We start from the raw sequence: 57,671 nt of genomic DNA, 5'->3' as shown, positions 1-57,671 counted from the left end.
CTGCGCCTAGCCGGTGACGTGCAGCGTCGCATCAGCGCAAGGGCCGGCGTTCTTCCGCTCAGTCGACCCGGTGTCTATATTATTATCGGTGCCCGTACCGTCATTGATGCGCTGATCGAGAAGGCCGGGTGATCGCGGGCATGGCCCATCAGCGGTCGGAGCGCGATATATTGGGGCCAGCCGCGGTGCGGGGGGCTGTCGGCTTGACGAGTCTCAGGGTCGACCAGTGGAGGGACCGATGACCGATGCGATCATTCTCGCCGTTCTCGTAGAAGCGTTTCTTCTATTCATGGCGTTTAACTCCGACCGCCTGCGTCGCAAGGATCGTGAGAACGAAGAAGAACAGCGCGGGCGAGAATCCGCCACAGCGGTCAAGGCCGTGTTTCGGATGAGCCGGCGATGGCAACTCTCGGACGACGAACTGGCCACCCTGCTGGGTGGACTGCCGGTGGCCCGGGTCCAACATTGGCGGGATCAACTGGCCGCTTCCGAGGGTGTGGATGCTGAACTTACGCCCGATCAAATCTACCGCGTCCGTTACCTGCTTGGCATCGACACCACCTTGCACCGCCTGTTTTCCGATGAGGCGCAGGCGGATCGTTGGATCAAGCGTCCCCATACCGCACCGGGTTTCGAGGGCCGCTCGGCGCTCGAGGTCATGCGGCGAGGCTATATCGACGACTTGTGTTTTGTTCGCCGCTATTTGGACGACGTATGCCAGCCCTGATGGCGCTCGGGAAGATGACGACAGAGCGTGGCGCAAGACGCACCGGTAATCGCCGGGCCCATGCCAGTCGCGACGACAGCGGCGCGACTAAACCGGGGAGGGTGTTGTCGGACAGCAAAGCCGGGCCGGCCGCGGCGGATCCCGTATTTGATCCGGGGACGGACTGGACGACTTGTCCTGTTCGTGCTCGAGTCTGCGCTTCCTTTTGGCCCGGATATCGTCGGATGTCGTGATCGCGAAGAGTGCGATGAACATAACGGCGAAGCAAAGCGCGGGGTTCAACCCGCGAGAGGCGATGCAAAGCCCGGCCGGGTCACGGATTGCACCCCGCGGGTGCGGGCAACAAAACGAGGGTTTGTTTACCCATCGTTGTCGGCCTCCGGCCGCGTTGAGAAGAGCGGCCTGATCCGTTGAATATCGTTGGTTAAATTGACTCGGGCAATCAAAGAGCGTCGTTTGCGAGTTTCTGTACTGATGCTCCCCCGGGTTTCCCTCTAAGGTCCCCTCATGAAAATCGGCTACGCGCACGTATCGACGCTCGAACAGAATCTCGACCTTCAGCGGGATGCGCTGACCGAAGCTGGCTGCGAGAAAGTGTTCGTCGACACGATCTCCGGTTCAGTTGCCGCGCGACCCGGATTGGAGAAGGTCAAGGAGCAGCTGCGCGCAGGTGACACCCTGGTGGTCTGGCGGCTCGACCGACTGGGTCGATCGCTCAAGGATCTCACTGCCTGGGTCGGTTATCTGGAAGAACAGCAGGCGGGCCTATGGAGCTTGCACGAAGCCATCGATACCGCGACGCCCGCCGGCAAGCTCATGTTCCATCTGTTTGGGGCGATCGCCGAATTCGAGCGCAATCTCGTGCGTGAGCGCACGCAGGCGGGATTGACGGCAGCCCGGAGTCGCCCGGGCGCCGCCCGTGCTCGATCAAGACAAGCGGGCATTGGCGGTCAAGCTCTGCCACGAAAAACAACTGTCGATCGCCAGAATCTGCACGATGATGGGTATTTCCAAGCCAACGCTTTACGCCTATGTGAAGGCGGCGCAGCAAACGACCGCCTGACAAGGCCCCCATTTGCTGATCCCACTCCGCGCGACTGACAAATCAGCTATGGCCCGCAGAGCGGGCCGTAGCTGATACCGTGTGCCTGCCGCATGCAGTTCGTCGCGGGTCATGCACATGAGCGTTTTTCAATCGGTCTACGGAATGACCCGGCGTGCCTTGAGCCCGTCGATGGCTGCCAGAATGGATACCGACGAGTCCATGCGCTCGGTGAAGCCGGCCTGATAGATCTTATTGGTATCCGAGACCACGTCGGTCTCGGTGTTGAAGATGAAATCGCCGAAGCCCCAGCCGACCAATTTGTGGAGATCGGGTTCGACCAGATCATGCCGATCGGCAAGTTCACGCCAGAGGTCGGCCTTGTCGGCCATGTGCTCGCTGAGAGTGAGCGGGACCGGATGCGCGAATGTCATGCCCAGATGCTTCGCCACATCCTCGAAGATCCGTTCCCAGCGGAAGGTATCCACGTTGGTCACGTTATAGGCCTCGCCGCCTGGGGCTTCATTTGCCGCCCACAGGCTGGCTCGGGCCAGCAGCCGCGAATCGCAGGCCTGGACCATCTGCGAGTACGCTTGGTCCGTACCCGGAAAACGCAGCGGAATACCCAGCGCGCGGGAAATCTCGGCATACACACCGATCACCAGAGCAATGTTCATCGGGTTGCCGTAGACATCGCCGACCACCACGTCCGGGCGCAGCGCGACATAATCCCAGGCGGCTTTTTCGGCGCGTTGTTTCAGCTGGGCCTCCTGCGCCTGGTAGATATTGGGCGGCATGTGCGGCGGATCGGATTCGCGCGCGGGCGTGCGCACCTTCGCGCCCAGATGAATGCCGTAGATCTTGAAACCCTGATAGATGACCACGCGCGATAACGGCGCGCCGACAGCGTCCAGGCCATCCAGAAGATTGCCCAGCATGCGCCCGTTGCGCTCGGCCTCGACGGCGAGATCGTCGTCCGGGTTGAGCGCGGCATAGAACAGATGGGTGGTGTCGGCGGCGTCTTTCAGGGCGTCGCGGGTCGCCGCGGGATCGGTGAGATCGGCCGTGACGGTGTCGAAATCGGGCACGGCACGGCGGCCCTGGGCGCGCACGCGCCAACCCTGGTCGGCAAGTTCGCGCGCGGTGGCATCGCCGATGATGCCGCCTGCGCCAGCCACGAGGGCGGTGGGTTGATCGAAACTCATGAAGCAGTCCTTGTTCGAAGTAGATCGTGAATGAAAGTTCGGTGCCGGCAGCTGGTCGCCCGCCTAGGCATGGGGATTGTTCGCGAGCCCGCCGGGGCTGCACGCGACCAGTTCGATCAGAATCCCGGTTGGTGTGAACGTGAACAGCCGTTGTTCGCCAAGTTCCGGCAGGTCCTGCGGTGAATACTGCAGGCCCATGGCCTCAAGCCGGTCGCGAGTGGCGGCATAGTCGTCGACGATAAAAGCCGTGTGGTCGATGGTTTCGGCATCGCGCTCGGCTGCGCCGCCGGGGCCGGAGATCAGATGCACGATCGGGCGGTCGCCGGCATACAGCCAGTAGCCGGGGAAACCGAAATCCGGCCGATAGCCGACGGTCAAGTCGAGCAGGGCGATGAAGAAATCGCGCGTCGCCTTGAGCGCGTCCGTACGCAGGGTGACGTGGTCGAGCGCAACCATCAGGGGATGGTCACCGCGTCACCTGACTCGGCGCTGCGACGGGCCATCGCCTCGCCGATGCCCCGAACCCGGATTTGTGCCAGCGATGCCATGAACGGCGCCTGCTTGTATTGATGGCCGAGGCGCCGACAGTAAGTCTTGCGCCGCGTGGCGTGAAGAGCCCGCGCAAGCAATGTAATGTTGCATCAAACACAAAGACGAGATCGCGGTGGCCGACGCTGGCAAGGAAATGCGGACCTTCGTCCAGATCGGGGCATCGGGCAGTCTGGCGGCCGCGGCTCGTGCGCTGGGGTTGTCAACCGCGGTGGTGAGCCGGCGGCTGTCGGCCCTGGAACGCCGATTGAACACGCGGCTCGTGCATCGCACCACGCGCCGTCTGTCGTTGACCGATGAAGGCGCCCGTTACCTGCATCGCTGTGAACAGATTCTGGCCGATATCGAGGCCGCCGACGCCGAAGCCATGGGCGAAACACGCCGCGCAGCAGGTCGGCTCCGGATCACCACCACGGTGGCCTTCGCCGACCGGCTCGCACCGTTGCTCGAACGTCTTGCGGCGATGCATCCCGAGTTGGCAATCCATCTGCATGCCGGCGATGCCCGCGTGAACTTGACCGAGGAGGGCATCGATGTCGCCGTGCGATTCGGCGCGCTCGCCGATTCCAATCTGATCGCGCGCCGCCTGGCGCCGAACCGACGCGTGATCTGTGGTGCGCCGGCCTATCTGGCGCGCTACGGACACCCGCGAACCATCGACGAGCTGGCACAGCACGAATGCATCGTCATGGGCGATCCGCCGCGCAACGAATGGTCGTTCGCCGACGGCCGCTCGGTACGTGTGGGAGGTCGACTCTCCTGCAACGACGGGCGCACCGCGCATCGCTGGGCCACCGCCGGCGCCGGGCTGGTGTGCAAGTCGATCTGGGACGTGGCCGAGGATATCGCGGCCGGGCGCTTGGCCACGGTGCTCGACGACTGCCCCATGCCGGGTGCCGATATCCACGCCATTTATGCCCATCGCCGCTATCTGGCCCCGCGTGTTCGCCTGTGCCTGGATTTCCTGCAGGGCGAACTCGAGTCGCTGGCGCGAACGCTGGGTATCGAGCCGGCATAATAAGCGCCCGACCGGTGAGTCATTCGCCTGTCATGACCGACGCCGTGCCCGCCGATCCCGATGCTGACCTGCGCTGGATGCGCGGCGCGATCGGTCTGGCCGCGGAGGGTGCGGTAGTTGGCGAAGTGCCGGTCGGTACGGTGGTCGTGCGGGGCGATGTCGAACTTGGCCGTGGCCGCAACGGCCGGATCGCAGCCAGCGATGCGACCGCGCACGCGGAGATGGTGGCGATCGGCGCGGCCTGCGCCGCGGCGGGGAATTACCGGTTGTCCTGCGCCACCCTGTACAGCACGCTAGAGCCCTGTGTCATGTGTGCCGGCGCAATCGTCCATGCCCGTAGCGCCGCGTCGATGTCCGGAGTCTGCATATTCCTTCCGCTCGGTTTTCGTTGACTCGGGTCGCAGGTTGCTCGTTGGTGGCGCCGGGTGGCTAAAAAACCGGCGTCTGTGGGAAGGCAGTCAGCAGACGACAGCGGTGCGACTCGGATACGCTGGCGCAAGGGCAATTCTGTGAAGGTCAGGGATGAACCTATCTCTCGTTGTTTGACGACATTGAACCGCCCCGGGTTTACCGGAGACTCGTGGGTTTGATTGCGTTAAGCGTGACATAGGAAGCGGTATAGGCGCAGCGCTCAGGGGGGCAGGGTGCGAGGCCAAGTATTTTTCCGTTACGTCGATTATTTGATTTAGCGTCACGTCGCAAGGCCCGCATGAGCGAGCCTTTCCTCGATTAATTGTGCAGCTTTCCGTAAGGTGTCGGCGAAGCGCGAGACGTAGGATATGGGCTCTTGTGACATGGTTTGAGCCAATCATCCGGTCAGAGCGTACAGGCCAAGGGGTGGTTCGGGCGTTGCGCTTTGCCGGATTTTGAGTTTGAAGTATTCGGTATCGAGCAGTCCGCGAGCGCGTTTACGGATCAACCCGATCGCGACGTGGCCGCCTTCGAGTCGGGCGGTGGTGATGGGGTGGGCCGCGTAGTTGCAGATCCCGGTGCGATGCCGCTGTAGCATCGCCACGAAGCGTTTCATGGGGGCCAGCCCGGTGGCCTCGGCCAAGGCACACCAGGCATCCAGGCGCTGGCCCATGACGGTGAAGCTCGCTGGGGCGTGCCACAGTTGCTGGAGCTGTTCTTTCAAGGCATAGACTGCGTTGAGCGGGCCATTGACGGCGAGCAACCGATCGAGTCGCGCGGCCTGGCTATCGCTCAAGCGTTCGGCGTTTTTGAGCAGCAGATAACGGCTGCCAACCAAGACCTGCTTGTCGGCGTGGGTTGCCCGCTTGAACTCGGTTCGGCGGACGGTATCGATCACCTTCGAATACTGCTGCATGACATGGAAGCGATCGAAGACGATGGCGGCGTTCGGCAACGCCTCGGCCACCGCCTGTTCAAAGGGCTTCCACATATCCATGGCTACGGCCTCGATGCCCTGGGCAACGGGCTCATCGAGCTGATCGAAAAACGCCGTCAGGCCGGCCTTGCGACGGCCCTCGGTGACCCATACCAGATCGCCGGACTCGAGGTCGTAGACGATGGTCAGATAATCATGGCCCTTGGCGCGGGCGACCTCGTCGACGCCCAGATGCCGCAGGCCGGTCAGTGCGCCAGGATCCAGAGCCGGCAGATCACGCGTCAACGCCCGTTCGTCCATAGCCTTGACCGTACGCCACGCCAGGCCGGTGTAAGCCGCGACGGCGGCGATGCTGATATGCCGAGCCAGTTGGCTGACAAACCGCGCATAGCGGCGTGTGAAGCCATGGCCGGGCTCGACGAACGACAGCCGTTCCATACGGCGATCCGTCGCCCCGATCTTGAGCTGACAGTACGCGATCGAGAGCGTCACTGAGCGGCCCCAGATCGGCAGATCCTGAACCTCGCGACGCAGCCGTCGATTGACGGTGCCTCGTGCGCCGCTCCGGTGATCCACCGGCACGAAGCGGCGATCGCGGTCGCAGTGAAACACCAGCGTGCCACGAGCTTCGTCCCACGCCACGCCCTTGACGCACTGCCCGCGCAGACCAACAATCCAACTTGGGATGGTTGCCGCCATCTACAAACCCCTTCTGTATTTGTGTAGGAGCTTGTATTGAAACGGATTTGTCGGCGGCAGTCATCCCTCTCTAGCGCATGTCAGTGCAGAAGAGCCAGGATATGTCGCCAGAATCGGCCCTACTCGTTAGCCGAGACTTCGAGAAAGAAGGTCGTTCAGATCCTTCTTGCTGGCGTCAGCTGGGGTCAGCAGTCCGCTGCTCAGAGAACGCTTACGTTCAAGTAAGGCGTCTAGGTTCGTGTCGAAGCTTGTTTGCGGATAACTTGGATGAATCGCCATAGGGTAATAGACGTGCACCGGCTTGCTCTGGCCAATGCGAAAGACGCGGTCGGTACACTGGTCCTCGACTGCCGGGTTCCACCATCGCGATAGATGAATGACGTGGTTCGCGGCAGTAAGTGTCAGTCCGACACCAGCAGCCTTGGGCGAGAGGACTATCACATTGAATTCGCTTTCAGGGGATGCTTGAAACTCGTCGACAATCTTCTTGCGCCTTGCGGCCGTCGTCTGGCCGTTAATTCGGCTGGGAGGCCGTTCCATGTCGTAACGCCGTTGCAAGAAGGCCAGCAAATGATCCTGAAAGGCTCGATATTCTAGGAAAACGAGAGCTTTCTCACCGGCCGCGCGAATTCGATCTAACTCGCGAACCGTGGCATTGAGCCGGGCTGACCGTCTGATCGTGTTGTCGTCGAGTCCATCGTTTGTCACATCGTCCGGGGACAAGCTTACTTTTCGCAGATTTTGCAAGGCGATGAGCGCGCTTGAACGCCTTTCAGCGTTGGAACGAAGTGTTTGTAGTACATGCTCATAAGCTGCCGCCTGCTCCGTTGGCATCGACTCCTTGAGAGGGTGTACATGCTTTGCAGGCAGCCCCGTCAGCTGCTGTTCTTTCATCCGCCTGAGAATACGAGGTGGCGGATATTTTTCCAGCAGTGCCTCACGTAGTTCGGCCACTCGGTTGGCAGCAACTTCCGGCTCGCTCTTGTTGACTTCGGTCTCGTAACGGGACTGAAACTCTTTCAAGCTGCGAAGCTGGCCCGGCGCTATAGTATCAATGACCGACCAAAGGTCGGAAACACGGTTTTCGACTGGTGTACCGGTTAACGCTAGAAAGAAATCGGCGTGCACCGACTTTGCCATTTCGTGGGTGAGCGACACCGGATTTTTGATCTTCTGTACTTCATCAAATGCCGCGATCCCCCAACGAACATCGGCGAATAAGAGAATCTTGTCGCGCAGTGTTTCGTAGGTCGTCATGACCCAGCCGGCACGCGCAAACAATTCTTTGCGCTCGTGTTTGTGGAGTTGAGCGATTTCTTTCAATCGCGTGCCATAGGCGAAACAAAGCTCGCCAAGCCCAGGACGGGCGAGGTGGCGCTTTTCCTCATCCTCCCAGTTCTTCAGCAGACCTGTGGGGGCGACGACGAGAAAAGGGAGGCTGGCTGTACGCCGTTCGTTTTGTTCCTGTACCCAGGCTAGAAAGACGAGCGTCTGCAGTGTTTTTCCGAGGCCCATATCGTCCGCGAGTAGTGCGCCGTTCGAGCCGCAGGCCCAGTGCTCTTGAAGCCACCGCAGGCCATCTTTCTGATGGGGATAGAGCGAGGTCGTCTGAAGAACGGCGGGTAATCCGCCCGGCTCGCCGCGTTTGGGATGTGGGCGATGGTCAAATCCAACGGCCTCGAGATTGTCTTCAATTAAAGGAACTCGAGCATCTTGTTCGGGTTCGGGCTGTGTTCCGCCGGTTTCTTCGTGTGAATAGCTATCGGCGGAGGATTCTGACTGCTTCGACGGGCCATCTTCCGGACCAATACCGCTGGCCGTGTCCTCATATTTGGCGGTGGCGGCCTTGATTCGCTCCAGGCTCTCCTCGGAGACTGGTATGCGGTATTCGCCATGCTCGATTTCCACTGCGCCCGCATCGAGAGCTTCTTGCATACGAGCCCGCAAAGGCTCCGCGTCGGCAGTTGATACAGGAATAAGCTGGTTACCGAAGTCGACCAGAACCCCACCCGAGGCACCTTCGTCGGGAAACCAGTCGTTCTTACTTGGCAAACTGTAGGCGAACGTCTTCGGCTGCCATTCGCCAAGGCACCGGACGCGCTGACTCAGAAATTCGGGGGTTTCCTCGAATATCTCATTCAGTAGATCCGCCGATACGTCGTCGCCGAGTTCGTCTGCGATAAACCGCCTTGGATTGGCAATGAAAGCCAGGCGTTCGCCACGCGATCGCTGCTGGTAGTCCTTGACGACTTCCAACGCCCGTTCCACGGCAGGCGGCAGCGCGATATACCAGTTATCGCGCGTGACATAGCGTCGCGAGACCCGCGATGCACTCTGAAAGCGCTCGGCGAAGCTCTTTTGCGAGGCTGGCGGCAAGGCGGGTTCGAACGCGGCGTTCTCGTCCGAATCCATGGCGTCGCCGCCATCGACCTGATAACGCGGATCTTGTGAACGACGGTGTCGCAGGATCGGCTCGATCTCGCCGCGGGAATTGGCATCCAGCGTGAATGCATCGGCGCGTACGACATTGATTGTACGCAGTTGGCCGTCCACTTCGGCTGATTCGGGTAGCAGCTCCTTGAGACGTGCCCAGTGGAAAAGCCGCTTTTCAGCATCGGCAGATTCGGCGGTCTCGTTGAAGGCGTCGATCTCGCTGAGTATCGAGTGAAGAGGATAGAGAAGCGTGTGTCGCTCACGCCCCGCATGCATGATCGCTCCGGTACGTCGAACTCCCATGAGAGGCTGTCCGTTATGGCGCACCAGCTGATACTCAAAGCGAAAATCGCCGGTGGTGAGGACGCCTCGGCCTCGCAGACGAATTCTGAGCGGGGCGGCCGTCGGCAAGCCAAGCTGCGCTAGCTGTGCTTCACCCAGCGCTTCGATCTCGTCGTGGCTTACGGTTACCTCCTCCGCGTCCCTTTTATCCGTAACGGTCCGCTCAATTGTAGCCGTGAGTGGGGCGACGTTCGCCTTTTGTCCCTCGACCGTGAGCGGATCGGCGCGTGCCCAGAGAGAAACGGGAACCGGGCCATCAGCCGAGCTTAGGGTAAACCGAATGCCGGCGTCGCTACAGGACCATTCGAGCGTGCTAGTCACGAGGCATGAACTCCCGCTGGGTGACCGTTATGCCGGTCCAGTCACGAATTTCGTCTGCCAACCGACGCTGCCAGGAGCCCCCTTCGGCATGATGATGCGAGCCATCGAGTTCAGGCTCGCGGACGAGCCGGCCCCGGCTATAAGAGCGGCGATAGAACGGCGGGGCATTCGGGCTGTCGAGGTGCCAGATTCGATACTTTCCACTGTGACTCCACTCGGTAATCACCAGATCGCCGATCTGCATGATTAGAACAGCATGACTCGGCTGTGCGCCGCCGCCGGACATGAGTTCCCCATAGCTACCACGATCAATCTGGCTTAGCCGCGTTTGGGCTGTTTTACGTACCTCAGATCCCAACACCACCCAGGCGTTCTCGATCACCCCTTTGTTGAGGTACGCGCTCCAGAAGGCGTTTCGGTAGGGCCACATGCGGTCCGCGTTCGCGTCATGTTGACTCGCATCACTGACAATCCGGAAGAAATCCTTGAGTGTCGTATGCACCAACCAGCGGAGTAACACCGCCTTGGCAGCCGGGTCGACGCCGTGCCACTGTCCCGGTCTCGGCCGCGGATCGCCCAGCGTATCGATCAGAAAATGCTGAAGTTTGTTCTGTATCGATTTCGGCGGGTTGTTACTGACGAACGGTAGAAGCAAGGCATCCGCCAATCGCGCCCGAAGTGGCGGAAAACGCAGCGCGTCGCGGTTGTCTGTACTGCGAAAGAACGCGAACACGCGTTCAATGTACGGTGCGCCGTCGTACGTCGCCGCTCGCGACTCCAACGTATCCGATATTTGATCGAGCCATCGTTCGGCCGCGGCTACAATAAAGCCCTGCAGCCCAAGATCACCGATCAGACCAGCGTCTGCGAGCAGATCTTCAGAGCCCGTAGCCGTAGCCGCATCCAGCATAGTGGCGAATCGAGTCGGGCCATCGGCTTCGAGCAGTGAATATGCGGCACAGCGTTCGCGCAGGCGTTGTAAACGAGGAGACTTGCGTTGCGCTAATTCGCTATTCAGCAGCTGGCGTGTGCTTTCTTGTACGCCGGCGTCGGTTGGATGGTCGCGGAGAAAAACATGCACCAGCGCTCCGATCGTGCGATCGGAACCGCTGCGCGCGAGATAGTCGTAGTAGGCCGATAGCAGGCGTTTGCGCAACGCGAGCGGACTTTCTCCCTCAGACCACTTTCGAAATAGCACCCACGGCGCTCGCCGGACATGGCGCCGCGCCAGGCCCCTGATGTCGGGTTTATCCTTGTCGAGCGAGGCGAGCGTTCGATAAGTTTCCAACAGATCGTATTGATTCGGCTGCCGCGGTGTGACATCGCCAAGCTGGCGCTTGATCGCCGCCTGTGCCGCCTCGAGTCTCTTTGGTTGCCGAGGTTGCGCAAAGATCGCGGGCCATTCCATCAATTGCAGGGCTCGCTTTAATGCTGGCCGGAACGCCGCGTCACTCATCGCACGCCGGCCGCCTCCATATCGCGCTTGGGTTGGACGTCGCCGGTATGCTCAGGCGGCGTCATGATGAATCGCAATTCGATTCGACGTTGCCTCGGATCGTCGCTGGACCAATCAGGGCGATCGGCTCGAGGCCGCTCCGCGGCATAGCCGGATACACTGAACAGCGGTTGATCAATCGAATTGTCGAGTCCGGATATCGTCGGCTGAGCAGCTTTCATGATCTGAAAGCTCGCGATGGCGCGATCGGAGGATAGATTCCAGTTGGTATAGCCCGGCCGCTGGATCGGGCGACTATCCGTGTGGCCTTCGATGAATATGGAATCCAGCTTGCCCTTTTTGTCCGGATCGCACTTCAAAGTTGCGGGCGGGTTCGATGCGTAGCAGGGAATGATCTCGCCAAGAACCGACGCAATCGTTTTCAGATGGATCTGACCCATGTCTGTCGGATCGCGGTCACCCAGCTGGAACGGCACCGCATCCTCGCCGAGAATCAATACCCCCGAATCAGCATTCAAGGTGACGGGGATGCCGCGATCGGCCAGTTGCGATTGAATGTGCTGCAGTAACGTCGAGCGAACCGCGTCGTTGTTCGTCAGCTTCTCGACCTGTGCCTGCTGTTCATGCTTTGCTTGCTTGAACTGGGTCACGAACACGACAAGCGTGATAATGAATATGAATAGCAGCCCGGCCATGATGTCGCTGACGGATACGAGGTAGCCGGCGTCTTCGTCTGCAAAAAAATCTCTGTCGGGGCGTCGCATCAGGCCACTCGTTCGCTCGAGAGCGTCTCCTCGAGCCCCTCCAGCATTTCATTCAATTCGCCAACAGCACCGGCCAGATCCGACGTGATGCTCGAGGTATGTTTATCCAGGTCCTTCACGTAGCCGTTCAAGCTCGAGGTGTATTGCGACAATCCGTCATGCAGCTCTTCGAATACGCTGGCGAGGCTCTCGTCAACTGATTCAAAGCGTTGCTCGTATCGGGACCATGCCTCGCCGAGCTGGGTCTGAATCGCTTCGATGCGACTGACCGACTCATGGATACCGTCGTGTACGGAAATGAACGATGTAGCCGTGTCTTTGATGGCTGATGCGCTTTCTTCGATGGCGCTCGCCGAACGGGCCACGGGCTCGGCCAATTGGCCGAAGTGTTCGCCGGCTGCGCGCATCGAATCCAGCGTTTCGCGGTTGTGCTCGGATATTTGACGGTGCTGCTCTGCCGCTTCGGCCGACGACTGAATGGTCGTATTGATCTGCTCGACCGTTTCGGACAGCCGTGTCGTCATTTCGGTCAGGCGCGTTCCGGCATCCTCACCGGCGCTGCGGAGTTCGCGCGCCACCTCTTCGACAGATGTGCCCAAGGTATCGCTCAGCGTTTTCAGCGCACGGCCGACTTCTGTGTTGAACGACTCCCGGCTGGTGGCCAAAGTCGATCGAAGATTATCGAGCGATTGTTCGTGCTGTGATTGCAGTGTGGCCTGTTGGGATCCGATGGTTGAGATCTGGCTGGTCAGTTTTTCGTTGAGTAATTCGAGTGTATGGCCGAGTGAGGATAGCTCCTGGCCCGCCGCGCCGCTTAGGGATGTCTGAAACTCCTTGAGCATGCGCTCGAGCATTTCAGTCGTGTCGTCCTTGCGTTGATCGCGCATTCCTTCGACGGCGTCCACGAGTTTTTCCAGCGTGGGACCGAGATTCGCGCTGAATTTTTCGCTGAGAGCGTCGGCAATCTGGAAGGCGAGATCGTTGGAAAAGACTTTAAGTGCCTGCGTCTGTTCCTTGCTTTCCTCTAGCTGATCGTTTGCCAGGCTTTCGACGGTTACACGCTTGAGTCGGGCATCCAGCGCATCCACGAAGCGCTGCACCGCGCCATCCAGCCGATGGATTCGCCCCTTCTCGTACAGGTTCAGGACGATCGAACAGACCATACCCGCAATCGACGTAAAAAACGCCAGCGAAGCGCCGCTTAGCAGTTGCTGTAGAGCGGCCTGCATCTTCACCGGGTCGTCCGAGCCCAGCCCATGGCTGGCCAGCGATATGCCGGCGGCAAGCCCGACGAACGTGCCTAGAATCCCCAGGCCAGTGAGAATATTCGGAAATGTATTGAAAAACCGAAGGTTGATGCGGTTCGAAGTAACACTGCCGAGATAGAAGTAGTCACCCGGTGATTGGGCGTTCCGTATGCCGCTGTCTCCCGACCAGGCATCGTAGATCAGCACTTCCCCGAACTCGCGCCACGCGTGGCCCAGAGTCCGGTTATCGGAGAGCTTCTCTTTAATGCTGTGAAACTCGGCCGCGAACGCGGCTTCGTCTTCAGGCACGCCTTCAACCAGGCGTGACGCCTGGCGCAGATCGCGCATGACCGGGCGCAGTTGGAGCTTGAACCATAGGCCGATCCCCAAAGTGATCAGCAGGATGGCCACAACAACGGATGCGGTCATATAGCTGGAAGTCAGCACCCCCGCCACGCTCAGCCAAGCAGACAATATATCCATCAAGTCCTCCCCCAAGGATTGATGCGTCGCCATATAACCCGTCAACGATAGCCCGAGCACGGCAAAACGGTCGCCGTGTGCGGCTCGGGTTGCCGCATTTTGGCGTTGAAAGGTGAGCGACGGTTAAGCGGTCAGTTTGCTACCGGAAATACGAGGTTGGCAAGATCATTTTTTGGGGCTTGGATGCCCGGTTGAGAGCGCCTTTGCTCATTCAGCGCAACAACAATAGCGCGCGCCACCGCAGGCTGTTTGCAAACAGGGGCGCGAACGCGGTGCGCCGCACAGCAGAGAAAACAGTCTGAGGCTTGTTTGTGACGTTGGTTGCTTCACTGACTAGTCAACATCCGTGACGGGCCGATGGTATCCCGCTCTCGATTAATCCGGTGCCGATCGGGCATATTGGGCCCGCACACGTACACGGGGGCCATGTGATAACCGGCGAAATTAAGAGCCAGATCGATCGGATCTGGGATATGTTCTGGTCGGGCGGGATTTCCAACCCGCTCGAAGTGATCGAGCAGATGACGTATCTGCTGTTCATCAAGCGGCTCGACGAGCTGCAGACGGTGCGCGAGAAGAAGGCCAGCCGGCTCGGGCGCTCGGTCGACAAGCCCATCTTCGGGCTGGATCAGCAGCACCTGCGCTGGTCGGTGTTTCACGAGCTGGGCGACGCCCAGAAGCTCTACAACACGGTCGCCGACGAGGTCTTCCCGTTCATCAAGACGCTGGGCGAGGGTGCGGGGCGCGACGGCGCGGATGCGACCTATTCGGCGCACATGAAGGATGCCCGTTTTACCATCCCGTCGCCGGCGCTGCTGGCCCGGGTGGTCGACGCGCTCGATGCGGTGCCGATGGACGATCGCGACACCAAGGGCGACGTGTACGAGTACATGCTGTCGAAGATCGCCAGTGCCGGCCAGAACGGCCAGTTCCGCACGCCGCGCCATATCATCAAGCTGATGGTGGACATGACCGCGCCCACGCCGGCCGACACCATCTGCGATCCGGCCTGCGGCACGGCCGGCTTTCTCGTGGCTGCCAGCGAATACCTCACCGAACACCACCAGGCCGAGATCTACGCCAGCGAAGACGCCGCGCACCGCTTCAACCACGACACCTTCCACGGCTTCGACTTCGACTCCACCATGCTGCGCATCGGCTCCATGAACATGCTGTTGCACGGTGTGGAGAACCCGGCGATCGAGAATCGGGACTCTTTAAGTGAAAGCCACGCCGCCGTTGCCGGCGAGTTCAGCCTGGTGCTGGCCAATCCACCGTTCGCCGGCTCGCTGGATTACGACAGCACGGCGAAAGACCTGCAGGCGATGGTCCGGACCAAGAAGACCGAGCTGTTGTTCATCTCTCTGTTCCTGCGCCTGCTCAAACCCGGCGGGCGAGCGGCCGTGATCGTGCCGGACGGGGTGCTGTTCGGCTCGTCGAAAGCCCACAAGAGCCTGCGCAAGACGCTTATCGAAGACCAGAAGCTCGAAGCCGTCTGAACCGCCCCGGGTTTACCGGAGACTCGTGGGTTTGAGTCATGCCACTTTGGCAGACCCGTCGATTGTGTCATAGAAGTTGGCTTCAGCCTCGGCCGGCGGCATATCACCGATCGGCTCGAACAGCCGCTGATTATTGAACCAGTCGACCCAGTCCAGCACCGCGAACTCGACGGCGGCAAGGTGAGGCCACGGCCCGTCGTGCTGACGGATGACTTCCGTCTTGAACAGGCCGATCACGGTCTCGGCCAGCGCGTTATCGTATGAACTGCCGACGCGGCCGGCCGACGGGGTGATACCGACATCCGCCAGGCGTTCGCTATAGCGAATTGACAGGTATTGCACCCCGCGGTCGGTGTGCTGAATCAGGCGCTGGCCGGGTTGCCGGTCATGGATGGCCTGCTCGAGCGCGTCGAGCACGAGGCCCGTGTTGGGGGCGCTCGAAACGCGCCAGCCGACAATGCGACGCGCGAACGCATCGATAACAAACGCTGCATAAACAAAGCCGTGCCGGGTCGGGCAGTACGTAAAATCGGCCACCCAGAGCCGATCGGGTCGGGCGGCTGTGAAGTCACGCTGGACGTGGTCGCCCGGGCTCGGTTGGTTGGGGTCGGAAGTGGTCGTTTTCGGCGTGCGCCCGCGCACAGCGCCTTGCAAGCCCATCTGACGCATCAGACGCTCGACCGTGCACCGAGCCACCGACCAACCCTCACGCTGCAACTGCAGCCAGACTTTGCGGGCGCCATAGACGCAACGATTGGCCTCCCAGGCCTGCTGGATGGCGTCGCTCAAGACCCTCTCACGTCGGTCCCGCTTCGAACGGCGAGCCGGGTCGGTTTGCCGGGCCTTGGCGGCATAGTAGGTCGACGGTGCGATCGGCAGCACACGGCAGATCGGCCCGACACCGTAGACCCGGCGATAATCGTCGATGAACGTCACCATCACTTGTGTCGGCGGTCGAGCTCCGCCTGGGCAAAATAGGCCGAAGCCTTGCGCAGGATCTCATTGGCCCGTTTCAACTCACGGTTCTCACGCTCAAGCGCCTTGATGCGCTCGCGCTCTTCCGTGCTCTGGCCATTGCGCAGCCCGCGGTCCCGTTCGGCCTGGCGAACCCAACTGCGCAGCGTCTCGGGCGTACAGCCGATCTTGCCGGCGATCGAACCGATCGCCGCCCACTGCGAGCTGTAGTCCGCCTGATGCTCAAAGACCATGCGAACCGCTCGTTCACGGACTTCCGGGGAATAAGGTTTCCGCTGTTTCATGCTCCAATTCTCTCAAGAGTTGGAGTCTCCAGCATTCCCGGGGCGGTTCACGTCATCGCCATGCCTTCGGGCGTGTTCAAGCCCTACGCCGGGGTCTCCACCGCCATCCTCATCTTCACCAAGACCGAATCCGGCGGCACCGACCACGTCTGGTTCTATCACATGCAGGCCGACGGTCTGTCGCTGGACGACAAACGCACGCTGCTCACGCCCAAACAGGGCGAGAGCGAGCACAGCGTCAACAACCTGCCGGATATTCTGGCCCGCTGGCGCTCCTTGACCGACGCTTCGGCGGACGGTGAAACGGGGCGCGACGTCGAACTCAACCGCGAGCGCACCGAGCAGAGTTTTCTCGTGCCCAAGGCGGAGATCGCCGAGAACGATTACGACCTGTCGATCAATCGGTACAAGGAGATTGTTTACGAGGAGGTGGAATATGATCCGCCGGCGAAGATTTTAGGCGAGTTGCGTGCGCTTGAGTCCCAGATCGAAACGGGCCTGGACGAGTTGGAGGCTTTACTTGAGCGCTAGCGTGGAAGAAATTGCCTTGCCACTCGAACCGGGTGAGCAAAAATGGCGATCAGTGAGGCTGGCTGATTGTTGTTCGATCGTGTCGGGCGGGACGCCGAAGTCGTCGGAAGCCTCTTATTGGAACGGCGATATTCTCTGGGCGACTCCGAAAGACTTAACTGAACTGGACTCGAAATATATATCCAGTACGCCGCGAACGATCACAGAGTCTGGTTATGCCAAGTCGTCGGCAAATATGCTTCCGGCTCAGTCTGTGTTGTTCAGTTCCAGAGCGCCTATCGGCCATGTCGCGATTAATACGGTGCCGATGTGTACGAATCAGGGCTTTAAGAGCCTGGTTCCTGATCCCAATCAGATCGTTCCTGATTACTTGTATTACTGGCTAAGAGCGAATAAAGCGCAGCTTCAGGCACTTGGTAATGGGGCGACCTTCAAGGAAGTCTCGAAGACGGTTATTTCCAAAGTTGAAATACCGCTTCCACCCATCGAAGAACAACGCCGCATCGCCGCGATTCTGGACAAGTCCGACGCGTTGCGGGCCAAGCGCCGCGAGGCCATCGCCAAGCTCGATCAACTGCTCCAGTCGGTTTTTCTGGAGATGTTCGGCTCACCACGCGACTCTTCATACCCGTTAGCTAGTCTCGACGAACTTTGTACCAAGATCACCGATGGGTCGCATATTACTCCGACTTATGTAATCGACGGTGTCCCATTCTTGCGAGTTACGGATATTCAATCGAGCAATATCGACTGGGCCAAAACAAAATATGTATCTGCTCAAGAACACCAGCGGCTTACCAAGAGATCAAAGCCTGAAGTAGGCGATGTCCTATATTCGAAGAACGGGACTATAGGTATTCCGAAGTTGGTCGATTGGGAACGCGAATTTAGTATTTTTGTCAGCCTCGCCCTACTCAAGCCTAGGCACGAAAAGATTCGAGGCGGTTTCCTTGAGTCATTTCTTGCTACGCCGTTCGCGTTGAGAGAAGCAAAGCGTCACTCTAAGACTGGCACTGTTACGAACCTCCATCTGACCGAGATACGAAAAATCCGATTACCGCTGCCGCCACTCGCCGCTCAAGACAGATATATAGCACTACGCGAAGCTATCCAGTCTCATTCAAGGCGTTTAGCGCGTGCTCAACTTCGACTGGATGAGCTAATGGCGTCGATCCAGCAACGAGCCTTTTCGGGCCGACTTTAACCATGACCAACTTCCAGTTCCTCCGCCCCGAATTCGCCTCGCTCTACGAGCCGGCTGCCGATGCGGAGCAACTGGCCCATTCTGATCCGCGTGCCGCCTGCATGCGGATTCGCTTCGCGCTGGAACGGGCAGTGCACTGGTTGTACGACTATGATCGCAGTCTGCGCCGGCCGTATGATCGCGGCCTGCATGCGCTGCTGAGCCAGCCGGAGTTCGAGGCGCTGCTGCCGCCGCCGGTGCTCCAGAAGGCGCGGCTCATCCAGAAGCAGGGCAATCAGGCGGTGCACTCCAACCGTGTCGTGCGGACGCGCGATGCGTTGCAGCTCTGTCGCGATCTGTTTCATGTGCTGTTCTGGCTGGCGCGCACCTATACCCGGGCGTCGGACCCCAAGGCCATCGAAGCAACGTTCGATGCCCAGCGCATTCCGTACTTTGTGGCCAGCGACGAGGCGGTCGCCTTTACCCGCGATGAGCTGAAGAAACAGGAACAGCAGTTCGCGGATAGGCTCGCCGCCGAGCGGGCCGATCTGGATGCGCGCGAGGCCGAGATTGCCCGGCGTTCGCGGAATCTCGACGAACAGGAAGCCGCGCTGGCGGACGTGAACGCCGAACTGGTGCGCGTGCGCGCCGAGCTGGCCGAGGCCAAGGCGCGCAACATCGCGGTGCCGGATACGCACGATTACGACGAGTTGGCCACGCGCCAGCAGATCATCGACGTGCTGCTGGCCGAAGCCGGCTGGACCGTCGGCGCGGATGCCAGCGCTGAATATCCGCTCACCGGCATGCCGAGCAATACGGGCGACGGCTACGCCGACTATGTGCTCTGGGGCGAAGACGGCCAGCCGCTGGCGGTGGTCGAAGCCAAGCGGGCGCTGGCCGACCCGGAGATCGGGCGCCAGCAGGCCAAGCTCTATGCCGATTGCCTGGAAGCGATGAAAGGCCAGCGGCCGGTCATGTTCTATACCAACGGCTACCAGACGTGGCTGTGGGACGATTGCCGGGCCGCGCCGCGGCAGGTGCAAGGGTTTTTCACGCGCGAGGAACTGGCGACGATGGTGCGCCGCCGGACCATGGCGGACGACCCGGCGACGCATGCGGTCAAGCGCGACATCGTCGAGCGGCCGTATCAGCAGCGGGCGATTGCCGCGCTCTGCGATGCGTTCACCGCCGGCAAGCGGCGCGGCCTGCTGGCGATGGCCACCGGCACCGGCAAGACGCGCACGGCCATCGCGTTGGTTGATCTGCTCATGCGGGCGAACTGGGTCAAGCGGGTGCTGTTTCTGGCCGATCGCAAAGAACTGGTCCGCCAGGCCAGCAATGCGTTCAAGGCGCATTTGCCGGAAGTCGCCACCGTCAATCTCGTACGCGAGAAGCACAGCGACGGGCGCGTGCATGTCTCCACCTACCCGACGATGATGAATCTGATCGACAAGGGGCAGGGTGCGGAAGGCGGCGAGGCGCGCCGTTTCGGTGTCGGCTTCTTCGATCTGGTGATCGTGGATGAAGCGCATCGCAGCGTGTACCAGAAATACGGCGCGATCTTCGATTATTTCGACAGTCTGCTGGTGGGCCTGACGGCGACGCCGCGCGACGAGGTGCATCGCGACACCTATCACTTGTTCGATCTCGAGCCCGGCGTGCCGACCGATGCCTACACGCTCGACGATGCCGTCGCCGACGGGTATCTCGTGCCGCCGCGTGCGATGAGCGTGCCGCTGAAGATGGTGCGCCAGGGCGTTCGCTATGCCGATCTCACGCCCGAGGAGCGCGAGCATTACGAGCAGCTCGAATGGCCGGTGGACGAGGCAACGGGCGAGGTGCTGATCCCCGACGAAGTCGATGCCGCGCAGATCAACAAGTTCCTGTTCAATGAGGACACGGTCGACAAGATGCTGCAGCGGCTGATGGCGCAGGGCATTCAGGTCGATGGCGGCGATACGGTCGGCAAGACTATCATCTTCGCTCGGAACGAGGCCCATGCGAAATACATCGCCGAGCGCTTCGATGCCAACTACCCGCAGTACAACGGGCATTTCGCGCGCAAGATCACGCACGCCGAGAAATACGCCGAATCTCTGATCGAGGACTTCAAGAAACCGAACGCCTATCCCCAGATCGCGATCTCGGTCGACATGCTGGATACCGGCATTGACGTGCCCGAGGTGGTCAATCTCGTGTTCTTCAAGCCCGTGCGCTCGAAGGTGAAATTCCTGCAGATGATCGGGCGCGGTACACGGCTGTGCCCGGATCTGTTCGGGCCGGGCAACGACAAGGCCGAGTTCGTCATCTTCGATTACTGCGAGAACTTCGAGTTCTTCAACGAGAACCCGGAGCTGCGCGAATCGGCGCCGGCCGAGCCGTTGCACAAGCGGCTGTTTGTGCAGCGCCTCGAAGTTCTGACACGGCTGAACGTCGAATCGGACGACACTGGCGTCGGCGACGAGGCGGGTGCGCCTCACGGCGATCTCGGCAATGACGATGAATTGCGTCGCGCGTTGAAGCAGACCCTACAGAGCGAAGTGGCGGCCATGAATACCGCCAACTTCATCGTCCGCCCGCAGCGCGAACATGTGGAACGCTTTCGGAATCCGGCGGCCTGGGCGAATCTGGACGACGAAGCCCAGGGCGTGCTCGCCAACCATGTCGCGGGCCTGCCGAGCGAGCGCCCGCACGAGGATATCTCGGCCCGGCTGTTCGATCTGACCTGCCTGAACCTGCAGGTGGCACGCCTCGACGGCGATGCCGGGCAGACACAGAAGCTCACTGAGCGTATTCAGGCGCTGGCCTCTGGTCTCGAATCCGCGCAGAACATCCCGGCCGTCAAAGCCCAGCTCGCCCTGATCCACGACGTGCAGACCAGTGAGTTCTGGGAAGACATTACGCTGCCGATGATCGAGAACGTGCGGCGGCGCCTGCGCGGACTGATCCAGTTCATCGAGAAGAAAGCCTTCAACCCAGTTTATTCAGCGCTCGACGACGAGATCGGCGAGGGCGAGGCCGTAAGCCTCGACGATTTCCAGACCGGCATCAATCTGGCGCAGTATCGCAAAAAGGTTGCGGCCTTCATTCGTGCGAATGAAGATCACGTGGCAATTGCCAAGCTCAAGCACAACCGCCCCCTGACCGCGAGCGATCTGGCGGAACTCGAACGGTTCGTGTTTGGCGCGGATGAGGTCGAAAGCCGCGAGCGGTTCAGCGAAGCGTTTGGTGAGGACCAGCCGCTCACCGTATTCATTCGCTCGCTGGTGGGGCTGGACCGCGCGGCCGCCCAGGCCGCGTTCGCCGACTTCATCAACGCCGAAAATCTAGGCGAACGACAGATTCGTTTCGTCGAAATGATCATCGAACAGTTGCGCGAAAACGGCACGATCGACCCCGGCTTATTGTACGAGCCGCCATTCACCGGCCTGCATCATTCCGGGCTCGATGGCGTGTTCCCGACCGATGCAGCCGATCGCGTGGTCGATATCGTTCGATCGGTGAATGCCAATGCCCGTTCAGCGCAGGATGCCGCGTAGCGGCCAGTAATACGACGGCATCAGCCGTTCGATCCGGGGGCTGGTCGCTGTAGCTGATATTCGTGACGTTGCCCTCTGTTAAAAAGGGTGGCGGGTCAACATGAGCGCTGCGTCGGGTCAGGGGGATAGCCGCAAGCCCGATTCGGCGGAGAATATTGCGGGCTTGGTTGCTTGTTATATCTGCCGGTAGATGAGAGACAGACCAATGAGTGTGCTGCTTACCCGGAGCGAGCACCGATCTTTCAGTGGTCGGCACCTGCCTTTACGCGGCCACGACGTACCTTTACGCGGCTCGCCCGGTCCACGGCCATGTTTCCGGCAACGTGGCCACGTTCGTACGCCAAGGCCCGGCTCTGGCTGCTGCTAATGCCTTCCCTAACGTTCTGCCAGATTACAACGCCTGAGACCGGCTGCTGACGGCGGCTAGGCGTGCCTCGGCTAGCCAACCGACGGCGGCGTCTGGCGCCATGTTGAGGGCGATCCGCAATGAGGGGGGACACCAGCCGCCCCGTGTGCGAGCCGCCGCTCGTCTAGTGTATGCGCTACAATGTAAATGAGACTTATCGAGCAAAAACGCCGACGACTGCGAGAATAGACCCCGGCATGATCAATTCTGACCGCGAGAGTTCGGCCTCGCAGACGCCCCTGTCATTAGGGAATGAGGGTGAGAAGGACGCGTCCGCTCGAGTCAAGGCGCGGCAACGTTTGAGGCTTCAGCGCACGGCTCTTGCCGTAGCCAATTACGCTGTCATCGCCTTCTATACTCTTTATCTCTATCTGAGTGGGCAACTACTCCTTTATCCGGCTATTGTGGTCTTTCTTTATCTAGCAGTCGTTGTTGCCTACTGCGTTTTTTTCTGGCTGATGGCGACCGGACGCAATCTGCGCCTCAAGGATCCGAGCCTGACGTGGCCACAACTAACGCTAGCTGCTGCGTTTGCGATCGTTTTGTTCGCCGCCAGTCGAACGATATTTGCTCAGGATCTTTATTTCATTTCATTTCTTATGTCGCTACTGTTCGGCTCTTTCCGTTTGAATTTAAAGCAAATATTAGCGACTGAACTTCCTGTTTTTGGCGGCTTTACGGCGATTTTGATACTGAAACACGACCACTTCCAGGAAACCCTCGGGGGTGCCGTCGCGCATGTTGCGATCTATTTTGCGTTGGCGGTGTGGATGATGTTTTTCGCCTCTTATATCAGCCGCTTACGGCTTGTTCTATCTGCACGAAATAAAGATCTAAGACAAGCCCTCGGCCGAATCAACGAAATAGCGACCAAGGACGAGCTGACGGGTGCGTACAACCGGCGTTTCATACTGGCTGCGCTAGAGCGGGAGATCGAGCGAGCGAAGCGGTCGGGTGAGCCGTTTTCCGTGTGCCTGCTCGATGTCGACAATTTCAAGGGAATTAACGACGGGTACGGCCACTTGGTGGGTGATGACATTCTCCGCGAATTGGTCGAGCGTATTAGCGAGTGTATCCGGGGTGCCGACGAGCTGCAGCGATGGGCTAAAGACCGTATGCTGAGCCGATTCGGGGGCGAGGAGTTCCTGTTGGCTCTGCCGCTGACTGATCTGCAGGGGGCTTACACTTGCGCCGAGCGTGTCCATAACGCCATCGGTTCGCATCCTTTCAAAACGAAAGCAGGCACCGTCAAGGTGAGCGCATCCCTGGGCATCGCCGAATATTGCAGCGCGCATGACACCATCGAAAATCTGCTCGGACGGGCCGACGCTGCGCTATACAAAGCCAAGGATAATGGTCGTGATCGGGTCGAGGTCTCGCTGACTCCTGAACCAGCAGGGCAAAGTGTGGACCCGACCCTGGCTCGTTAACGGGGCGCCCAGATAATCCCCTCCTGAGGCTGTCTCGCGCCGTTGTAGCGATGGCCTCAAGGCGAACCGCGACTGGAATACTGCCGCGCGAACCCTGCGCGTCGACTGGCGTAATCTTGCGTGCAAGAATTTTGAGCCCCTTAGAGGGTGTTTACAAAATCAAGCGATTGCTGTGAGCCGCCGCGCCAGCATTCGGGCGCCGGTGAGCCAGACCCAGGCCTCCGACACATCGGTGCGCCGGTCGTGATGCATCACCAGTCGCCGGGATCGTTCGTCCCAGCCGTACGTGCGCTCGACGACTCAGCGCTTGGGTAGCACCACAAACCCGTTGCTGTCGGCGATGACCGGGAACATTTCGCCTTGATCGGGATGGCGCCAGCCGCCGCTCTGAGCGTTTGCCGGATGGCGCACGACGTCTACGTTGAGTTGATGCTCGTCACGCAGAATCGCGGCACACTGGCCGGCGTAGCCATTATCGACATACAGGATTTCGATACTCGGATATTTGCCCATGGCCTGGGCGACCGGTCCATGCGCAGCATCACGGTCCTGAACACTCGCCGCGGTAACCGTGACCGCGATCAACAAGCCCAGCGTATCCACGATCAGATTGCGTTTGCGGCCTTTGACTTTCTTGCCCGCATCAAAGCCGCTGGGGCCGCCCTGCGGCGAACTCCGCGTCGATTGGGCATCCAGCACCGCCGCACTCGGCTCGGCCGAGCGGCCTTCGTGATGGCTATCGCCCGTATATCGTCCATTTCCCGCATCACGTCAGCACGGTAACCGGCGGTAATTTTCTGGTCGGCGAGATTCTCGGCGCGGCCGCCGACGCGGCCGATGGTGCCAACGGTTATCAGAGGCCGAAGAAGCTCGACGTAGCGATGGTGCCGCTCGCGGCCGGCACGACCCAGGCCGAGGCCAAGCCGGTGATCTTCAACGCCGGCAGGGCGTCCGGCGGCCAAAAGTCGGGCGGCACCCCGGAGGAGCGCGCTCAAAAACTGGCGCGATGGCCAGCGCCTCGTCGTAACTTCGGCCCCCGGGATGAACGAGTACTCGCAAACGCGGCAAGGCATCGGCTAATGAAGCACCGCCAGACGAAAGCGACGGCCATCGAAACGGACGGCGGACACGGGCGAGTTCCCGTGCCGGCCGGTGGGATCTAGGTGTGATCTTTCAGTAGGTTGTTCATCCGAGCCGACCGCCCTGAAACTGATGGGTGTCGAATCCTTCAAGCTTCAGGAGTGACCCGGATGAACACCCACAAGAATGCGCGTTTGACCGTTCATGGTCGAGACCTGTGGGTCCGTCGAATCCTTCAACATGGTCACCGGGCGCTGTAGGATGCCTGCCGAGTCGGGGCGGCGCTGTGCGGCAAGCTCAAGCCGTACCGGCAGTTTGAGTTGCGTTTCATCGGCGAGATACGCGCTTTTGCGCGCTTGCCGGTCCATATCGCCGCGATCCGCGACTAGTCCAGATTGGCCAGGTCGCTACACTTAGCGATCCTTTTCCGGTTCGTGTTCGGTTAGCCGATCTCGTATGTCATCAACGATGACTGCCGGTTTTTCCGGGTTTTCCATCTTGATCTGGCGCAGTGCCTCGTCGCTGGGGAATTCCTCGTTGTGCTTTATCGGGAAAAGCCGCTGATGCATCCGGTTGATGGCGATGTGTATGGCCATCGTCTCCGACACGCCGAGCTTTTTCGCCACTTCCTTCAGGGTCGCGCGATCGGCTCCGTGTTCGCTTCCTTCGTCTCGAAATCTGACAAGCAACGGTTTGGACATGGCGGGCTCCTTGCAGACCGGGCTCTGATATATCTAAAAGATATCATACAGGCCCGGCCTGCAATTCGCCCGCGCTTCCCGGTTGGGAGGAAGCGATCAGACAGCGCGGCTACTCAGCGCGCACCGTAAACGCTGTGAATCCACCTGCCGCGTTTGTCTCCATGGCCGAGGTCGAGGCTCGCCGCAGCGCGCGCTTCGGGCTCGGAGTAGCCTTGGGAGCGGTAATAGGCCATTCGCTCCTGGCATAGCGATAGCGCGCGCTGTGCGGGCTTTGGCGGCCTGTGAGCCTGGCCTCCCTGAGCTCACGCTCATAGCGCGATTTCGCGCCTTGCTCCGTTGTAGATTTAGAACTTATCCGTAAATAATGTCTTGATTAGGCCCGAAACTCAGCCAGTCTGAGCCGGTTTTCAGCCCAAGCTGCGGTGGTGGCTGCGGCGCGGATGAGTCGGGGCAGGATAGACCGCGAGTCATAGCGGCGGTTGAACCGGCACTGGAAGTCGGCCAGATAGCGCGATGCGGACTTGGCAAACTTGAATGCGTGGTAGGTGCCGGTGATCGTATTCTTGAGGTTGCCCCGCATGATGTTGACCCATCGGAATTCGGGATGGGTGGCCGAGGCGCGGCCTGAGCCCGTGACGATCGCCAGATGACTCGCGACTTCCGCACGCAGCGCCCGAAACGCCGGCAGCCCGTCTGATACGGCCTCGGTGTCTGCCGTCAGCGCATCGTTGGCCCAGCCAGCCACCGCCTCGGATGTGAAGGGCATACAACAGATCACGACTTGATGCGGCTTGCCCTCGTCCACGGTCGAGACCGCCATGACGAACGGAATCTTGTTCGGCGATCCCCAGCCGTGTTGGCCGGGCTCAGCGGCTCGCTCACTGCCCAGGTAGGCGTCATCGATCTCGACCCGACAACTGGCGCCTGGATTCACGCTCGACCATCGCCTGCATCAGTTTCTGCTTGATCCGCCAGGCCGATCGGTAACTCACCCCGAGCTGGCGTCGCAACTCGAGTGCCGACACGTTGTTCTTGGCCTGGGTCATCCGATGCATGGCCAGAAACCAGGTCGTCAAGGGGAGTTGGGTCGAGGCGAAGATCGTGCCGGAGGTCACTGTGCTCTGATGCCGACATCGCTGGCACTGCCAGAGCGTGCGGCCGGCGCGCTCGAACGTCGTATGCCGCCGGCCACGACACGCCGGGCAAGCAAAGCCACTCGGCCAACGGTCGGCAGCTACGGCCTGCTCACATTGCGCTTCGGTGCCATAGCGTTGCATGAACTCGGGCATCGACAACCCCGGCTGCATCTGGACGCGATTCGTCGCCATGACTTCTCTCCTCGGTTGTCATGGCCTTGATTATCCGGAGACGCTGGATGATTTCCTGACCCAGCTGAGTTTCGAGCCTAATCAAGTCCCGTTCAGTTCCCGAAACGAATCGACCTAGCTTCAAAAAAAGAAACGAACACGATGCTGCGAGAGCTGCCGCCAGCGACTGCCGTTTACAATCCCAACGAACAGGCCCGCGGGTAGAGGAGAAGTCCCCACGATAGCTAAGACAAAGCCTGCCAGCCGATGCTTCGACCTGCGAAAAGTGTCCTGAGACCTGGATATATCGATCACTGATGGTCGCGGATGCGGTTCCGCATGCGTATGGTCCTACGCCGGCCGCGCCGGGTAGGGTGAGGAGGCGTCCATTCCATTGCTTACGCCGAGAAAGGACCAGAATCAGCTCGAAGTAGACTCTGCTCTCGGCATGACGGATCACGGGGTACTTGCGGCACTGATGACGCCCATGATCAGCAGGCCGCAGGCAGTGATCGCCAATCCGCCATGGATGAGTATGATGGCAAGGGGCTGAGTCAGGTGACTGGCGCGCAAAGCATATAGCAGACATCCGCCCGCAAAAGCGGCGGTGAGCATCAGCGCGCCGAAATCCAGCATGACGTCGGCTGACCCCTGCCAGCCGGTCACAGCGACGTAGACCACTGTCAATGCCGTCAATCCGGAAACGGGGTGGCCCCAAGCCACGATTGCTGGTGGTTTGCGTTTTCTCAGTGCGCACTTGGCCAGAAATAGCCCACCGGAGGCGGCCACGCAAGCAACGCACGTAGCGATTATGGCGATGACGACAAAATAGGCGTGCGGCATATTGGCTTTGACGTGGCTGAACATGGAGAGAAACGTGTCTTCACGAGTTCGCGCCTTGAGTACTTCTGGCTCCACTCGACCCGGGGCCCGCCGGGCAGCGTGCGTCCCCCGGGTCTGTCTCTATCTGCCCCTGCGGCGTCAGTCGGTCTTCGGGGCCCCTGCGACTCTCGCGGGCAGCCGCCGGATCACAAATCCAGGCATGAATGGCGGTATTTTGATAATGAAGTCGAACGCCATCAGCAGAACGCCGGCTGCAAAGACCACGTCGCCCGGAAAACGCAGCCATTGCCATAACGTCGTCGTGTCGTAGAACTTCAGGCTGCGCGCATAGGCATAGCCATGCTCATACACCGCGGCGAGCTGCGCCCATCCGATCGGAAAGAAATTCAATGCGATCCATAGCACGAGGCCCGCGTTGTAGAGCCAGAAGGCAGTGAACCCGAGCTTGTCCGTCCACGGGTACCGATCGCCGGCCGCATAGCGCAGGCAGAAGTAGATGAGCGCGATTGCCATCAACCCGAAGGCACCGAACAGGGCGGTATGCGCATGGTTGAGCGTCAGAAATGTGCCGTGCTCGTAATAATTGACCAGGGGCGCATTGATGGTACCGCCCCCAAAGACGCCCGCACCCAGGAAATTCCAGAAGGCTGAGCCGAAAATGAACAGAAATGTCAGCCGAAAATTGAAATTCTGTCCCTGCTCTTTTATCGCACGGTATTGCCGTGAGGCCTCCATAATCAGCAGCAGTAGCGGCATGACTTCGATGAATGAAAAGACGCTGCCCACCGGCACCCACATGCCGGGTTCGCCGACCCAGTAAAGGTGGTGGCCCACACCGAGCATGCCGCCCAGAAAGACAAGGATAAGATCAAAGATCGCGGCACGCGTGGTCAGCGCCCGGGAAACCAGGCCGATCGACATCAGTAGCCAGGCCAGCATGATCGTGAAGAAGAACTCGAAAGACTGCTCGACCCACAGATGGACGACCCACCAGCGCCAGAAGTCGGTAATCGTGAACGAGTGATTGATCCCCGTGAGCGGAATCATGCCGAACCAGTAGAGCAATGCGATATTCAGCGTGCTCGCCCAAACGAGATGCTCGACGCGGATGCGTGCGGTCCAGAAGGCTTTTGCTGCTTCCTTGAAGTCAACCAGGCGTGGCCAGATGGCCCGTCCCATCAGCAAACTCCAGGCCAGCAATCCCATGAAGAATCCGATTTGCCAGAGGCGACCGAGCTCGATATAAGCGAGCCCCTGGTTACCGATCCAGAACCAGCCTTTCTGAATATAGCCCATCACGCCCATGTAATCGCCAACCAGGGCACCGGCGACCACGAGCAGGGTGACGATCAACAGCAGGTGGTTCATCAAGCCTTGGCCACGCCCCTCGCGCCCGGCCATCAGGGGGGCGATGAACAAACCGGATCCCAGCCAGGCAAGCCCAATCCAGACAATCGCGCCCTGCAGGTGTACGTCGCGAAGAAACTGAAAGGGCAGGAGGTAGTCAGTATTGACACCGTAGAAGTTCGCCCGATCGGAATAGCCATGCGCCATCATGGCCCCGGCCGCGATTTGCACCAAAAAAATCGCGGCCACTACAAGAAAATAAAAGCCTGTAGCCCGCTGCCCGGGCGTCAGCGGATGGAACCTGTCCAGTAACAGCTGCGGTGTTCCAGTATCGCGGTTGATCCAGTGTTCGAAAATGAACACGACCGCCCCGAACAGGGCGAAGGTGATCATGAACGAAACCCAGGTCCATATGAACGTGCCATTGGTCGGCGTATTACCGACGAAAGGCTCATAGGGCCAGTTGTTGGTCCATGAGCTGTTGGTGTCGGGACGCCTGGCGACCGTTGTGATGGATGAGTAGATCACAAAATCGGCCGCGGCCCGAGCTTTTTGGGGGGTGAGGCTGTAGGCCCGCGTATAGCCTTTCTTGAAATGGTTGTGGAGAATGAAGTTCGGGATGTCGCGCTGCAGTTTTTGTATCGCGTTTGCCACCGGGGCCGGGACCGTCAGCACGCTTTTCCACAAGGCAAGGCCGTGCAGATCCTTTTGCATTCGGGTCTTGACCAATGCCTGTTGCCCTTCGCCGAGTTTGGCGAACGGCTTCCCATAACGGTTTTCAGCGATGGCGTCCGCGGTGAGGTGGGCGAGTCGCATCAGATATTTGGCGGTCCAATCCTCGCCGTAATAGGTCCCCATTCCGTAGATGCTGCCGTAGTCGCCGAGGTCGGCCTGCTGAAAGGCGCCCTTGCCGGCGACGATGTCTTGGTTGGTAAACAACGTCGCCCCACTGGGCGAAACGACCTTAGTGGGTTGCGGGGGGGGCATGGGTGTAGGTGGCATATGTGCCATACGCCAACGCCGCCAAGGAGGCCACACCGACAATAAAAAGCACCCATTTCAGGAGCGTGGTGAGCGGATCGTTGTCTTCCAGCGCACGTGCTGCGTAATTCGTATCATTCGTGGCCACTTTTAATTTCCCCCCGTTTGGCTTGCTTTGGTGCGTCGTTTCGAACTTGTCTGAAGTCCTAAAGTCGAAAATAGGCGCCAGAGAATCCCTCGCCGTGCAGAGCCTTAAAATATAGGCCGACAGCGATTTCAGCGGCGGTCCGCCAATCGTGGCTACCCATTCAGAGACAAGGGCGGCTGCCAAGTTTATCGTGGTCCGGATAGCTACGCCTTGATCTAGATCAAGGCGTAGCTGGGCCGCGATGGCTCGTCCATTACGAACCTCGACGGCGGCGCTGGGTGGCCGCTGGCTGCAAGGATTCCGTGAGCACGCCGAGGAACCGACGATGATGGCGCGAGCGCTGTTCGACGAGTCGATAAGTGCCGAGCTTGGCAAAGTTCATAATCATCATCCAGGCGATTTCATAAAGCCAGATGAGACCGATCGCCGCCCAGGAGATCGACGGCATCAGCCAGCCGAACGTTACAAAACACACGCCTGCAATCTGGGTACCCACGATGGCGGTGAACAGTTGCCAGGACGGGTAGGGCGGACGCCAGAGGGGATGTCGTGAACGCGTGACGAACAGCAACAGGTGGCCGCCGGCGATAAAAGCCAGAAACATCATCGTCTGGGTTTGGGCCAGCCCTACCCCGAACACATCCCGGGCGAGCAGGTACAGCCCGAAATTCTGGGCCAACGACAGCGCCCCCATGACCGACGAAATCGCGAGCAGTCGATCCATTTGCCAGCGCACCGGCCTTTGACTGGACTGCTGCGTGCAATGAGCCGATGTGTTTGATCTAGATCAAGGCGGGGCCTGCCGACAACTGCCAGAGTGGCAGCTAATAGAGCGGTGAGATTGCTCGTCTGCGTTGTCTTGGCAAGATAAAGGGGAATGGCATTGGCTACATCGACTCGGAACGGCGTGCCGGATACACGCCGGATCGTGGGCAGCCCGAACAAAGCGTTGTTTGGCGCCACGCTTGGTTTTTTTATTGGCTTTGGTGCCGTATCGCTGTTCGGGCCGACCGCGCATAGCTTCATCGATGTCATGAAACTATCGCCGGGCCAGGTGGGTTTTCTGGTCGCCATTCCGATGCTGACCGGTTCTTTATTACGAATTCCGTTTGGCGCTTGGGTCGATAACAACGGCGGCAAGCTGCCGTTTCTGATTCTATTGATCATGTCGTTGATCGGCATCGCCGGATTGTGGTGGATGCTACTCACGCTGTATCCCAATCACCTGTCCCAGTCGTATTATCCGCTACTGCTGTTCTTCGGCGCGCTGGGCGGTTGTGGCATTGCCACGTTTTCAGTCGGTATCGGCCAGGTGTCGTACTGGTTTCCGAAAGAGCGCCAGGGTTGGGCGCTGGGGACGTACGCCGGACTCGGCAACACGTCGCCAGGTCTGGTGGCGCTTATTCTCCCGGCAATTATTGCGTTTTGGGGGCTGTGGGCGGCGTACCTGATATCGATCGCAATCGTGCTCGCCGGGATAGTGCTGTATTTTGTGCTCGGCCACAACGCGCCTTATTTCCAGTTTCGCAAGAGCGGTGTTTCCCGAGGTGAGGCGCGCGCCGCCGCCACTGCTCAAGACCAAGCATTGTTCCCGCAGGACAACGCCTTTCGCGCGCTCGTCGAAGCGGCCAAGCAATGGCGCACCTGGCCGCTGGTGCTGCTGTATTTCACCACGTTCGGTGGTTTTCTGGCGTTGACCGCCTGGCTGGCGACCTACTGGCAAACCTTTTTTCACACCACGCACTGGACCGCGGTCATTCTGACCGCGGGATTCTCGTTGCTGTCCTCGCTGATCCGGGTACCAGGCGGAAGCTGGGCCGATCGCCTGGGCGGTGAGCGCGTGGCGGTGGCTTCACTGCTGATACTGCTGGTCGGCGCGTTGATGATGACATTTTCGGGCGTGTTCGTGATTTCGATTATTGGAGAAATTGGGATCGCGATCGGCATGGGCGTCAACAACGCGGCTGTATTCCGCATGGTGCCCACTTATGTGCCCGATGCCGTCGGCGGCGCCTCCGGCTGGGTCGGCGGTCTCGGCGCGCTCGGCGGTTTCGCGGTGCCGCCGTTGCTGGGTCAGTTCGTGGAATGGTTTGGCCCGGCCGGTTATGCCTGGGGGTTTGTGGTCTACGTCGTGCTGGCACTTGCGAGTATCGCACTCACCGGTGTGCTGATTGCAGCATTGAAGCGAGAGCAGCGGGCTCAGGACTCGGTTGCCACTAGCAGCGCAACGTGACGACAACGGCCTGCCGGGTCACGGCGGATATTCAGACGGTTTCTTCAGGAGCCACTTCATGAGCCATTTCCTCGATCGACTGACTTATTTCAAACGTCGGCAAAATGTGTTTGCCGACGGGCATGGGGAGACCAGTAGCGATGACCGGGCGTGGGAAGAAGCCTATCGTCAGCGCTGGCAGCACGACAAGATCGTGCGCTCGACGCATGGCGTGAACTGCACCGGGGGCTGCTCCTGGAAGATCTACGTCAAGGACGGACTGGTGACCTGGGAAACCCAGCAGACCGACTATCCCCGCACTCGGCCTGATCTGCCAAACCACGAGCCACGCGGCTGTCCGCGCGGCGCAAGTTATTCCTGGTACATCTACAGCGCCAACCGACTGAAATATCCGCTGGTGCGTGCCACGCTGCTCAAGCTCTGGCGCGAGGCACGGACGGCTTACGCCGATCCGGTGGCGGCTTGGGCATCGATCGTCGACGACGAGTCCAAACGCCGTAGCTATCAGCAGCGTCGGGGCTTGGGCGGCTTGGTTCGGTCGAGTTGGGCCGAGGTCAACGAGATGATCGCTGCGGCCAACGTGCATACCATAGAACGCTGGGGGCCGGACCGGATCGCAGGCTTTTCGCCGATTCCTGCGATGTCGATGCTCTCCTTTGCGTCGGGCGCGCGCTATCTGTCGTTGATAGGCGGGGTGATGCTGTCTTTCTACGACTGGTACTGCGATTTGCCGCCGTCCTCACCTATGACCTGGGGCGAGCAGACCGATGTGCCGGAATCGGCCGACTGGTACAACAGTAAGTTCATCATGATGTGGGGCTCCAACGTGCCGCAGACGCGCACGCCCGACGCCCACTTCATGACCGAGGCCCGTTACAACGGCACTGAGATTGTGGTCTGCTCGCCGGATTATGCCGAGAACACCAAGTTCGCGGACCTCTGGCTGTCGCCCAAACAGGGAACCGACGCCGCGCTCTCAATGGCGATAGGCCATGTGATCCTGAAAGAATTCCACGTCGACAACCCCAATTCGTATTTCCAGGATTATTGTCGCCGCCTCACGGATCTACCGATGCTGGTCAAGCTTGACGAGCACGGCGATGGCCATGTCGCGGGGCGGTTTCTGCGCGCCAGCGATCTGACCACGAATGCCATAGAGCACGGCGACTGGAAGACAGTGGTCTGGGACGAGACCAGCGACGCGCCGGCGGTTCCGCACGGCTCGATCGGCTTTCGCTGGGATAAGAGCACGCGCTGGAACCTTGAGCAGAAAACCGCCGACGACGCCGAGATTCACTCACGACTGAGCTTCATCGACTATGGTGACGACACCGCGTTGGTTGGCTTTCCTTACTTTGGCGGTTTTGCGCACGAACAGTACACGGCCAATGTCCAGGAAGACGTGCTTTGGCGCCGAGTGCCGGTCACGCGTGTCACCCAGGCCGACGGCACGACCGCGCTGGTGGCCACGGTCTACGACCTGCTGATCGCTCATTACGGAGTAAACCGCGGCTTCGACGACGGTACCGCCACCGGCTACGACGATAACGTGCCCTATACGCCAGCATGGCAGGAAACGATTACCAGTGTACCGGCCGCGCATGTGGTGCATACCGCGCGCCGCTTCGCCGAAACTGCTGCCAAAACCGAAGGCAAGTCGATGGTGATCCTCGGCGCGGGCCTGAATCACTGGTACCACAACGACATGAACTACCGCGGCATCATCAATATGGTGATGATGTGTGGCTGCGTGGGGGTCTCCGGCGGCGGTTGGGCCCACTATGTCGGCCAGGAAAATCTTCGGCCGCTCGACGGCTGGCTCCCGGTGACCTTTGCCCTGGACTGGTTGCGTCCGCCGCGCCAGATGAACGGCACTTCGTTCTTTTACGCGCATTCCGATCAATGGCGTTATGAACAGGTGGGCGTCGATGAGATTCTTTCCCCGCTGGCCGATCCGAAACAATGGACCGGTAGCCTTATCGACTACAATGTACGCTCTGAGCGCATGGGCTGGCTGCCGTCGGCGCCCCAGCTCAACCGCAATCCGTTAACCGTGGCCCGCGAGGCGGTCGAAGCGGGGCGCGATCCGGCCGAATATGTGGTCGAGCAACTGAAGAGCGGCGAGCTGGAAATGGCCTGCCAGGATCCAGATGCGCCCGAAAACTGGCCGCGCAACATGTTTGTCTGGCGCTCGAACCTGCTCGGCGCTTCAGGCAAGGGCCACGAATATTTCCTGAAGCATCTTCTGGGGACCGACGACAGCGTCCAGGCGAAGGATCTGGGCACCGAGGGTGGCCAGCGTCCGGAGGAAGTGGTCTGGCACGAAGAAGCGCCGAAAGGCAAGCTCGATCTGCTGGTTACGCTGGATTTCCGGATGTCCTCGACCTGTCTGTATTCGGACATCGTGCTGCCGACCGCGACCTGGTACGAAAAAGACGATCTGAACACGACAGATATGCATCCGTTCATCCATCCGCTGTCGGCGGCGGTCGATCCGGCGTGGGAATCGCGCTCCGACTGGGAAATCTTCAAAGGCATCGCCGGCTCATTCTCAAAGCTCGCCGAAGGTCGGTTGGGCGTGGAGCAAGACCTGGTCACTCGGCCGCTGATGCACGACTCTGCCGGTGAACTGGGCCAGCCCTTTGACGCCGCCGAGTGGCACAAGGGCGATTGCGAACCCCTGCCGGGCAAGACGATGCCGTCCATAAAAATCGTCGAACGCGATTATCCGGCGACTTATGAGCGCTATAACTCGCTCGGCCCGGCATTGGAGGCCCACGGTAACGAAGAAAAGGGCCTCGCTTGGGAAACCGCCGGCGAAATCGCCCAGCTTGGCGCCGTGCACGGCCTGAACAGTGCCGGCCGACCGCGCATGGAAAACGCGATCCAAGCTTGCGATACCGTCATGTCGCTGTCCTCGACAACCAACGGTCAGGTGGCTATGAAGGCTTGGGCCGCGTTGTCGGAAGCAACCGGTCGCGAGCACGCTCATCTGGCTGCCCCCCGGGCTGGGGAGCACATCACGTTCCGCGATATCGTTGCCCAACCGCGCAAAGTCATCACCTCGCCAATCTGGTCCGGCATGTCGTCCGAAGAAGTCTCTTACAACGGCAGCATGCTCAACGTACGCGAGCTGATTCCCTGGCGCACGCTGACCGGACGCCAGCATTTCTACCAGGACCATCAGTGGATGCGCGCTTTCGGCGAGGGTTTCACAACCTATCGGCCGCCGGTCAATACCAAGACCTGGAAGACGATCATGAACACCCGGCCGAACGGCCACACCGAGATCGTGCTGAGCTGGATCACGCCACACCAAAAATGGGGAATTCACAGCACTTACACCGATAATTTGATCATGCTCACGCTGTCCCGCGGCGGGCCGATCATCTGGATTTCGGAAGTCGACGCTAAGCGTGCGGGGATCGAGGACAACGACTGGATCGAGGGCTACAACATCAACGGCGCAGTAGTGGCGCGAGCGGTCGTGTCGCAACGCGTGCGCGAAGGCATGGCGCTGATGTATCACGCCCAGGACCGCACCGTGAACACGCCCGGCTCGGAGATCACCGGCAATCGTGGCGGCATTCACAACTCGGTAACCCGCACGCTGATCAAACCCACGCATATGATCGGCGGCTATGCCCAGCAAAGCTACGGCTTCAACTACTACGGCACGGTCGGCTCTAACCGCGACGACTTCGTGATCGTCCGCAAGATGGATCGTGTGGACTGGCTGGAAGGGGACGACGAGAGCATCAAGCAGCAGGAATACGTGCGATGAGTGCTGTTCCATACACCTCGCTTACCGCGTGGCCGCGATCGACGACCCCTGTTTATTCGGAGGCATCCTCATGAAAATCCGAGCTCAGATCGGCAAGGTCCTGAATCTCGACAAGTGCATCGGCTGTCATACCTGCTCGGTGACCTGCAAGAACGTCTGGACCTCGCGCGAAGGCGCGGAGTACATGTGGTTCAACAACGTCGAGACCAAGCCCGGGGTTGGCTATCCCAAGGACTGGGAGAACCAGGACCGCTGGAAAGGGGGCTGGGTGCGCCGCGGGGACGGCGAGATTACGCCAAAACAGGGTGGCAAGTGGCGACTCTTCGCCAAGATCTTCGCTAATCCGCACCTGCCCGAGATCGACGACTACTACGAACCGTTCAATTTCGACTACCAGCGATTACAGAAGGCGCCGGCGTCGAAAGCCCAACCAACGGCCAAGCCCTATTCGGCAATCACGGGCCAGCCGATGGACAAGATCGAATGGGGGCCGAACTGGGAAGAAATCCTCGGCGGCGAGTTCGCCAAGCGCAAACGTGACTATAACTTCGCCAACATCCAGACCGAGATCTACGGCCAGTTCGAACACACCTTTATGATGTACCTGCCGCGGCTGTGCGAGCACTGTCTGAATCCGTCCTGTGTGGCGTCCTGCCCGAGTGGAGCGATCTACAAGCGCGACGAGGACGGGATTGTGCTGATTGACCAGGACCGCTGCCGCGGCTGGCGCATGTGCATCTCCGGCTGCCCCTACAAGAAGATCTATTACAACTGGAAATCCGGCAAATCGGAAAAGTGCATCTTCTGCTATCCACGCATCGAGGCCGGTCAACCGACCGTGTGTTCGGAAACCTGTGTCGGGCGGATTCGTTATCTCGGCGTCATGCTTTACGACGCCGACCGGATCAAGGACGCGGCCAGCGTGGCTAACGAGGCCGATCTGTACGAAGCCCAGATGGATATTTTCATGGATCCGCACGATCCGGAAATACAGGCCCAGGCGCGGGCCGACGGTGTGCCCGACAACTGGCTGGAAGCGGCCAAACGCTCGCCGGTCTACAAAATGGCCAAGGAATGGCGGGTGGCGTTCCCGCTGCACCCGGAATATCGCACGTTGCCGATGGTGTGGTACGTGCCGCCATTGTCGCCGGTTCAGGCGGCCGCCGATGCCGGCAATATTGCCGCCGACGGCGAGATACCGGATATCGGCTCACTCAAGATCCCGGTCAAGTATCTAGCTAACCTGCTGACTGCGGGTGAGGAAAAACCCATCATCCAGTCCTTGCGCCGGCTGCTGGCGATGCGCAAGTATCGGCGCTCCCTTACCGTCGATAACGCACCCAATTTGACGGTGCTGGAACAGGTCGGACTGACCCGCGAATTAGTCGACGACATGTATCAGACCATGGCTATCGCGAATTACGAAGACCGATTTGTTATTCCGACCGGTCATCGCGAACAGGCGACCGCCGATCCGTGGGGCGAGCGCTCGGGTTGTGGCTTTTCCTTCGGCGATGGCTGTCATACCGAGGGCGTGACCCGCGGTAATCTGTTCGGCTCGAAGAGCCCGGAGCAGCGCGAACACCCGCCGGAACCCTCCGCCAAATCGGAGGTGTAGTAATGAGCACCGATCCACAGCATCGGCTTGCAAGGCCGCTGCAGGCTCTGGCGCGGCTTTTAGATTATCCGGACGCGACCCTGCAGCAGCACGTCGACGAATTGGCCGGCATACTCGCCGCGACCAATGAGCTGAGTGAGGCCGAGCGCGAAGCGATTGTGGCGTTCGTGACGGGACTGGGCGCGATGGATATTTATGACGCTCAGTCGCGCTACGTCGAAACATTTGACCGCGGCCGCAAGGTGTCGTTGTACGTGTTCGAACACGTCTACGGCGAATCGCGCGACCGTGGCCCGGCGATGATTGAACTCAAGCAGGCCTACAGCGAACACGGGCTCGAAACCGACACCCGCGAGCTGCCGGATTTTCTCCCGGTTCTGCTTGAGTTCTGTGCCCAGATTCCGGAGGAGTCTGCGCGCACCTGGCTGGCTGAAACCACCCATGTGCTTCAACGGGTAAGCGTACGTTTAGCCGAGCGCGACAACGGCTACGCAAGTGTATTCACCGTGCTGCTCCGCCTGATCGGTGCCGATCCGGCGCCGGAAAATCTGACTGATATGGCCGGCAAGGAAAAGCGGGACGACACGCCGGCCGCAATCGATCAGGTCTGGGCCGAGGCGCCGGTCACTTTCGGCCCCGGCGAGTCACACACCAACGACGGTGCGACTCGCCAGGAGCCGGCAGAATTCAGCGACAAAATGGCGGCAAAAAATCGCCTGTAGGGATAATAATCATGCATATTCTCGACTACATTCTGTTTGAAGTTTATCCTTATATTGCCGGTACCGTATTCCTGTTCGGTAGCCTCGTGCGTTACGACATGAGCCAGTACACCTGGAAGACGAACTCGAGCCAGCTGCTAAATAATTCAATAATCTTTCAGGCCGGCAGCTATCTCTTTCACGGTGGGATCATCTTCCTTTTCTTCGGCCATCTAATCGGCTTGCTCATGCCGCCAGCGCTCTACCCGTATTTCGGGCTGACGGCGCACAGCAAGCAGATATTAGCGATGGTATCCGGCGGGCTAGCGGGCGTTGCGGCCCTAATCGGCGCGACCATACTGCTCTACCGGCGGCTGTTTCACCGGTTGGTCAGCGCGCAGTCTCTGCGCGGCGATAAGTTCATTCTGATTCTGCTGTACGTACAACTTTTGTTCGGCCTGGGAACCATTCCGGTATCGGCCCAGCATCTGAGCGGTGCGGAAATGGAAATGCTGGTCCATTGGGCCGAGCACATCGTCACTTTCCGGCCGGGCGCCTCGGCTTATCTTGCCGGCGTGTATTGGGTGTTCAAGGTTCATCTGTTTCTGGGCCTGACCGTCTTCCTCGTCTTCCCGTTTACCCGGCTGGTGCATATCTGGAGTGTGCCGTATCGCTATATCGGTCGCCGTTATCAGGTGGTACGTCAGGATCAGGCACGCAGTGATCAGGCGCGCGCCGGCGGCAAACCGCGCCGTATTTAACCTCGGCGCCAAAGGAGATTCCCATGCTTGCGATGGTCAACCGTGTCGTGCTGCCCGAGCACCACATCAATGCCGAATCCGGTGAAGTTGAATCCGGAACCATTGATGAAAAAAGGGCTGAGGCGATTCGGCGACTGGCGGTCAAGGAGTTGCTGCGTCAACGCGCCCGTGCCATCGGAATCAAAACCGAGCGCCGGCTGGATGCAGCGATCGACGAATTACTGGCGGTCGAGGTCGAGGTGCCGGAGGCCACTGATGAGACCTGCCGGCGCTACTTCGACGCCAATCGGGAGCGTTTCTGTACGCCGGTGACTGTGGACATGGCGCATATCCTGCTAGCCGCAGCGCCCGATGATCCGGAAGGGCGCGCTGATGCTCGCGAGCGTGCCGACGCTTTAATTGAGCAGCTGCAAACGAAGCCGGAGCGCTTCGCCGAGTTGGCTCGGGCGCATTCTCATTGCCCATCGGCGGCGGCCGGCGGTGCGCTTGGCTGGATCGGCCGCGGCCAGACGGTGCCCGAGCTTGAGAGCGTCGTGCTGCGCATGGACGCCGGTGTCGGCGGAAGGCCGGTCGAAACCCGCTATGGCTACCATATAGTGCGTGTCGACGACCGTCGTGGTGGCGCGCCGCTCGCCTACGTCGACGTGCAGGCGATGATCGCCGACTATCTGCATGACCGCTCATGGCGGCGCGCAATCAGCCAGTACGTGCGTGTGCTGGCCTCGGAAGCCGAGCTGTCGGGCGTGGAACTGGAAACCGTCGACAACCCGCTGGTGCAGTAATGGAACCCTCGATGTCGAATACTTCGCCGATACTCGATTCGTTTGACGATTTGATTGCGATGGCGCTTGCAGAACCTCATCCATGCCGCCTGCTGACGGTGCTGGTTAAGGCTGATATCGCCTATCGACGGCGCGCCGCCGGCACGGAGGCAATGATCGACGAAGGCTGTCTGGTCCCGGTTATGGCGCGCGACTGGGCGGTGACCCAATCGTTGACGCTGGCCGACATCGTGACTACCGCCGACGAGGCCGCGGGCGACTGGCGTTTCATGATGACGGCGATCCTGCCTGGTATGCACGGAACCGCGCCGCTGTCGAGCGAGTGCGAACCGCATCTGGATCGCATGGCCCAGGCGCTGATGATCGGCGCTAGCCTCGACGGGTTTGTTTTCTTCGACCGCGAAGGTCAGCCGGTGCAGATTGCCAACGCGTCGTCTTGATCTATATATCGAGGCGGGAAAGCAACATGAGCGTAAAACTCGATTTTGAACGTCTGGCCGCGACGATGACAGATTTCAGCGGTGCGTATCTGATCACAACCGATCAACTTAACCACCCCCGCGCCCGAATGGTGGAAACTCGTCTGGCCGGAACCCGCCTGCATGTTGTGGGGTGGGGCCGGCGGTCACGCGCTAAGCTGCTGAATCAGCCTAAGGTGGCGCTCGTCTATCCGCCCCGTGAGGCCGGCAGCTAATCTTTGATGATTGACGGCAAGCCCGACTGAGTGGCGTCGCACTGATCGTTACCCCGACCGTCGCCGTACTGCGGCGATCATGGGGCCCGGCGGGTCGGTGGTCGGTTTGCTCGTAACAGTCACTGTCTGCGCCTCGATCGATCATGCGCGATCTCACCGGTTGAGGTGGTCAATCGCCACGCCGATGACTGCGGTCACCGCGCCGCCCAGCCCGAAGCAGCCGTAGAGCGCGTTTTCGTCACCAACGCCGTGCTGCTTCAGCGGTGTACGGCTATGTCGCGGCCTGCACTGCTTTAGATATGTAAAGCAACAGGTTATGAGGGGCGGGGTGACACGTTATTGGCGCGAATTATCCGCATACTCGCATTGTCAGCTCATATTATATTTAACATTTTTGCATTTTGCACGTCTTGGATCTATACGTGTTGATTAACTGAAATTTTACCCGGGCAAAGCCGTTGCCTCATCGTATTTTTACCGAAGCAAGTAGTCTCAAAGCGGTAACACGATCCGAGGCGGAAACGATGAAAGACGCGGTTTCAGCACAAACCCGGTATGCGCCGGTGGCGCAGTCCGAGAGCGGTATCGGAGGGGCGATTGAGAAGACAAAACGCGGATTCTGGAAGAATTCATCGCGATTAGTGGATACCATCGCAAATCCGCCATCCGCGTGCTCTGTGGCTCAGCGTCTGCCAGCAGCGACGCGCACGGTATGACCATGCAGTGCGCGAGGCGCTCCAGGTTCTCTGGGAAGCGTCGGACCGGGTGTGCGGCAAACGCCGGAAAGTCCTTCTGCCCATCTTGCTGCCGGCGCTGGAGCATCATGGTCACCTACAACTCGAGTCGCAAGTGCGTTGCAAGGTGCTTGCTATCAGCGCCTCAAGTATTGACCGATTGCTGCGCAACATCCGCGGCCACGGTCCGCGCCCCCGGCGCAGGCGGGCCCCGGCGGTGGCACGTCGTGTGCCGGTGCGCACATTCGCGGACTGGGACGAGCCCGCGCCGGGCTATATGGAAATGGACCTGGTGGCGCACTGTGGTCAAGCGATGGCGGGCAGCTTCGTCTACACGTTGACGCTCACCGACATCGCCAGCGGTTGGACAGAATGCGTGCCACTGCCGATTCGGGACGCGACCCTGGTCGTCGAGACAGTGGCCGCGCTCCGCCCCATGCTGCCGTTTCCGCTGCGCGGGCTGGACGTCGATAACGGCACCGAATTCATCAACGACATGTTGGCATCGTATTGCCAGGCACACGCCATCGAATTGACGCGCTCATGGCCGTATCACAAGAACGATCAAGCCTGGGTTGAGCAAAAGAACGGGTCGGTCGTCCGTCGTCTGGTGGGGTATCGTCGTTTTGAAGGTGATGCCGCGGCCGAGACCCTCAAACGTCTCTACCGGGCCGCCCGTCAGTTCGTCAATTGCTTCCAGCCCTCATTTCAGCTCAAGGAAAAAATCCGGCGTCGGCGCTCGCGTCACCAAGCGCTACCACCCGCCGCAGACCCCGTGTGCCCGCCTATTGGCAGCGGATTCGGTAAGCGATGTCGTCAAGTCACATCTGCAGGGCATCATGGCGCGACTTGACCCATTTGGCATTACTTGATGAGATCCGGCGAGCACAGCAGCAGCTAGCGTTCATCGCCGATAGCCGGAAACCGGAATCGGGGTTTGCCACGGGCCCCGAAACGGATCTGGATCAATTCTTGGCCAGTCTGACCAACGCCTGGCGCGATGGGGAGGTCCGGCCGACTCATCAGTCGGCGCCCCGGCCGGTGCGGCATTGGCGTACGCGCCAGGATCCGTTCGAAGCGGTATGGCCTGAAATCTGTCAATGGTTGGCCAATGACCCGACTCAGACCGCCAAGGCACTCTTGGAGCGATTGCAACGGTACTATCCGGATGTCTTCCCGAGCGGGCAGCTCCGCACACTACAGCGTCGAATCAAAGCGTGGCGCCGCGATATGGCGCATCGCTTGGTCTTCGGACTCGACGAAACACCGGCATGCAAGGCCATCAGCCCTGAAGCGGCACTACCGAGCGACCTGAATCATGAACACGCTGGTAACAATCTCGATGAAGCAACTCGGTAACATTTAGCGATGAGGCAACACGAGAACCGGTCAAAGTATTTGGCGTCGAATACTGCGAAACCAATATACTGCTCGATCATCGTGCATATTCCTGAAGAATCCAAGTTAGAAGCCGTCGCCCACACTTGTCGAACGCTGTCATCGTCGCTCTAGCTACGCATGGCTGTGATGCGCGGCCTCCGATGCCGCAGACGAAGTGTACCCTGCATCGGCCGTGCACCTGTTCCTCGCGCCGTATCGAGGTGCGTTTCCAGCGTGATTTCGACATTTAATAACGGGGACACCAAGCAAGCACTCTTGGCCTGCTGCGCCATAGTTTCGAATTCGGCCCGGTCGGCATCGGGAATCCAGGCGTTCACGCCCAAATGCACGGCCGTAATCGCCAGTCCGTCATCTGCCCGACCGATCACCGTGGCCGTGGTATCAATACGTTTCGGCGTCATATTGCGCGTGCTGAGCAGGCGCGAAAGCGCCAGCGAATATGCGCTCGCCTGCGCGGCCGCCAACAACTCCTGAGGGCTGGTCTCGGTTCGGTCACCCGGCGCCGTGGCTACGGTATACGGGGCGTTGAACAGGACACCGCTGTCAGAGAAAACCAGGCCGCTGCCGTCCTCGGTCCCGCCGTTCCATATGGCCGCCGCATTACCCCTCATCCCGACTCCTTCCAAATGATCGATCATCAAAATATACGGGCATAGCAGCGAAATTCCTTGACGTGGATCAACTTAAGGCGCTGCTGATAAACACGTCGAATCTGCGCGATACTGGCGCTGCAAACCGAAACCATCTGGAGCCTGCTCGATACGAAGCCCGGACGCCGAACAGCCGTCGCTGTTTTCGTATTCGCAGACGACCGATTTTGTGCCGGCCGATCATCCGCTGCGCCGGATCCGAGTGTGGGTCGATGGGGCACTGGACTCGATGGACATCACGCTGACGGTCAGCTACTCGCACACGGGCCGCCCGGGCATCGCCCCGGAACGTCTGATCCGGGTCTTATTACTTCAGATCCTGTACTGGATCCGCTCCGAGCGCCAGCTCGTGGAGCACTTCGATACAACGTGCTCTTTCGCTGGTTCGTCGGCCTATCGCTGGATGATGCGGTCTGGGACGCCACGCCGTTCACCAAGAACCGCCAGCAGTTGATCGATGGCGCGGTGACCGGTCGGTTGTTGGACGCGGTGGTCGATCAAGCCCGCCATCGCGTCGAGACCCCATTCGGCTGGGGGAAATACGCCCGACCGCTGAAGCAGACGATGCTGCGTGGACTGGATCGGGTCGCCGCTCAGGCCAAGCGGGTGTTTGCCAGTTACAACCTGATGCGGATGGCCGCATCGGAGGCCGCATGAACGCGTTCCGTAGCCGAACTGCGTCTGAAAGCCGGGATTCGCACCCTGCAAGCCCGAAAATTGGACAGAAAATGACCAAGGCCCGAATCCGAACCTACGGCAGACGAGTCTCGGGACATAATTTGGCTTCTATTTCAGCAGCGCCATAGACGAAGACATCGCCGAGGTTATGGCCCGTAATAGATACTCAACCGTGCTCGACAAGACACTTTTTGAGACCAATGGCCAGGACGAGATCACCTTGTGTCTGAACTATGACGGTCTCTACGGCATCAACAATGTCAACCGATTTCTGCAGCGCAGCAACCCCGGTGAAGCGATCTCATGGCGGGCTTTCACGTACAAGATCGGTGATCCTGTTCTGTTCAACGAGACCGAGCGGTTTCGACCGGTGATTTACAATAATCTGAAGGGTCGAATCGTCGATATCAGGCATGATCGTGGCTGGATTCAGTGGCTCTTGTGACATGGTTTGAGCCAATCATCCGGTCAGAGCGTACAGGCCAAGGGGTGGTTCGGGCGTTGCGCTTTGCCGGATTTTGAGTTTGAAGTATTCGGTATCGAGCAGTCCGCGAGCGCGTTTACGGATCAACCCGATCGCGACGTGGCCGCCTTCGAGTCGGGCGGTGGTGATGGGGTGGGCCGCGTAGTTGCAGATCCCGGTGCGATGCCGCTGTAGCATCGCCACGAAGCGTTTCATGGGGGCCAGCCCGGTGGCCTCGGCCAAGGCACACCAGGCATCCAGGCGCTGGCCCATGACGGTGAAGCTCGCTGGGGCGTGCCACAGTTGCTGGAGCTGTTCTTTCAAGGCATAGACTGCGTTGAGCGGGCCATTGACGGCGAGCAACCGATCGAGTCGCGCGGCCTGGCTATCGCTCAAGCGTTCGGCGTTTTTGAGCAGCAGATAACGGCTGCCAACCAAGACCTGCTTGTCGGCGTGGGTTGCCCGCTTGAACTCGGTTCGGCGGACGGTATCGATCACCTTCGAATACTGCTGCATGACATGGAAGCGATCGAAGACGATGGCGGCGTTCGGCAACGCCTCGGCCACCGCCTGTTCAAAGGGCTTCCACATATCCATGGCTACGGCCTCGATGCCCTGGGCAACGGGCTCATCGAGCTGATCGAAAAACGCCGTCAGGCCGGCCTTGCGACGGCCCTCGGTGACCCATACCAGATCGCCGGACTCGAGGTCGTAGACGATGGTCAGATAATCATGGCCCTTGGCGCGGGCGACCTCGTCGACGCCCAGATGCCGCAGGCCGGTCAGTGCGCCAGGATCCAGAGCCGGCAGATCACGCGTCAACGCCCGTTCGTCCATAGCCTTGACCGTACGCCACGCCAGGCCGGTGTAAGCCGCGACGGCGGCGATGCTGATATGCCGAGCCAGTTGGCTGACAAACCGCGCATAGCGGCGTGTGAAGCCATGGCCGGGCTCGACGAACGACAGCCGTTCCATACGGCGATCCGTCGCCCCGATCTTGAGCTGACAGTACGCGATCGAGAGCGTCACTGAGCGGCCCCAGATCGGCAGATCCTGAACCTCGCGACGCAGCCGTCGATTGACGGTGCCTCGTGCGCCGCTCCGGTGATCCACCGGCACGAAGCGGCGATCGCGGTCGCAGTGAAACACCAGCGTGCCACGAGCTTCGTCCCACGCCACGCCCTTGACGCACTGCCCGCGCAGACCAACAATCCAACTTGGGATGGTTGCCGCCATCTACAAACCCCTTCTGTATTTGTGTAGGAGCTTGTATTGAAACGGATTTGTCGGCGGCAGTCATCCCTCTCTAGCGCATGTCAGTGCAGAAGAGCCGATTCAGTTTGATGTCGAGCTTGACCGACCAGTCAGCGAATTCGGCGTCGTCGGTGATGAACTCGAATGGATTCGCGGCTCGACTGTTCGCTTCAGGGTGTACGACTACGACACAAGCGACGAAGACGACGACTCGCTCAATACAACCGTGCCGTTCCAGGTAGCCTACGCCGTGTCGATCCACAAGGCACAGGGCCTCGAGTACGACTCCGTCAAGATCGTGATCACTGATGCCAATGAAGACGACATCACACATAGCATCTTCTACACAGCGATAACTCGGGCACGTGAGCGTCTGCGGATCTTCTGGACACCCGAGACGCAGCAAAGTGTTCTACAGCGCCTCGGCCGTAGCGCCAACCCAAAGGACATCGCTCTTCTCGCTAGCCGTCGTGGTCTTAAGCCGGTCAATGGATGAGTTACAGGGGCATCGATTCCCCCCTGTTAGTGTGGATTCCGGAGAGAGACGCCCCTCGCTAGCGGTCTGGCTTAAAGCCCAGCGGCGACTTGAACGGTGCTTTCATCTTTTTCTTTGTCGCTCCATGTGATATAAAACCACACACTATAGATCTTGAGGTGTGAGAATACATATCAATGACCCAGATGCGATCCCAGCGCGATATAGCCCGCGATCTCCTCGCGACGCATGGGATTCTGCGCCTTGTGGAACTCCGGGAAGCGGGAGTGACCGCCGCAACGGTCAGTCGTATGGAGAGGGATGGCGAGGTGATCCGCCTGGCGCGCGGACTCTACCAGCTTCCCGATGCCGAGCTGGATACAAACCATAGCCTTGCCGAAGCGGCCAAGCGTTTTCCCAAGGGCGTGATCTGCCTCGTATCGGCACTCGCTTTTCATGGAATCACGGATCAGCTACCGAAAAAGGTGTGGATGGCAATCGGCCGGAACGACTGGACGCCGAAGCCAAGCGATATGCCGATTCGTGTGCTGCGTTTCTCGGATGATCTGCTCGTCGAAAGCGTCGAGACGCATGTGATCGAGGGCGTGTCGGTGAAGGTGTTCGGCGTGGCGAAGACCGTCGCCGACTGCTTCCGGCATCGCGGCAAGATAGGTCTCGCCGTCGCGCTCGAAGGGCTGCAGGAAGCTCTGCGTCAACGCAAGGCGACGCCGGCCGAGGTCGCCAGGGCGGCGGATACTGGCGGGGTCGGCACCGTGATCCGCCCCTACCTGGAGGCGCTGACCACCAATGGCTAAGGAGATCAAGAATATCGGCGCCTCCGTGCGCGCCCGGCTTCTCAAGCTCTCCAAGGCGAACGGACAGAGTTTCGATCTTGTGCTCACGCGCTTCGCGTTGGAGCGTCTTCTATTCCGGCTTAGCCAATCACCCTATGCGGATCGCTTCGTGCTGAAAGGTGCCATGCTGATGATGAGCTGGTTCGACGATCCGCACCGCGGAACGCGCGATCTCGATCTATTGGGTTTCGGCGATCCAAGTGAGGAGGCGATGCTGGCGACGTTCCGGGGCATCCTCGCTCAGTATGCCGAAGACGGTGTCGTCTTCGATTCTGAAACCTTGCGTGTCGACCGCATTCGCGAAGAGCTCGACTATGGCGGTCTCCGGCTACGCGGCATCGCCTCAGTCGGAGGCGCCCGGGTCAACCTGACGATCGATATCGGTTTCGGGGATGCGCTGGAGCCCGGAGCTGAAGTCGTCGACTATCCGGTCATGCTGGATCTCCCCGCGCCGAGGCTGCGCGCCTATGCGCGAGAGACGGTCATTGCCGAGAAGTTCCAGGCGATGGTGGCGCTGGGGCGTGCGAACAGCCGGATGAAGGATTTTTATGACATCTGGATACTCAGCCGGTCGTTTGATTTCGATAATGACAAGCTTGCACAAGCGATCGCAGCAACGTTCGTGCGGCGCAAGACGGCGATTCCGACCGAGCCGCCCGATGCGCTCTCGCCGGCATTTGCAAGAGATGAACAGAAGCAGCGACAGTGGCGTGCTTTCGTCGAGGATGTTGCAATTGATCCCGGACCTCTCGCACAAGTTCTTGAGGAGATTTCTGGGTTTTTAATGCCGCGGGCCAATCGGGAAAACGAACTGGATCAATAGTGGCAAAGCGGAAATGGCGCTGAAAAACTCGGAAATAAAAAAAGGGAGAGGGGCTTATGCTGAATCGCGGATCGGAATGGCGGAGGTGGGAACCGCATATCCATGCACCCGGCACCGTCATGAACAACCAGTTCAGCGGGCCAAATGCATGGGAGGACTACCTCTCGGCGCTTGAACAGGCGACCCCAGTCATCGAGGCGATCGCCGTCACCGACTACTACGTCACCGACACCTATCGGGAAGTCTTGCGACACCGGGATGCGGGAAGACTCCCGGACGCCACACTCATCTTTCCCAATGTGGAGGTAAGGCTCGATGTCGCAACTTTAAAGGGCGGCTTCGTCAACTTGCACCTGTTTGTGAGCCCCGAAGATCCACAGCACATCGATGAGCTGCAACGGCTATTGTCACGCTTGCAGTTCAACGCAATGCAGGATCGCTTCGATTGCACGCGTGCCGATCTGATTAGGCTGGGGAAGAAGGCAGACCCAAACATCGCCGACGATGGCGCCGCACTTGCCTATGGAGTGAGTCAGTTCAAGGTCAACTTCCAACAACTGCGGGAAGTGTATGCCGAGAGCGGTTGGGCGAAAAAGAACATTTTGATCGGCGTGGCAGGCGGATCAACCGACGGAACATCGGGTGTCCGAGAGGCCGCCGATCAAACCATCCGGCGCGAGATCGAAGGCTTTGCCCACGTGATATTCGCTAGCAGTGAGGCTCAGCGGGAATTCTGGTTGGGCCGCAAGCCTTCGATGTCTGCCGATGAAGTTCGTAAGATGTATGGTGGTCTCAAGCCTTGTCTTCATGGAAGCGATGCTCATGATCTTGAGAGTGTCGCTTCTCCGTTCGGAGATCGCTTCTCTTGGATCAAGGGTGGGCTCGAATTCGACTCGCTGCGCCAGGCATGTATCGATCCTGCGGACCGTGCGCATGTTGGGAGCGAACCGCCGGCGTCCGCAACGCCTTCTCAAGTGATTTCCGGGATCGAAGTTCTAGACGCGTCGTGGATAAAGACGCCTGCTATACCGCTCAATCCGGGTTTGGTCGCAATTATCGGAGCCCGTGGATCCGGAAAAACAGCACTGGCGGACATGATCGCGGCCGGCTGCGACTCGATCCCGGAGGAGGCCTGGAAGGCTGACGAGTGGGCAAATCCATCCTTTCTCGTCCGGGCACGCCCGCTTGTCGGAGACGCAAAAGTCGAGGTGAAGTGGGCGGCTGGAGAATCCGAGACGCGCGCGCTTGATGGTTCGGACGCCAACGGGCCGGCCAGCTACGAACGCGTGCGGTATCTGTCTCAGCAGTTTGTCGAAGAGCTCTGTTCCTCAAACGGGCTGACAGACGGACTCCTCCGTGAAATCGAACGCGTGATTTTCGAGGCGCATTCCGACGATGCCCGAGATGGTGCGTTGAACTTTGCCGAGTTGTTGGAGCAGCGCGCATCAAGGCATCGCCTCGCTCGCGCCAGGGAGGCTGAAGCAGTTGCCCAGATTTCTGATCGCATCAGCACAGAACTGGAGAAGGAGAAACTCGTCGCTAGCTACGAGGCAGAGGTGGCGAAGAAGAAGAAGCTGGTGGACGCCTATACGGCCGACCGTGCCAAGCTGGTATCGAAAGGTAGTGAGAAGAGAGCACAGAGACATACGGACTTGGCCGGTGCCGCCAATCAAGTCCGAGCAAAGCTTCGTCAACTCACGGGGCAGCGGCAGACGTTTCTCGCCATGCAGGACGAAGTGAAAGACATGCGCCGAAACCAGGCGCCCGAGGAGCTTCGGCAAGCCCAGGCGCGCCATGAGCACAGCGGAATGTCAGAAGACCAATGGGCCGCGTTCCTGATCGACTATACGGGGCCGGTCGATGACAATCTCACAAGCTATGTGAAATGGGTCGATGGCGAGATCACCAAGCTCAAGGGAACAGCACCGCCGCCGGGTGACCCGAACACTGCCTGTTTCCCCGATGACACTGATCTCAGCACACTTACACAGGCGGTGCTGGAAGCGGAGATGGCGCGGCTGGAGAAGCTGGTCAATGCCGACAAGGACGCACAACGCCGCTATGCCGCGCTCTCCAAAAACATCACGACCGAGACCGCGGCACTACAAACGTTAACGGGAAAGTTGAATGACGCCAAAGGAGCCAAGGACCGCGCTCGCCAACTGCAGGCGGATCGTGAGGCAGCCTATGGCAGGGCGTTCGATGCGCTCGTCGCTGAGCAATCGGTTCTGGAGGAGCTTTACGCGCCGTTGATGGCGCGGCTTACCGCATCTTCAGGAACTCTGAAAAAGCTCTCTTTCTCTGTCACACGCATTGCAGATGTGGAGCGATGGGCAGAGGGGGCTGAAGATGGCCTTATTGATCTGAGAAAGACCGGTGCCTTCCGTGGAAAAGGGACGCTTCAGCAAAAAGCCAACGAGGTGCTGCGAGATGCTTGGGAAACCGGGGATTCTGCTGCGGTGACCGCAGCGATGGCTGAGTTCCGACGGCTTTACCAGAAGGACTTGCTGGATCATTCGCCAGTGGCGCGAACTGACCAGGCAGAGTTTCGCACATGGTCGAAGCGTTTCGCTCAGTGGCTGTTCGGTACGGACCATATCGATATCCGGTACGGCATCGAGTACGACGGTGTCGACATCCGGAAGCTTTCGCCGGGAACGCGAGGGATTGTCCTTTTGCTTCTCTACCTGGGTCTGGACGACAAGGATGATCGGCCACTTCTCATTGACCAGCCGGAAGAGAATCTGGACCCCAAATCGGTCTTCGACGAATTGGTGCAGCTGTTCATTGAAGCCAAGTCACATCGCCAGGTAATCATGGTCACGCACAACGCGAATCTTGTGATCAATACCGATGCCGATCAGATCATCATCGCGGAAGCTGGTCCGCATCCCCATGAAGCATTGCCGCCAATCACCTATCGATCCGGAGGCCTTGAAAACGCAGAGATCAGGAAGGAGGTTTGCGACGTTCTCGAGGGTGGTGAGGCCGCATTTCAGGAGTGAACCGCCCCGGGAATGCTGGAGACTCCAACTCTTGAGAGAATTGGAGCATGAAACAGCGGAAACCTTATTCCCCGGAAGTCCGTGAACGAGCGGTTCGCATGGTCTTTGAGCATCAGGCGGACTACAGCTCGCAGTGGGCGGCGATCGGTTCGATCGCCGGCAAGATCGGCTGTACGCCCGAGACGCTGCGCAGTTGGGTTCGCCAGGCCGAACGGGACCGCGGGCTGCGCAATGGCCAGAGCACGGAAGAGCGCGAGCGCATCAAGGCGCTTGAGCGTGAGAACCGTGAGTTGAAACGGGCCAATGAGATCCTGCGCAAGGCTTCGGCCTATTTTGCCCAGGCGGAGCTCGGACCGCCGACACAAGTGATGGTGACGTTCATCGACGATTATCGCCGGGTCTACGGTGTCGGGCCGATCTGCCGTGTGCTGCCGATCGCAACCGTCGACCTACTATGCCGCCAAGGCCCGGCAAACCGACCCGGCTCGCCGTTCGAAGCGGGACCGACGTGAGAGGGTCTTGAGCGACGCCATCCAGCAGGCCTGGGAGGCCAATCGTTGCGTCTATGGCGCCCGCAAAGTCTGGCTGCAGTTGCAGCGTGAGGGTTGGTCGGTGGCTCGGTGCACGGTCGAGCGTCTGATGCGTCAGATGGGCTTGCAAGGCGCTGTGCGCGGGCGCACGCCGAAAACGACCACTTCCGACCCCAACCAACCGAGCCCGGGCGACCACGTCCAGCGTGACTTCACAGCCGCCCGACCCGATCGGCTCTGGGTGGCCGATTTTACGTACTGCCCGACCCGGCACGGCTTTGTTTATGCAGCGTTTGTTATCGATGCGTTCGCGCGTCGCATTGTCGGCTGGCGCGTTTCGAGCGCCCCCAACACGGGCCTCGTGCTCGACGCGCTCGAGCAGGCCATCCATGACCGGCAACCCGGCCAGCGCCTGATTCAGCACACCGACCGCGGGGTGCAATACCTGTCAATTCGCTATAGCGAACGCCTGGCGGATGTCGGTATCACCCCGTCGGCCGGCCGCGTCGGCAGTTCATACGATAACGCGCTGGCCGAGACCGTGATCGGCCTGTTCAAGACGGAAGTCATCCGTCAGCACGACGGGCCGTGGCCTCACCTTGCCGCCGTCGAGTTCGCGGTGCTGGACTGGGTCGACTGGTTCAATAATCAGCGGCTGTTCGAGCCGATCGGTGATATGCCGCCGCCGAGGCTGAAGCCAACTTCTATGACACAATCGACGGGTCTGCCAAAGTGGCATGACTCAAACCCACGAGTCTCCGGTAAACCCGGGGCGGTTCAGAGCGCGCGAGACGGTTGCGTGTGAGGCTCGACAGATGATCGTCGCCGACAATGAGACGGCGGTCGATCTTCTGTACTACGAGGCGATCGCCAAGACGGTAGTCCGTCTGGTGAACGAGAAGTCGGACGAACCCTTGAGCGTCGGCGTCCACGGCGACTGGGGTGCCGGCAAATCCAGCGTCCTCATGATGGTGGAGGAGACGTTTTTCCGACGACGACCGCGTGCTCTGTGTACGGTTCAACGGCTGGCTGTTCCAGGGCTTCGAAGACGCGAAGGCGGTCCTGATCGAAACGATCGTTGAGGAGCTGCGTCACAAGCGCCCCACGTCGCAGAAGGTCGCCGAGCAGGCGAAGAAGGTCTTGAGGCGGGTCGACTGGATGAAGCTCGCGCGCAAGGCGGGGGCGTATGGCTTGACGTTGGCCACCGGGATTCCGCACCCCGAGACGATCAGGGATCTGGGCGCGGCTGCGCGGAGTCTCATCAGTAAAGGCGCCGAGGATGTGTCGCGGGAGACCGTCGCCGCACTTGTAGATGGTTCGAACGAGTTTCTGCGCGAAGTCGCCGAGGACAATGCGTCTGAACAGATGCATGCCTTCCGGGAGGAGTTTGCTGAACTCTTGGAGCACGCCAGGATTGATCGCCTGATCGTCCTCGTCGACGACCTTGATAGGTGCCTCCCGGACACAGCAATCGAGACGCTGGAAGCGATCAGGCTGTTCCTGTTCGTACCGCGCGCGGCCTTCGTCATCGCGGCGGATGAGGGGATGATTGAGTACGCCGTGCGGCAGCATTTCCCGGACCTGCCCGTGGCTACTGGGCCGGCCACCTACGCCCGCAACTATCTCGAGAAACTGATCCAGGTTCCGTTCCGTCTACCCTCGCTCGGATATGCCGAAACGCGGATCTACGTGACTCTGCTCTTGGTGCTGAACGCCTGCGGCGAGGAGTCGGGCGAGTTCCAGAAGCTGACCGAGCTGGCGCGCGAGGTATTGCGTCGCCCATGGAAGGGCCCTGGCCTTGATCGGAAGGCGGTCGAGAAGGCCTTAGGCGGTGTCCCGGCCGAGGTCGAGCGGGCGATGGAGTTAGCCGGTCGAATCGCGCCCGGTTTTGGCGGAAGGTGCGCGGGGCAATCCAAGGCAAATAAAGCGCTTCATCAACACGATGATGCCTACGTCTGGCCATCGCCGAAGAGCGCGGCTTCCGCGACGAGCTGAACATCTCGGTGCTAGCCAAGATCATGCTCGCGGAGCGTTTCGCCCCGGAGCTTTACGACGCGATGGCGCGCGGCTCCGCGAACACCGGTGCGTCGGAGGAGCTGGCAGCGCTTGAAGCCGCCGTCGCGGCCCCGCCTCCTGACCAGGAAGCGAAATCGGAAAAAGGGAAGGAGAAGGCTCTGCCCGCCGAGGTCTCCCTTCCCGATTGGCCGAACCTCGAAATGGGCGAAGCAGTGGGCCGCTATCGATCCGCCGCTCGCCGAGAACGATCTCAGGCCATACGTCTTCGTAACCCGGGACCGGCGAAGCGTGTTCGGCGCAGTCACTTCCCTGGGCGAATTGGATGAGCTTATCGCGAAGCTTCAGGGCTCGCCCCTACAGGTGAAGCAGGCCGCGGCGGGAAGTCGCTCGCCTTCAGTCGATCGAAGCTGAGCAGGTCTTTGATGCACTGCGCGCCAAGGTCAGGGACGCAGAAGACCTGACCCAAGAGCCTGTGGGCGTGAAGGGCTTGGCCGAAATCGCGCGGCAAACACCCCTTCCTGCAGCGGCCGCTGCTCTCCTTCGTGCAGGATCTTCCAATCTCCAAGCTCGGCCCGTGGGTGGTCAGCGGCTGGGCGTCAGTGTTCAGTGAAGCCGAAGTCGCATCGGACTTTGCGACGACGCTCAAGGGATGGGCTGACCAGGATGACAACAAGCAGCTGAGGGCGGCGGCGACTGCGGCGATGAAACTTTCCAGCAAGCGGAAGCGCCCCTGATGGGAACCTCGGGAACATTCGGCGGCTCAAAGAACGGACTGGTTCCAAGTTGGGTCGATGAACCAGCTTCGCCACCCGCGGTCGCGCCCGATAGCGCCGAGCCGGACTCCGCGGACGGCGACGGGATCGGTGGGCCGGATCAGAAATGGGGAGACGCCGCTCGCCCAGCCCGGCGCAACACCGGGCGCAGTCATACCCACCCATACCATCGGATCCCGGCGAGTTCGCGTCTTGGCGGCGCGCGCGGGAACATGACGAGGGGGGCGCGAACGTCCGATGAGCGAGCACTGAGGCGCGGTGCCGGCAGATATGTGCGAGCCAGCGGCGGCGGACGGTCTACGGCGAGCCGTATGCCCAACTCCCGTGCTATGGCCGGCGGCGTGGCCGGCCTCGCAAGGAGTTTCGCCAACCAAGGACCGGCAGAAGCGCTGAGGCGGTTCAACCTTGAGGGTATGGCGGGCGCTCCCGCCGAGGACGTGTTTCGTCGCGTTGACGGATATGCTGTGTCCCGCGGCGGAACCATCGACGAGGCGATCGCGAGGGACGCGATGCTTGAGACGGTCGCCGACTTGCGCACTCTGGCGTCGGCAACTTCGAATGAAACTCTCCGCGGACAAATCTGCGCGAGTTTTTTATCGTGGGTGGTGAGCCGGTCGATCGAGGCAAGATCCTTGAACGAGGTCGGGACCAACGCCATCGCGGCGGCCTTCGGATGTCGCGCGAGATCGAACGCGCGCAGGCCATGCTGCAAATGGACTTCATGAGGGCTGCGTTCGCGACGAGTTCGACGCGCGCGAAACCGATCTGAGCGATCTTGATGGCGTGCGTCGTCGATAGCTTCGTCGACCGATCTCTATGGCGCCGCACTCGGATTTGGTCAAGGCCTTGGGGAGATGACGGATGAGAAGGTTCAGTCTGATCGGCCGGCTCGGCCCCGACGACACGAGTAGCGTCGGAAACCGTCCAGCCTGACGCTGACGTATTCGAGATCGATTTTCCTGGATTGGTGACCGGCGCATGGGCTTCGGCATCGGTCACGCCACTGGACCAACTCGCCTCCCTCGGACTACACACCTTCCGGAGAAGGGTATCGACCTTGTCGTCCTCGCGGCGCTCGTCAACGCCGGCGATACGAGAGTCTCTCGAAAATTGAACGCACAGGACGGCTGGACAAGGGAGATCGATCTCTACGTCCCCGTGTCCGCCCCCTCGGCCTGGACCGCGAGGCGCACGATCGATCGAGGCGATGCTGCGCTTCCTCCACCGGCGATCGGTGGCGTGTCTTCTTCCGTGACCGGACGAGCAGGACCAAGATCCTCGCTATTGCTCCAAAGCGCTTGGCGATCGATGGACTGACGAAGGTCAGCCTGCTGTCCGGTGGTTTGGATAGTTCTCGTCGGCGCAGTCGATCTTCTGAGCGGCGGTGAGTAGCGTCCACTGTTTCGTCAGCCATTATTGGGACAGCGAGACGGCGAAAGCCCAGGCCTACGTCCTTAACCGGTTGGAAACCCGGTTCGGCAAAGAAGCCTTCAAGAGCCTTCGGGTGAGGCTCGGTTCGACAAGCACCATCTCACCACTGGGCAGACGGAGAATACGCAGAGGGGACGATCCTTCCTCTTCTACTCGCTGGCGACGCTGGCTGCGTCGGCGCGATCGATGGACGGATCACCGTCGACATACCGGAGAACGGCCTCATCGCGCTCAATGTACCCTTAAGAACCCCTTGCGCTTTGGGGCGCTGAGCACGCGAACGGCGCATCCGCACTTCATCGCGAGTAGCAGAGGCTCATCGAGGCCCTCGCCCTCGACGTCGAACTGAACAACCCATACAGGCACATGACGAAGGGCGAGATGGTCGCTAACGTTGCGGACAAGGCTTTCCTAGAGAAGATAGTGGCGAACTCCATGTCGTGCTCATCGCCGGCGAAGGCGCGCTACCAAGAAGCTCTCCCCTCGGCACTGTGGCTACTGCGTCCCGTGCCTGATACCGTAGAGCCTCGCTTGAGGTTGGCCTTGATGGAGACGATGAGACGCTCTACATGGTTGAGCATCTGAAAGGGCAAGTTCTGGCCTCCGACCAGCCTGAGGGGGAGCACATCCGATCGTTCCAAACTGATGGCCAAGCGGATCAATGCCAAAGCCAGGTCTTGCGAAGATCCTGGTCCACAAGCCCGGCCCGCTTCATGACGAGCCGACGCGATACAGGACTACGCCGATGCTGTTTCGACGCGGCGTCCTTGAAGTCGCCGAGCTCCTGAGGGGTGTTCGGGCACGGCCGGGCGGCTGACCATGCGGCCCGATTACGTGGACTTCCATACGCATCTCGACCTTTATCCAGACCTCGCGCAAGCGATCGCGACCTGCGATCGCTTGCGCGTGGCGACCTTGGCCGTCACGACACACCCGAAGGCGTTTGAGAGGAACGTCGAACTGTCCGCGGACAGCGACTTCGTGAGGGTTGGGCTCGGTCTACATCCGCAGCTCGTCGCCGACCGGCACCTGGAGATCGACCTGTTCGAGAGTCTCTTGCCGCGGACGCGTTACGTCGGGGAGGTCGGGCTTGATCGCGGACCCGCTCACTATCGCTCGTTCGAGCTGCAGAGGTTGATCTTTGAGAGGATTCTTCGAGCCTGTGCGGAGCAAGGCAATAAGATCCTGAGTCTGCACAGCGTAAGGGCGACGAAGCCCATCCTGGACATGCTTGACGAGCATCTGCCGCCGGATCGGGCAGGCGTCGTCTTGCATTGGTTCACTGGCAGTAAGGCTGCTGTGCGTAGGGCCGTTGATCGCGGCTGCTATTTCTCTGTGAACGAGGGCATGCTCGCCTCCGCGAGCGGTGTGCGCGTAATACGCGAAATACCGATCGACCGTGTTCTGACCGAGACAGACGGGCCTTTCCTTACTCGCGATGACAAACCGATCAAGCCAGGCGACGTAGGCCGTGCCGTCGAAATGATCGCCTCCTGTGCGGGATCGCCGGTGGAGGTAGTGCGCGCGAAGATTTTGTCGAATTTAAAGAGGCTCTTGCAGAGCGATTAAGGTCGTTTTTCCTCAGGGGGGACGAATGGCTAGATTAAGCTAAGTAGTGAACCGCCCGGGTTTACCGGAGACTCGTGGGTTTGAGTCATGCCACTTTGGCAGACCCGGCGATTGTGTCATAGAAGTTGGCTTCAGCCTCGGCCGGCGGCATATCACCGATCGGCTCGAACAGCCGCTGATTATTGAACCAGTCGACCCAGTCCAGCACCGCGAACTCGACGGCGGCAAGGTGAGGCCACGGCCCGTCGTGCTGACGGATGACTTCCGTCTTGAACAGGCCGATCACGGTCTCGGCCAGCGCGTTATCGTATGAACTGCCGACGCGGCCGGCCGACGGGGTGATACCGACATCCGCCAGGCGTTCGCTATAGCGAATTGACAGGTATTGCACCCCGCGGTCGGTGTGCTGAATCAGGCGCTGGCCGGGTTGCCGGTCATGGATGGCCTGCTCGAGCGCGTCGAGCACGAGGCCCGTGTTGGGGGCGCTCGAAACGCGCCAGCCGACAATGCGACGCGCGAACGCATCGATAACAAACGCTGCATAAACAAAGCCG

At 60.1% G+C, this 57,671-nt stretch carries 36 protein-coding genes, 12 pseudogenes and 2 other annotated features; of the genes and pseudogenes, 31 read left to right on the top strand and 17 right to left on the bottom strand.

All coding sequences use genetic code 11. The annotated features are described in order from the left end of the window. The first annotated feature begins 238 nt into the window (after positions 1-238). Together SALB1_RS00245 and SALB1_RS19780 are read left to right on the top strand one after the other, a co-directional pair. Positions 239-727: an antitoxin Xre/MbcA/ParS toxin-binding domain-containing protein gene (locus tag SALB1_RS00245; protein WP_109992026.1), complete on the top strand. Its 489-nt coding sequence runs from the start codon at positions 239-241 to the stop codon at positions 725-727. A gap of 507 nt (positions 728-1,234) precedes the next feature. Then, positions 1,235-1,790, top strand: a pseudogene (locus tag SALB1_RS19780) (recombinase family protein). A gap of 137 nt (positions 1,791-1,927) precedes the next feature. On the opposite strand, the gene SALB1_RS00235 reads toward SALB1_RS19780, so the two are convergent. Both SALB1_RS00235 and SALB1_RS00230 read right to left on the bottom strand, forming a co-directional pair. Then, on the bottom strand, positions 1,928-2,974 hold the full coding sequence (locus SALB1_RS00235; protein ID WP_109992025.1) for an SDR family oxidoreductase: 1,047 nt from the start codon (positions 2,972-2,974) through the stop codon (positions 1,928-1,930). A gap of 63 nt (positions 2,975-3,037) precedes the next feature. Next, positions 3,038-3,430, bottom strand: coding sequence for a VOC family protein (locus tag SALB1_RS00230; protein ID WP_109992024.1), 393 nt, complete (start codon positions 3,428-3,430; stop codon positions 3,038-3,040). Positions 3,431-3,638: 208 nt separating this feature from the next. On the opposite strand from SALB1_RS00230, the gene SALB1_RS00225 reads away from it, so the two are divergent. Together SALB1_RS00225 and SALB1_RS00220 are read left to right on the top strand one after the other, a co-directional pair. After that, the gene (locus SALB1_RS00225; protein WP_199678608.1) at positions 3,639-4,541 is read left to right on the top strand and encodes a LysR family transcriptional regulator; all 903 of its coding nucleotides are present in this window, start codon (positions 3,639-3,641) and stop codon (positions 4,539-4,541) included. Positions 4,542-4,573: 32 nt separating this feature from the next. Beyond that, on the top strand, positions 4,574-4,933 hold the full coding sequence (locus tag SALB1_RS00220) for a nucleoside deaminase (RefSeq protein ID WP_109992023.1): 360 nt from the start codon (positions 4,574-4,576) through the stop codon (positions 4,931-4,933). 416 nt (positions 4,934-5,349) lie between these two features. Here the strand turns inward: SALB1_RS00220 and SALB1_RS00215 are convergent, their stop codons facing one another. The 5 genes from SALB1_RS00215 to zorA form a co-directional block, all read right to left on the bottom strand. Next, entirely contained in the window at positions 5,350-6,588 is a 1,239-nt protein-coding gene (locus tag SALB1_RS00215) for an ISL3 family transposase (RefSeq protein ID WP_199678594.1), read from the bottom strand. Positions 6,589-6,714: 126 nt separating this feature from the next. Beyond that, positions 6,715-9,684, bottom strand: a complete 2,970-nt coding sequence (locus SALB1_RS00210; protein ID WP_109992022.1) for a DEAD/DEAH box helicase — start codon at positions 9,682-9,684, stop codon at positions 6,715-6,717. Then, positions 9,677-11,140 carry an EH signature domain-containing protein gene (locus tag SALB1_RS00205; RefSeq protein WP_109992021.1) on the bottom strand — a complete coding sequence of 488 codons (1,464 nt, stop codon included), beginning with the start codon at positions 11,138-11,140 and terminating at the stop codon, positions 9,677-9,679. The genes SALB1_RS00210 and SALB1_RS00205 overlap by 8 nt, the downstream gene beginning before the upstream one ends. Next, a complete protein-coding gene (locus tag SALB1_RS00200) occupies positions 11,137-11,904 on the bottom strand; it encodes an OmpA family protein (RefSeq protein ID WP_109992020.1) in 768 nt (255 codons plus the stop codon). Before SALB1_RS00200 ends, SALB1_RS00205 begins: the two co-directional genes overlap by 4 nt. Further along, positions 11,904-13,634, bottom strand: a complete 1,731-nt coding sequence (zorA, locus tag SALB1_RS00195) for an anti-phage ZorAB system protein ZorA (RefSeq protein WP_109992019.1) — start codon at positions 13,632-13,634, stop codon at positions 11,904-11,906. Before zorA ends, SALB1_RS00200 begins: the two co-directional genes overlap by 1 nt. 428 nt (positions 13,635-14,062) lie before the next feature. Here zorA and SALB1_RS00190 point away from each other — a divergent pair. Next, a pseudogene (locus tag SALB1_RS00190) lies at positions 14,063-15,130 on the top strand (N-6 DNA methylase); the annotation flags it as partial. Positions 15,131-15,169: 39 nt separating this feature from the next. Here the strand turns inward: SALB1_RS00190 and SALB1_RS00185 are convergent. After that, positions 15,170-16,392 (bottom strand): IS3 family transposase gene (locus SALB1_RS00185; protein ID WP_109992018.1). Its coding sequence is split into 2 segments (ribosomal slippage): positions 15,170-16,107 and positions 16,107-16,392, totalling 1,224 coding nucleotides; the frame shifts between segments, so codons are not numbered across the junction. Next, positions 15,998-16,114, bottom strand: a sequence feature (AL1L pseudoknot). (Overlaps the previous gene by 117 nt.) A 51-nt stretch (positions 16,393-16,443) precedes the next feature. Between SALB1_RS00185 and SALB1_RS00180 the strand changes: the two are divergent. The 4 genes and pseudogenes from SALB1_RS00180 to SALB1_RS00165 all read left to right on the top strand — a co-directional run. After that, a pseudogene (locus SALB1_RS00180) lies at positions 16,444-16,923 on the top strand (N-6 DNA methylase); the annotation flags it as partial. Position 16,924: 1 nt separating this feature from the next. Further along, positions 16,925-18,127, top strand: coding sequence for a restriction endonuclease subunit S (locus tag SALB1_RS00175; RefSeq protein ID WP_145961200.1), 1,203 nt, complete (start codon positions 16,925-16,927; stop codon positions 18,125-18,127). A 2-nt stretch (positions 18,128-18,129) separates the two neighbouring features. Continuing rightward, positions 18,130-21,645: a DEAD/DEAH box helicase family protein gene (locus tag SALB1_RS00170; RefSeq protein ID WP_109992015.1), complete on the top strand. Its 3,516-nt coding sequence runs from the start codon at positions 18,130-18,132 to the stop codon at positions 21,643-21,645. 603 nt (positions 21,646-22,248) lie between these two features. Beyond that, positions 22,249-23,481: a GGDEF domain-containing protein gene (locus SALB1_RS00165; protein ID WP_158590553.1), complete on the top strand. Its 1,233-nt coding sequence runs from the start codon at positions 22,249-22,251 to the stop codon at positions 23,479-23,481. Between the two features lie 159 nt (positions 23,482-23,640). On the opposite strand, the pseudogene SALB1_RS00160 reads toward SALB1_RS00165, so the two are convergent. Continuing rightward, positions 23,641-24,210, bottom strand: a pseudogene (locus SALB1_RS00160) (transposase); the annotation flags it as partial. Between the two features lie 521 nt (positions 24,211-24,731). On the opposite strand from SALB1_RS00160, the gene SALB1_RS19775 reads away from it, so the two are divergent. After that, entirely contained in the window at positions 24,732-24,821 is a 90-nt protein-coding gene (locus SALB1_RS19775; protein ID WP_109992012.1) for a leucine zipper domain-containing protein, read from the top strand. A gap of 153 nt (positions 24,822-24,974) precedes the next feature. Here SALB1_RS19775 and SALB1_RS00150 read toward each other — a convergent pair whose 3' ends face one another. The 5 genes and pseudogenes from SALB1_RS00150 to SALB1_RS00130 form a co-directional block, all read right to left on the bottom strand. Then, positions 24,975-25,262 (bottom strand): hypothetical protein, encoded by a 288-nt coding sequence (locus SALB1_RS00150; protein WP_109992011.1) that lies wholly within the window; start codon positions 25,260-25,262, stop codon positions 24,975-24,977. Between the two features lie 373 nt (positions 25,263-25,635). Continuing rightward, positions 25,636-26,590 (bottom strand): annotated as a pseudogene (locus SALB1_RS00145) (IS1595 family transposase). 435 nt (positions 26,591-27,025) lie between these two features. Continuing rightward, on the bottom strand, positions 27,026-27,436 hold the full coding sequence (locus SALB1_RS18605; protein ID WP_145961199.1) for a hypothetical protein: 411 nt from the start codon (positions 27,434-27,436) through the stop codon (positions 27,026-27,028). A gap of 114 nt (positions 27,437-27,550) precedes the next feature. After that, positions 27,551-29,888: pseudogene (locus SALB1_RS00135) on the bottom strand (nitric-oxide reductase large subunit). 253 nt (positions 29,889-30,141) lie between these two features. Continuing rightward, positions 30,142-30,612: a hypothetical protein gene (locus tag SALB1_RS00130; protein ID WP_109992009.1), complete on the bottom strand. Its 471-nt coding sequence runs from the start codon at positions 30,610-30,612 to the stop codon at positions 30,142-30,144. Between the two features lie 159 nt (positions 30,613-30,771). On the opposite strand from SALB1_RS00130, the gene SALB1_RS00125 reads away from it, so the two are divergent. The 9 genes and pseudogenes from SALB1_RS00125 to SALB1_RS00085 all read left to right on the top strand — a co-directional run bounded on the left by SALB1_RS00125 (position 30,772) and on the right by SALB1_RS00085 (position 42,554). Beyond that, complete coding sequence (locus tag SALB1_RS00125; protein ID WP_199678600.1) at positions 30,772-32,121, top strand: nitrate/nitrite transporter; 1,350 nt, start codon at positions 30,772-30,774, stop codon at positions 32,119-32,121. 58 nt (positions 32,122-32,179) lie between these two features. Continuing rightward, on the top strand, positions 32,180-35,905 hold the full coding sequence (locus SALB1_RS00120; RefSeq protein WP_109992007.1) for a nitrate reductase subunit alpha: 3,726 nt from the start codon (positions 32,180-32,182) through the stop codon (positions 35,903-35,905). A gap of 70 nt (positions 35,906-35,975) precedes the next feature. After that, on the top strand, positions 35,976-37,523 hold the full coding sequence (narH, locus tag SALB1_RS00115; RefSeq protein ID WP_109992006.1) for a nitrate reductase subunit beta: 1,548 nt from the start codon (positions 35,976-35,978) through the stop codon (positions 37,521-37,523). Positions 37,524-37,525: 2 nt separating this feature from the next. Then, positions 37,526-38,245, top strand: coding sequence for a nitrate reductase molybdenum cofactor assembly chaperone (gene narJ / locus SALB1_RS00110; RefSeq protein WP_109992005.1), 720 nt, complete (start codon positions 37,526-37,528; stop codon positions 38,243-38,245). 11 nt (positions 38,246-38,256) lie between these two features. After that, positions 38,257-38,985: a respiratory nitrate reductase subunit gamma gene (gene narI, locus SALB1_RS00105; RefSeq protein ID WP_109992004.1), complete on the top strand. Its 729-nt coding sequence runs from the start codon at positions 38,257-38,259 to the stop codon at positions 38,983-38,985. Positions 38,986-39,008: 23 nt separating this feature from the next. Beyond that, entirely contained in the window at positions 39,009-39,767 is a 759-nt protein-coding gene (locus SALB1_RS00100; protein ID WP_109992003.1) for a peptidylprolyl isomerase, read from the top strand. Then, complete coding sequence (locus SALB1_RS00095) at positions 39,767-40,207, top strand: hypothetical protein (protein WP_109992002.1); 441 nt, start codon at positions 39,767-39,769, stop codon at positions 40,205-40,207. Before SALB1_RS00100 ends, SALB1_RS00095 begins: the two co-directional genes overlap by 1 nt. 26 nt (positions 40,208-40,233) lie before the next feature. Continuing rightward, positions 40,234-40,461, top strand: a complete 228-nt coding sequence (locus SALB1_RS00090; protein ID WP_109992001.1) for a hypothetical protein — start codon at positions 40,234-40,236, stop codon at positions 40,459-40,461. A gap of 508 nt (positions 40,462-40,969) precedes the next feature. Then, positions 40,970-42,554: pseudogene (locus tag SALB1_RS00085) on the top strand (transposase family protein). Between the two features lie 149 nt (positions 42,555-42,703). Here the strand turns inward: SALB1_RS00085 and SALB1_RS00080 are convergent. Then, entirely contained in the window at positions 42,704-43,234 is a 531-nt protein-coding gene (locus SALB1_RS00080) for an OsmC family peroxiredoxin (RefSeq protein ID WP_199678598.1), read from the bottom strand. 241 nt (positions 43,235-43,475) lie between these two features. Here SALB1_RS00080 and SALB1_RS19770 point away from each other — a divergent pair. Together SALB1_RS19770 and SALB1_RS00070 are read left to right on the top strand one after the other, a co-directional pair. Beyond that, positions 43,476-43,903 (top strand): annotated as a pseudogene (locus SALB1_RS19770) (transposase). Positions 43,904-44,048: 145 nt separating this feature from the next. After that, positions 44,049-44,360: pseudogene (locus SALB1_RS00070) on the top strand (helicase); the annotation flags it as partial. 24 nt (positions 44,361-44,384) lie between these two features. On the opposite strand, the gene SALB1_RS00065 reads toward SALB1_RS00070, so the two are convergent. Beyond that, positions 44,385-45,623 carry an ISL3 family transposase gene (locus SALB1_RS00065; protein WP_199678594.1) on the bottom strand — a complete coding sequence of 413 codons (1,239 nt, stop codon included), beginning with the start codon at positions 45,621-45,623 and terminating at the stop codon, positions 44,385-44,387. A gap of 97 nt (positions 45,624-45,720) precedes the next feature. Between SALB1_RS00065 and SALB1_RS00060 the strand changes: the two are divergent. The 10 genes and pseudogenes from SALB1_RS00060 to qatD form a co-directional block, all read left to right on the top strand. Beyond that, positions 45,721-46,137 (top strand): annotated as a pseudogene (locus SALB1_RS00060) (ATP-binding domain-containing protein); the annotation flags it as partial. A 176-nt stretch (positions 46,138-46,313) separates the two neighbouring features. Then, entirely contained in the window at positions 46,314-46,931 is a 618-nt protein-coding gene (locus SALB1_RS00055) for a type IV toxin-antitoxin system AbiEi family antitoxin domain-containing protein (RefSeq protein WP_109991999.1), read from the top strand. Further along, positions 46,924-47,793 carry a nucleotidyl transferase AbiEii/AbiGii toxin family protein gene (locus SALB1_RS00050; protein ID WP_109991998.1) on the top strand — a complete coding sequence of 290 codons (870 nt, stop codon included), beginning with the start codon at positions 46,924-46,926 and terminating at the stop codon, positions 47,791-47,793. Before SALB1_RS00055 ends, SALB1_RS00050 begins: the two co-directional genes overlap by 8 nt. Before the next feature lie 56 nt (positions 47,794-47,849). Next, a complete protein-coding gene (locus SALB1_RS00045) occupies positions 47,850-50,798 on the top strand; it encodes a TrlF family AAA-like ATPase (RefSeq protein ID WP_109991997.1) in 2,949 nt (982 codons plus the stop codon). 47 nt (positions 50,799-50,845) lie between these two features. Beyond that, positions 50,846-52,069, top strand: a pseudogene (locus tag SALB1_RS00040) (IS3 family transposase). Further along, positions 51,124-51,242: a sequence feature (AL1L pseudoknot), on the top strand. Its footprint overlaps the pseudogene before it by 119 nt. A 74-nt stretch (positions 52,070-52,143) precedes the next feature. Then, positions 52,144-52,410 carry a P-loop NTPase fold protein gene (locus SALB1_RS00035; RefSeq protein ID WP_158590551.1) on the top strand — a complete coding sequence of 89 codons (267 nt, stop codon included), beginning with the start codon at positions 52,144-52,146 and terminating at the stop codon, positions 52,408-52,410. After that, positions 52,331-53,323, top strand: a complete 993-nt coding sequence (locus SALB1_RS00030) for a P-loop NTPase fold protein (RefSeq protein WP_109991995.1) — start codon at positions 52,331-52,333, stop codon at positions 53,321-53,323. The genes SALB1_RS00035 and SALB1_RS00030 overlap by 80 nt, the downstream gene beginning before the upstream one ends. Before the next feature lie 8 nt (positions 53,324-53,331). Continuing rightward, entirely contained in the window at positions 53,332-53,670 is a 339-nt protein-coding gene (locus tag SALB1_RS18600) for a hypothetical protein (RefSeq protein WP_145961198.1), read from the top strand. 407 nt (positions 53,671-54,077) lie between these two features. After that, positions 54,078-54,842, top strand: coding sequence for a Qat anti-phage system associated protein QatB (gene qatB, locus SALB1_RS19765; protein ID WP_370453205.1), 765 nt, complete (start codon positions 54,078-54,080; stop codon positions 54,840-54,842). Positions 54,843-56,367: 1,525 nt separating this feature from the next. Beyond that, positions 56,368-57,117: a Qat anti-phage system TatD family nuclease QatD gene (qatD, locus tag SALB1_RS00010; protein WP_109991991.1), complete on the top strand. Its 750-nt coding sequence runs from the start codon at positions 56,368-56,370 to the stop codon at positions 57,115-57,117. A gap of 85 nt (positions 57,118-57,202) precedes the next feature. Here qatD and SALB1_RS00005 read toward each other — a convergent pair. Next, positions 57,203-57,670 (bottom strand): annotated as a pseudogene (locus tag SALB1_RS00005) (DDE-type integrase/transposase/recombinase); the annotation flags it as partial. Position 57,671 lies beyond the last annotated feature (1 nt).

Origin of the sequence: Salinisphaera sp. LB1, assembly GCF_003177035.1 — a bacterium.
In the GTDB taxonomy this organism is placed as follows: domain Bacteria; phylum Pseudomonadota; class Gammaproteobacteria; order Nevskiales; family Salinisphaeraceae; genus Salinisphaera.
Note: the sequence above shows the minus strand (reverse complement) of the source record. Positions and strands in the feature narration are given on the sequence as shown.

What these genes read in the sequence shown, in the direction of transcription:
- SALB1_RS00245 (WP_109992026.1), top strand. Translation starts at nt 239, where the DNA reads ATGACCGATGCGATCATTCTCGCCGTTCTCGTAGAAGCGTTTCTTCTA.
- SALB1_RS00235 (WP_109992025.1), bottom strand. Translation starts at nt 2,974, where the DNA reads ATGAGTTTCGATCAACCCACCGCCCTCGTGGCTGGCGCAGGCGGCATC.
- SALB1_RS00230 (WP_109992024.1), bottom strand. Translation starts at nt 3,430, where the DNA reads ATGGTTGCGCTCGACCACGTCACCCTGCGTACGGACGCGCTCAAGGCG.
- SALB1_RS00220 (WP_109992023.1), top strand. Translation starts at nt 4,574, where the DNA reads ATGACCGACGCCGTGCCCGCCGATCCCGATGCTGACCTGCGCTGGATG.
- SALB1_RS00215 (WP_199678594.1), bottom strand. Translation starts at nt 6,588, where the DNA reads ATGGCGGCAACCATCCCAAGTTGGATTGTTGGTCTGCGCGGGCAGTGC.
- SALB1_RS00205 (WP_109992021.1), bottom strand. Translation starts at nt 11,140, where the DNA reads ATGAGTGACGCGGCGTTCCGGCCAGCATTAAAGCGAGCCCTGCAATTG.
- SALB1_RS00200 (WP_109992020.1), bottom strand. Translation starts at nt 11,904, where the DNA reads ATGCGACGCCCCGACAGAGATTTTTTTGCAGACGAAGACGCCGGCTAC.
- zorA (WP_109992019.1), bottom strand. Translation starts at nt 13,634, where the DNA reads ATGGATATATTGTCTGCTTGGCTGAGCGTGGCGGGGGTGCTGACTTCC.
- SALB1_RS00170 (WP_109992015.1), top strand. Translation starts at nt 18,130, where the DNA reads ATGACCAACTTCCAGTTCCTCCGCCCCGAATTCGCCTCGCTCTACGAG.
- SALB1_RS00165 (WP_158590553.1), top strand. Translation starts at nt 22,249, where the DNA reads ATGATCAATTCTGACCGCGAGAGTTCGGCCTCGCAGACGCCCCTGTCA.
- SALB1_RS19775 (WP_109992012.1), top strand. Translation starts at nt 24,732, where the DNA reads ATGAACACCCACAAGAATGCGCGTTTGACCGTTCATGGTCGAGACCTG.
- SALB1_RS00150 (WP_109992011.1), bottom strand. Translation starts at nt 25,262, where the DNA reads ATGTCCAAACCGTTGCTTGTCAGATTTCGAGACGAAGGAAGCGAACAC.
- SALB1_RS18605 (WP_145961199.1), bottom strand. Translation starts at nt 27,436, where the DNA reads ATGTTCAGCCACGTCAAAGCCAATATGCCGCACGCCTATTTTGTCGTC.
- SALB1_RS00130 (WP_109992009.1), bottom strand. Translation starts at nt 30,612, where the DNA reads ATGGATCGACTGCTCGCGATTTCGTCGGTCATGGGGGCGCTGTCGTTG.
- SALB1_RS00120 (WP_109992007.1), top strand. Translation starts at nt 32,180, where the DNA reads ATGAGCCATTTCCTCGATCGACTGACTTATTTCAAACGTCGGCAAAAT.
- narH (WP_109992006.1), top strand. Translation starts at nt 35,976, where the DNA reads ATGAAAATCCGAGCTCAGATCGGCAAGGTCCTGAATCTCGACAAGTGC.
- narJ (WP_109992005.1), top strand. Translation starts at nt 37,526, where the DNA reads ATGAGCACCGATCCACAGCATCGGCTTGCAAGGCCGCTGCAGGCTCTG.
- narI (WP_109992004.1), top strand. Translation starts at nt 38,257, where the DNA reads ATGCATATTCTCGACTACATTCTGTTTGAAGTTTATCCTTATATTGCC.
- SALB1_RS00100 (WP_109992003.1), top strand. Translation starts at nt 39,009, where the DNA reads ATGCTTGCGATGGTCAACCGTGTCGTGCTGCCCGAGCACCACATCAAT.
- SALB1_RS00095 (WP_109992002.1), top strand. Translation starts at nt 39,767, where the DNA reads ATGGAACCCTCGATGTCGAATACTTCGCCGATACTCGATTCGTTTGAC.
- SALB1_RS00090 (WP_109992001.1), top strand. Translation starts at nt 40,234, where the DNA reads ATGAGCGTAAAACTCGATTTTGAACGTCTGGCCGCGACGATGACAGAT.
- SALB1_RS00080 (WP_199678598.1), bottom strand. Translation starts at nt 43,234, where the DNA reads ATGATCGATCATTTGGAAGGAGTCGGGATGAGGGGTAATGCGGCGGCC.
- SALB1_RS00065 (WP_199678594.1), bottom strand. Translation starts at nt 45,623, where the DNA reads ATGGCGGCAACCATCCCAAGTTGGATTGTTGGTCTGCGCGGGCAGTGC.
- SALB1_RS00055 (WP_109991999.1), top strand. Translation starts at nt 46,314, where the DNA reads ATGACCCAGATGCGATCCCAGCGCGATATAGCCCGCGATCTCCTCGCG.
- SALB1_RS00050 (WP_109991998.1), top strand. Translation starts at nt 46,924, where the DNA reads ATGGCTAAGGAGATCAAGAATATCGGCGCCTCCGTGCGCGCCCGGCTT.
- SALB1_RS00045 (WP_109991997.1), top strand. Translation starts at nt 47,850, where the DNA reads ATGCTGAATCGCGGATCGGAATGGCGGAGGTGGGAACCGCATATCCAT.
- SALB1_RS00035 (WP_158590551.1), top strand. Translation starts at nt 52,144, where the DNA reads ATGATCGTCGCCGACAATGAGACGGCGGTCGATCTTCTGTACTACGAG.
- qatB (WP_370453205.1), top strand. Translation starts at nt 54,078, where the DNA reads ATGGGAACCTCGGGAACATTCGGCGGCTCAAAGAACGGACTGGTTCCA.
- qatD (WP_109991991.1), top strand. Translation starts at nt 56,368, where the DNA reads ATGCGGCCCGATTACGTGGACTTCCATACGCATCTCGACCTTTATCCA.